General features: G+C 61.0%; 54 protein-coding genes (2 of these 54 only partly in view). 25 read left to right on the top strand and 29 right to left on the bottom strand.

All coding sequences use genetic code 11. The features are described from left to right. The 3 genes from PQR67_RS26650 to PQR67_RS26660 form a co-directional block, all read right to left on the bottom strand. Positions 1 to 1641: the 5' portion of a phosphocholine-specific phospholipase C gene (locus tag PQR67_RS26650; RefSeq protein ID WP_408465739.1), read on the bottom strand. The gene continues 474 nt to the left of window position 1, outside the view; the window shows 1641 of its 2115 coding nt (coding positions 1-1641); it begins with the start codon at positions 1639 to 1641; its stop codon lies off the left edge, out of view. A gap of 27 nt (positions 1642 to 1668) precedes the next feature. Then, positions 1669 to 1863 carry a hypothetical protein gene (locus PQR67_RS26655; RefSeq protein ID WP_408465741.1) on the bottom strand — a complete coding sequence of 65 codons (195 nt, stop codon included), beginning with the start codon at positions 1861 to 1863 and terminating at the stop codon, positions 1669 to 1671. A gap of 141 nt (positions 1864 to 2004) precedes the next feature. Further along, a complete protein-coding gene (locus PQR67_RS26660; protein ID WP_408465743.1) occupies positions 2005 to 2424 on the bottom strand; it encodes a hypothetical protein in 420 nt (139 codons plus the stop codon). 277 nt (positions 2425 to 2701) lie between these two features. On the opposite strand from PQR67_RS26660, the gene PQR67_RS26665 reads away from it, so the two are divergent. The 3 genes from PQR67_RS26665 (at position 2702) to PQR67_RS26675 (ending at position 5398) form a co-directional block, all read left to right on the top strand. Continuing rightward, positions 2702 to 3259, top strand: a complete 558-nt coding sequence (locus PQR67_RS26665) for a hypothetical protein (protein ID WP_408465745.1) — start codon at positions 2702 to 2704, stop codon at positions 3257 to 3259. Positions 3260 to 3289: 30 nt separating this feature from the next. Next, a complete protein-coding gene (locus tag PQR67_RS26670; protein WP_408465747.1) occupies positions 3290 to 3913 on the top strand; it encodes a hypothetical protein in 624 nt (207 codons plus the stop codon). Positions 3914 to 4153: 240 nt separating this feature from the next. Next, entirely contained in the window at positions 4154 to 5398 is a 1245-nt protein-coding gene (locus PQR67_RS26675; protein WP_408465749.1) for an acyl-CoA dehydrogenase family protein, read from the top strand. A 15-nt stretch (positions 5399 to 5413) separates the two neighbouring features. On the opposite strand, the gene PQR67_RS26680 is transcribed toward PQR67_RS26675, so the two are convergent. After that, a complete protein-coding gene (locus PQR67_RS26680) occupies positions 5414 to 6529 on the bottom strand; it encodes a sigma-54 interaction domain-containing protein (RefSeq protein WP_408465751.1) in 1116 nt (371 codons plus the stop codon). Further along, complete coding sequence (locus tag PQR67_RS26685; RefSeq protein WP_408465873.1) at positions 6526 to 7755, bottom strand: acyl-CoA dehydrogenase family protein; 1230 nt, start codon at positions 7753 to 7755, stop codon at positions 6526 to 6528. Before PQR67_RS26685 ends, PQR67_RS26680 begins: the two co-directional genes overlap by 4 nt. A 540-nt stretch (positions 7756 to 8295) precedes the next feature. Between PQR67_RS26685 and msuE the strand changes: the two genes are divergently transcribed. The 8 genes from msuE to PQR67_RS26725 are packed head-to-tail and all read left to right on the top strand — an operon-like array spanning position 8296 to position 16194. After that, entirely contained in the window at positions 8296 to 8877 is a 582-nt protein-coding gene (gene msuE / locus PQR67_RS26690) for an FMN reductase (RefSeq protein WP_408465752.1), read from the top strand. 28 nt (positions 8878 to 8905) lie between these two features. Further along, entirely contained in the window at positions 8906 to 10009 is a 1104-nt protein-coding gene (gene sfnG / locus PQR67_RS26695) for a dimethylsulfone monooxygenase SfnG (protein WP_408465754.1), read from the top strand. A gap of 2 nt (positions 10010 to 10011) precedes the next feature. After that, positions 10012 to 11181 carry an AMP-binding protein gene (locus PQR67_RS26700; RefSeq protein WP_408465756.1) on the top strand — a complete coding sequence of 390 codons (1170 nt, stop codon included), beginning with the start codon at positions 10012 to 10014 and terminating at the stop codon, positions 11179 to 11181. Between the two features lie 18 nt (positions 11182 to 11199). After that, a complete protein-coding gene (locus tag PQR67_RS26705) occupies positions 11200 to 11979 on the top strand; it encodes an ABC transporter ATP-binding protein (RefSeq protein WP_408465758.1) in 780 nt (259 codons plus the stop codon). A 13-nt stretch (positions 11980 to 11992) separates the two neighbouring features. Continuing rightward, positions 11993 to 12874 carry a branched-chain amino acid ABC transporter permease gene (locus PQR67_RS26710; protein ID WP_408465760.1) on the top strand — a complete coding sequence of 294 codons (882 nt, stop codon included), beginning with the start codon at positions 11993 to 11995 and terminating at the stop codon, positions 12872 to 12874. Between the two features lie 8 nt (positions 12875 to 12882). Beyond that, positions 12883 to 13950: a branched-chain amino acid ABC transporter permease gene (locus tag PQR67_RS26715; protein ID WP_408465762.1), complete on the top strand. Its 1068-nt coding sequence runs from the start codon at positions 12883 to 12885 to the stop codon at positions 13948 to 13950. Between the two features lie 58 nt (positions 13951 to 14008). Beyond that, complete coding sequence (locus tag PQR67_RS26720; protein WP_408465764.1) at positions 14009 to 15370, top strand: ABC transporter substrate-binding protein; 1362 nt, start codon at positions 14009 to 14011, stop codon at positions 15368 to 15370. 2 nt (positions 15371 to 15372) lie between these two features. Beyond that, positions 15373 to 16194, top strand: coding sequence for an ABC transporter ATP-binding protein (locus tag PQR67_RS26725; protein WP_408465766.1), 822 nt, complete (start codon positions 15373 to 15375; stop codon positions 16192 to 16194). 46 nt (positions 16195 to 16240) lie between these two features. Here PQR67_RS26725 and PQR67_RS26730 read toward each other — a convergent pair whose 3' ends face one another. The 3 genes from PQR67_RS26730 to PQR67_RS26740 all read right to left on the bottom strand — a co-directional run bounded on the left by PQR67_RS26730 (position 16241) and on the right by PQR67_RS26740 (position 19983). Next, positions 16241 to 18175, bottom strand: coding sequence for a putative bifunctional diguanylate cyclase/phosphodiesterase (locus PQR67_RS26730; protein ID WP_408465768.1), 1935 nt, complete (start codon positions 18173 to 18175; stop codon positions 16241 to 16243). 71 nt (positions 18176 to 18246) lie between these two features. After that, positions 18247 to 19314, bottom strand: coding sequence for an alanine racemase (gene alr, locus PQR67_RS26735; protein ID WP_408465770.1), 1068 nt, complete (start codon positions 19312 to 19314; stop codon positions 18247 to 18249). Between the two features lie 483 nt (positions 19315 to 19797). After that, the gene (locus tag PQR67_RS26740) at positions 19798 to 19983 is read right to left on the bottom strand and encodes a hypothetical protein (RefSeq protein WP_408465772.1); all 186 of its coding nucleotides are present in this window, start codon (positions 19981 to 19983) and stop codon (positions 19798 to 19800) included. 670 nt (positions 19984 to 20653) lie between these two features. Between PQR67_RS26740 and PQR67_RS26745 the strand changes: the two genes are divergently transcribed. Further along, positions 20654 to 21649, top strand: a complete 996-nt coding sequence (locus PQR67_RS26745; RefSeq protein WP_408465774.1) for a GlxA family transcriptional regulator — start codon at positions 20654 to 20656, stop codon at positions 21647 to 21649. Between the two features lie 137 nt (positions 21650 to 21786). Here PQR67_RS26745 and PQR67_RS26750 read toward each other — a convergent pair whose 3' ends face one another. Both PQR67_RS26750 and PQR67_RS26755 read right to left on the bottom strand, forming a co-directional pair. Continuing rightward, entirely contained in the window at positions 21787 to 22023 is a 237-nt protein-coding gene (locus PQR67_RS26750; protein ID WP_408465776.1) for a flagellar transcriptional regulator FlhD, read from the bottom strand. After that, the gene (locus PQR67_RS26755) at positions 22020 to 22241 is read right to left on the bottom strand and encodes a hypothetical protein (RefSeq protein WP_408465778.1); all 222 of its coding nucleotides are present in this window, start codon (positions 22239 to 22241) and stop codon (positions 22020 to 22022) included. The genes PQR67_RS26750 and PQR67_RS26755 overlap by 4 nt, the downstream gene beginning before the upstream one ends. A gap of 235 nt (positions 22242 to 22476) precedes the next feature. Here PQR67_RS26755 and galU point away from each other — a divergent pair, with 235 nt between their 5' ends. Beyond that, on the top strand, positions 22477 to 23358 hold the full coding sequence (gene galU, locus PQR67_RS26760) for a UTP--glucose-1-phosphate uridylyltransferase GalU (protein ID WP_408465780.1): 882 nt from the start codon (positions 22477 to 22479) through the stop codon (positions 23356 to 23358). A 48-nt stretch (positions 23359 to 23406) separates the two neighbouring features. Further along, complete coding sequence (locus PQR67_RS26765) at positions 23407 to 23985, top strand: phosphatase PAP2 family protein (protein ID WP_408465782.1); 579 nt, start codon at positions 23407 to 23409, stop codon at positions 23983 to 23985. On the opposite strand, the gene PQR67_RS26770 is transcribed toward PQR67_RS26765, so the two are convergent. The 14 genes from PQR67_RS26770 to PQR67_RS26835 all read right to left on the bottom strand — a co-directional run bounded on the left by PQR67_RS26770 (position 23986) and on the right by PQR67_RS26835 (position 38508). Next, positions 23986 to 24927, bottom strand: coding sequence for a KpsF/GutQ family sugar-phosphate isomerase (locus tag PQR67_RS26770; protein ID WP_408465784.1), 942 nt, complete (start codon positions 24925 to 24927; stop codon positions 23986 to 23988). It lies immediately after the preceding gene. Then, positions 24924 to 25715, bottom strand: a complete 792-nt coding sequence (kdsB, locus tag PQR67_RS26775; RefSeq protein WP_408465786.1) for a 3-deoxy-manno-octulosonate cytidylyltransferase — start codon at positions 25713 to 25715, stop codon at positions 24924 to 24926. Before kdsB ends, PQR67_RS26770 begins: the two co-directional genes overlap by 4 nt. 90 nt (positions 25716 to 25805) lie before the next feature. Beyond that, positions 25806 to 26651: a 3-deoxy-8-phosphooctulonate synthase gene (gene kdsA, locus PQR67_RS26780; protein WP_408465788.1), complete on the bottom strand. Its 846-nt coding sequence runs from the start codon at positions 26649 to 26651 to the stop codon at positions 25806 to 25808. Positions 26652 to 26726: 75 nt separating this feature from the next. Next, positions 26727 to 27806, bottom strand: coding sequence for a glycosyltransferase (locus tag PQR67_RS26785; RefSeq protein ID WP_408465790.1), 1080 nt, complete (start codon positions 27804 to 27806; stop codon positions 26727 to 26729). Then, positions 27803 to 28783 (bottom strand): glycosyltransferase, encoded by a 981-nt coding sequence (locus PQR67_RS26790; protein WP_408465792.1) that lies wholly within the window; start codon positions 28781 to 28783, stop codon positions 27803 to 27805. The genes PQR67_RS26785 and PQR67_RS26790 overlap by 4 nt, the downstream gene beginning before the upstream one ends. Further along, complete coding sequence (locus PQR67_RS26795) at positions 28780 to 29307, bottom strand: serine O-acetyltransferase (RefSeq protein WP_408465794.1); 528 nt, start codon at positions 29305 to 29307, stop codon at positions 28780 to 28782. The genes PQR67_RS26790 and PQR67_RS26795 overlap by 4 nt, the downstream gene beginning before the upstream one ends. A gap of 2 nt (positions 29308 to 29309) precedes the next feature. Beyond that, on the bottom strand, positions 29310 to 30509 hold the full coding sequence (locus tag PQR67_RS26800; protein WP_408465796.1) for a capsular polysaccharide export protein, LipB/KpsS family: 1200 nt from the start codon (positions 30507 to 30509) through the stop codon (positions 29310 to 29312). Positions 30510 to 30538: 29 nt separating this feature from the next. After that, a complete protein-coding gene (locus PQR67_RS26805) occupies positions 30539 to 31771 on the bottom strand; it encodes an oligosaccharide flippase family protein (protein WP_408465798.1) in 1233 nt (410 codons plus the stop codon). A gap of 30 nt (positions 31772 to 31801) precedes the next feature. Then, positions 31802 to 34042, bottom strand: coding sequence for a polysaccharide biosynthesis tyrosine autokinase (locus PQR67_RS26810; RefSeq protein WP_408465800.1), 2241 nt, complete (start codon positions 34040 to 34042; stop codon positions 31802 to 31804). A 142-nt stretch (positions 34043 to 34184) separates the two neighbouring features. Next, positions 34185 to 34619, bottom strand: a complete 435-nt coding sequence (locus PQR67_RS26815; protein ID WP_408465802.1) for a low molecular weight protein-tyrosine-phosphatase — start codon at positions 34617 to 34619, stop codon at positions 34185 to 34187. After that, positions 34616 to 35791 carry a polysaccharide biosynthesis/export family protein gene (locus tag PQR67_RS26820; protein WP_408465804.1) on the bottom strand — a complete coding sequence of 392 codons (1176 nt, stop codon included), beginning with the start codon at positions 35789 to 35791 and terminating at the stop codon, positions 34616 to 34618. The genes PQR67_RS26815 and PQR67_RS26820 overlap by 4 nt, the downstream gene beginning before the upstream one ends. Before the next feature lie 97 nt (positions 35792 to 35888). Then, a complete protein-coding gene (locus PQR67_RS26825) occupies positions 35889 to 36968 on the bottom strand; it encodes a sugar transferase (protein ID WP_408465806.1) in 1080 nt (359 codons plus the stop codon). A 114-nt stretch (positions 36969 to 37082) separates the two neighbouring features. After that, the gene (locus tag PQR67_RS26830) at positions 37083 to 38087 is read right to left on the bottom strand and encodes a GlxA family transcriptional regulator (RefSeq protein WP_408465808.1); all 1005 of its coding nucleotides are present in this window, start codon (positions 38085 to 38087) and stop codon (positions 37083 to 37085) included. 136 nt (positions 38088 to 38223) lie between these two features. Next, positions 38224 to 38508 carry a hypothetical protein gene (locus PQR67_RS26835; protein WP_408465810.1) on the bottom strand — a complete coding sequence of 95 codons (285 nt, stop codon included), beginning with the start codon at positions 38506 to 38508 and terminating at the stop codon, positions 38224 to 38226. Positions 38509 to 39137: 629 nt separating this feature from the next. Between PQR67_RS26835 and PQR67_RS26840 the strand changes: the two genes are divergently transcribed. After that, positions 39138 to 40364, top strand: coding sequence for an EpsG family protein (locus PQR67_RS26840; RefSeq protein ID WP_408465812.1), 1227 nt, complete (start codon positions 39138 to 39140; stop codon positions 40362 to 40364). Between the two features lie 17 nt (positions 40365 to 40381). Beyond that, a complete protein-coding gene (locus tag PQR67_RS26845) occupies positions 40382 to 41566 on the top strand; it encodes a sialidase family protein (RefSeq protein ID WP_408465814.1) in 1185 nt (394 codons plus the stop codon). Positions 41567 to 41633: 67 nt separating this feature from the next. On the opposite strand, the gene PQR67_RS26850 is transcribed toward PQR67_RS26845, so the two are convergent. After that, positions 41634 to 42806 (bottom strand): acyltransferase family protein, encoded by a 1173-nt coding sequence (locus PQR67_RS26850; RefSeq protein WP_408465816.1) that lies wholly within the window; start codon positions 42804 to 42806, stop codon positions 41634 to 41636. Positions 42807 to 43142: 336 nt separating this feature from the next. Here PQR67_RS26850 and PQR67_RS26855 point away from each other — a divergent pair, with 336 nt between their 5' ends. Then, positions 43143 to 44285 (top strand): SGNH/GDSL hydrolase family protein, encoded by a 1143-nt coding sequence (locus tag PQR67_RS26855; RefSeq protein ID WP_408465818.1) that lies wholly within the window; start codon positions 43143 to 43145, stop codon positions 44283 to 44285. 128 nt (positions 44286 to 44413) lie between these two features. Here the strand turns inward: PQR67_RS26855 and PQR67_RS26860 are convergent, their stop codons facing one another. Further along, positions 44414 to 45316: a LysR family transcriptional regulator gene (locus tag PQR67_RS26860; RefSeq protein WP_408465820.1), complete on the bottom strand. Its 903-nt coding sequence runs from the start codon at positions 45314 to 45316 to the stop codon at positions 44414 to 44416. Between the two features lie 228 nt (positions 45317 to 45544). Between PQR67_RS26860 and PQR67_RS26865 the strand changes: the two genes are divergently transcribed. Then, the gene (locus PQR67_RS26865; protein WP_408465822.1) at positions 45545 to 46549 is read left to right on the top strand and encodes an aldo/keto reductase; all 1005 of its coding nucleotides are present in this window, start codon (positions 45545 to 45547) and stop codon (positions 46547 to 46549) included. Between the two features lie 94 nt (positions 46550 to 46643). Here the strand turns inward: PQR67_RS26865 and ertE are convergent, their stop codons facing one another. Then, on the bottom strand, positions 46644 to 47903 hold the full coding sequence (ertE, locus tag PQR67_RS26870) for an N-carbamyl-l-glutamate amidohydrolase ErtE (RefSeq protein ID WP_408465824.1): 1260 nt from the start codon (positions 47901 to 47903) through the stop codon (positions 46644 to 46646). Positions 47904 to 47917: 14 nt separating this feature from the next. Continuing rightward, complete coding sequence (ertD, locus tag PQR67_RS26875; RefSeq protein WP_408465826.1) at positions 47918 to 49303, bottom strand: hydantoin-5-propionate amidohydrolase; 1386 nt, start codon at positions 49301 to 49303, stop codon at positions 47918 to 47920. 123 nt (positions 49304 to 49426) lie between these two features. Here ertD and PQR67_RS26880 point away from each other — a divergent pair, with 123 nt between their 5' ends. After that, positions 49427 to 50317, top strand: coding sequence for a LysR family transcriptional regulator (locus tag PQR67_RS26880; RefSeq protein ID WP_120342689.1), 891 nt, complete (start codon positions 49427 to 49429; stop codon positions 50315 to 50317). Positions 50318 to 50420: 103 nt separating this feature from the next. Here the strand turns inward: PQR67_RS26880 and PQR67_RS26885 are convergent, their stop codons facing one another. Beyond that, positions 50421 to 50552 carry a hypothetical protein gene (locus tag PQR67_RS26885; RefSeq protein ID WP_408465828.1) on the bottom strand — a complete coding sequence of 44 codons (132 nt, stop codon included), beginning with the start codon at positions 50550 to 50552 and terminating at the stop codon, positions 50421 to 50423. A 25-nt stretch (positions 50553 to 50577) separates the two neighbouring features. Between PQR67_RS26885 and ertC the strand changes: the two genes are divergently transcribed. The 6 genes in view from ertC to PQR67_RS26915 are tightly spaced (at most 47 nt apart) and all read left to right on the top strand, a layout consistent with a single transcriptional unit that may run on beyond the window. Continuing rightward, positions 50578 to 51669, top strand: a complete 1092-nt coding sequence (gene ertC / locus PQR67_RS26890; RefSeq protein WP_408465830.1) for a thiohydantoin desulfurase — start codon at positions 50578 to 50580, stop codon at positions 51667 to 51669. Between the two features lie 13 nt (positions 51670 to 51682). Next, positions 51683 to 53323, top strand: a complete 1641-nt coding sequence (ertB, locus tag PQR67_RS26895; RefSeq protein ID WP_408465832.1) for a thiourocanate hydratase — start codon at positions 51683 to 51685, stop codon at positions 53321 to 53323. A 4-nt stretch (positions 53324 to 53327) separates the two neighbouring features. Continuing rightward, complete coding sequence (locus PQR67_RS26900; protein ID WP_408465834.1) at positions 53328 to 54686, top strand: MFS transporter; 1359 nt, start codon at positions 53328 to 53330, stop codon at positions 54684 to 54686. Further along, a complete protein-coding gene (locus tag PQR67_RS26905; protein WP_408465836.1) occupies positions 54680 to 56323 on the top strand; it encodes an HAL/PAL/TAL family ammonia-lyase in 1644 nt (547 codons plus the stop codon). The genes PQR67_RS26900 and PQR67_RS26905 overlap by 7 nt, the downstream gene beginning before the upstream one ends. Before the next feature lie 40 nt (positions 56324 to 56363). Then, complete coding sequence (locus PQR67_RS26910; RefSeq protein ID WP_408465838.1) at positions 56364 to 57224, top strand: MBL fold metallo-hydrolase; 861 nt, start codon at positions 56364 to 56366, stop codon at positions 57222 to 57224. A gap of 47 nt (positions 57225 to 57271) precedes the next feature. Next, positions 57272 to 57671, top strand: partial view of an NAD(P)/FAD-dependent oxidoreductase gene (locus PQR67_RS26915; protein WP_408465840.1) — the beginning only. It continues 854 nt past the right edge of the window; 400 of the gene's 1254 nt are visible here — the first part of the coding sequence; its start codon is at positions 57272 to 57274; its stop codon lies off the right edge, out of view.

Below are 57671 nucleotides of genomic sequence, written 5' to 3' on the forward strand. Positions count from 1 at the left end.
ACCCGTGTACACCCAGAAGTGCGCGCCCTGCGTGCCGGTGTTCGCCAACGTCAGCGCATAGCCTTGCGACTGCACCTGCCCGTTCACATGCAACTCGTACGGCAACGCACGCGCGGGCCGCGTACCGGGCTCCTGCGCCGTTACCAGTTGCTGCGCGGTACTGGCCGGCGCGGCTTGCGCCGTGGTACGCGCGCATTGCAAATCGGCCTGTGCAACATAGGTTTGCGTACTCGGCAGCGACGGCACGCTGGCGTCGGACTTCGAAAAGTCGAGCGCCGAAGTCAGGTCGCCGCAAATCGCCCGGCGCCACGGCGAGATATTGGTTTCCATCACGCCGAAACGCTTCTCGATGAATTGCAGCACCGACGTGTGATCGAATACCTGCGAGCAGACGAAGCCGCCCTTCGACCATGGCGACACCACGGTCATCGGCACGCGCGGGCCGAGACCGTACGGCAGGTTGTCGGCGGTATAGGTACTGGCTTGCGTCGCGGTCACGACGTTATGCCGCTCAAGCGAGATGTCCACCGTACTCATACCCGAGCCCGGCAAGGTAGGCGCTTGCGGCGGCACCACGTGGTCGAAGAAACCGTCGTTCTCGTCGTACATGATGAACAGGACCGTCTTGCTCCACACATCGGGATTCGACGTCAGCGCATCGAGAATCGTCGAGATGTAATTGGCGCCGTAGAGCGGCGTGAACTTCGGATGCTCCGAATACGCGGCAGGCGGCAGCAGCCACGACACTTGCGGCAAAGCATTGGCCTGTACGTCGGACTTCAACTGCGTCAGCGTACGCGTACTCATGCCGCGGTTCTGCAGCGACGAACCAGCCGGTGCATTCACGAAATTCTGGAACGAGGCCAGCATATTCGTGCCGTAGTTGCCGCTGAAATTGTCGAAGCCGGTGCCCTGCTGGTAGATCTGCCACGAGATGCCGGCCGTCTCGAGCCGCTCGGGATACGTGGTCCAGTTGAAGGGCTGCAGCTTGATCGCGTCGAACTGGTTGTCGATGAAATCGGTGTTGTCGAGTAGCGGGCCGCCACCGGTAGCGAGCGGGTCGACCATCCCCGTCATCAGATACATGCGGTTCGGGTGCGTGTTGCCCGGGATCGAACAGAAGTAGTTGTCGCATACGGTGAAGGCATCCGCGAGCGCGTAGTGGAACGGAATGTCCGCACGCTCGTGATAGCCCATCGTCATATTGCTCTTCTGCACAGCCCACTTGTCGGCGCGGCCGCTGTCGATCGCACCGTGCGTGGTGGCCCATGTGTGCGGTAGACCGCCGATACATTGCGCGTTGACGTTCGGATTGGTCGTGTCGTAGCGGAACGGCGCGATCACTTTCGTCTGATCCTCCTGACGCGGCTGGAACCACACCGGCTGGCCGTTCGGTAGCGTCACGGGAAAGCGGTCGTTATAACCGCGCACGCCGCTCAGGTGACCGAGATAGTGATCGAACGAGCGGTTCTCCTGCATGAAGACAACAATGTGCTGCACATCCTGAATCGTCCCCGTCACCGAGGCCGGCTCGATTGCGAGCGCTTTGCGAATCGATTCGGGAAACAGGGTGCTGGCGGCTGTCGCGCCCGCCAATCCGGCGGACAGCTTCAGAAAATCTCGACGCGTTTTGGTGACCATGCGATGAACCTAGTTTGAATTCCGAGCTCAGGAGGCGGGTGGGACGAAACCCGGCGGGCAACTCATGCGCGCATTGGCGACAGTGGCGTTGCCACATGCGGCCTTAGCGGCTGCAGCGGGCACCGGCGCAGGCGACGACACACCGTCGCCGCACCCGCCAAAGAGCGCAGTCACTGCAATAGCGCCGACGAGCGCAAGAAGCCGGAATGCCGAAGTCGGCATGAATGTCTCCGTGAAAATGAATGACGGACGCGATCGTGCGTCGGCGAGCGCCGCGCTTAAGCGCAAGCGGTGCCGAGACGGTAATTACCGTTTATTACGTGCGAGTGTCGTGGTGAAAAACAGGCGGACGGCGGATAACGGCTAGCGCCTGGGAGGCTGCGGGTTATTCGCTGGATTGGTATCGAACCTGGCAACGCTTTGAATACCATCGTCACTGACCAGTGACTGCAATTCGGCTTCCATCACGTCGGTGATTTCCTTGCCGTATATCTCGTCGCCATTTACGTAAAGCGTGAACGACTGCAAGTACTTTGCTTTCTTCTCCGGGTTCTCGATGGTCTGCCGGGTCCACTGATAAAGCGGATATTTTTCCGTTCCCTGTTTTTCCGCTTCGCTCACGTAGTCGGCGAAAGCGTCGAACTGACACTTCAAGGTTGCGTTGTGCCGGCGTAGCACATCATGAAGCGGCGCATGCGAAACGCCCTGTGGGCTTGCGCGCAGATCGCCGGCAAGTTTGGGCGAGACGGTAATCCTTAACTGGAATTGCCATGTGAGTTCCATGTCGACCTCGGTATCGCGTCATGAGCGTGTGCTGGTGAAGATAAACCGGCGCTATTGGCCGCCGTGCAATGGCCGGTCATAAACCGGTTAATTCTGAATCAACTCGCCAATGCCCGCTGTACAACTAAATTACGTTTAGCTTTCGAAACAAAAAGAGAATAAGCCTTCCGTTAATTTTTCTCCGGACTTGCCGATAACACGTGAACCCGCCTTTACATAAGCGTCGAGGCAGGTGGCCACCTCATTCAGACCACAACCAAAGAGGCATTAGAAGCCTATGTTTGCTTTGCGAAGGATTCTCACCGTCATCCCGATTGCCACGCTCGCCGCGTGCTCGGTTGTCGCGCCGCCCTATTCGGCCTCCGTCGACAACATCCAGACGCTCAAGAACGCATCGCCTCTGGCAACGCGTCTCGGCACCTTCAGCAACGATAAAGCCGATGGCGATCATTCGTCCGTGCAACTGCGCGCGAACCGCATGACCTCGCCCGTTGGCGATTCGTTCGCTCAATATCTTTCGGGTGCCTTACAGCAGGAGCTGACTATCGCCCGTGCGCTGTCACCGGACGCCAAGGTCGAGTTGAGCGGCGTGCTGCTGAAGAATAACGTCGATGCCAACATCGGCACGGCCACCGGCACGATCGCCGCTCGCTTCATCGTCAAGCGCGGCGAAGAAGTGCGCTACGACAGCGTGAAAACCGCGACGACGCAATGGGACTCGTCATTCGCCGCCGCGATCGCGATTCCGCGGGCGACGCAGGAGTATCCGCTCATCATCCAGAAACTGCTCGCATCGCTCTACGCGGATCCCGCGTTCATGCAAGCCATCCAGTAATCCTCCTTTTCTCACCGACCAGAAATCATCATGAACCTGATGCACCTTATTCGCAGTATCGCGGTCACCGGCGCAATTGCGTCGCTCGCAGGTTGCGCACACGACATCACCATCTCCGGCGACCCGGCAGCAATCACCGCGACCACCCCTGCCGCGGCAACGGCAACGGCTCAAACGCAACCGATCAACAAGACGGTCGGGCTCGTGATTACCGACGAACTGCGCACCAAGGAAGTCGTGACGCCAGGCGGTGGCGGCGACAAAGTGGCCTACAAACCGTATCGCGATCTGGAACTGCCGATCTATGTCGAACTGAGCCAGGTGTTCAGCAATGTGGTGAAGCTGAATGCCGCGCCTGATCAGGCAACGGTCCAATCCAAGAATCTGAGCTACGTCGTCACGCCGACCATCTCGACGACCTCTTCGTCGCCGAGTCTTCTGACCTGGCCGCCGACCGACTTTTCGGTAACGCTCGTGTGTACTGTGACCGATCCGAGCGGCAAACTCGTGACGAAAAAAGAAGTGACGGGCAACGGTCACGCGGAATTCAGCGAATTCAAGCGCAACTTCGGTCTCGCCGCCCAGCGCGCGACGACTGACGCCGTGCAGAAGCTGCAGGCCGCCATGCAGGACACGCCGGAACTGCGTCAGTAAAAGCAGGCCGCGATGATCGGCGCCCGCCGGGTTCGGCGGGCGCATCGACTTCAGGCTGCTGTCAGGCCAGCAGTTCATCAGCACACTGCTCTCGGTCCAGCAGCAGAAAAACTCTTCTTCACCCCATCAGTCAGCAAGTCGGGACACTCACCCCGATGGCATGGCTCGTGCTTTTAAGTCGATACGATCCGGAGCTCAACCGCTCCGCCTCACTCCACCTATCGACTCAAGAGCAGGCGCATGACATCACAAAACCCGCGTGAAGCATTGCCACTTTCAACCGGCACCGACTACGCACCGTTGCTCGCCCGATTCAAACCGATCTTTGACCGGATCGCGGAAGGCGCACTCGAACGCGAACGCACGCGTACGCTTCCCTACGAGCAGATTGTCTGGTTGAAGGAAGCCGGGTTCGGCGCGGTCAGAGTGCCGCGCGAGTACGGCGGCGCCGGCGCGTCGCTCCCGCAGCTCGTGCAGTTGCTGATCGAACTGGCCGAGGCCGACTCAAGCTTGCCGCAAGCGTTGCGTGGCCACTTCGCCTTCGTCGAAGACAGGATCAACGCGGCGCCCGGCGCGGCACGGGAAACATGGTTGCAGCGATTCGTGGCGGGTGAAATCGTCGGCAATGCGTGGACCGAAGTCGGCGCGGTCAAAATCGGCGATGTGATCACACGTGTATCGCGCCACGACAACCAGTGGGTCGTCAACGGAACGAAGTACTACAGCACGGGCAGCATCTTTGCCGACTGGATCGACGTCTACGCGCAGCGCGACGACAACGGCGCCGACGTCATTGCAGCGGTGAGCGCGCACCAGCCAGGCGTCAAACAAAGCGACGACTGGGATGGCTTCGGTCAACGCACCACCGGAAGCGGAACGTCCGTCTTCGACAACGCGGTGGTCGACGCCGAAAACATCATCGATTTCTCCACGCGTTTCAAGTACCAGACGGCGTTCTATCAACTGGTGCTGATCGCCGTGATCGCGGGAACGGGGCGCGCCGCATTGCGCGACATCTCGCATGAAGTACGCAAACGCACCCGGGTCTACAGCCACGGCAACGCGCCGCGTGTTAGCGAAGACGCGCAGGTGCAACAGGTGGTCGGGCAAATTGCAGCACGCGTGTACGCTGCGGAGGCCACTGCAGTGCGCGCCGCGGAGCCCGCCCAAAGCGCGTACGAAACGCGCTTCGGCCCGGACCGCGATGCCGAACAAGCCGCGAACGTGGCGGCCGAAATCGAATCGGCCAAAGCGCAAGTCGCCGTGGCCAGTCTGATTCTGCAGGCAACCACCGACCTGTTCAACGCACTGGGCGCTTCAGGCGTTAGCGAGAACAAACTACTGGACCGTCACTGGCGAAACGCCCGTACCGCCGCGTCGCACAACCCGCTGATCTACAAGGAGCGGATCGTGGGCGACTGGGAAATCAACGGCACTCAGCCGCCCTTTGTCTGGCAGATCGGCGACAGCAGATCCGCCACCTAGGTCAGGCGCGTGAACCTACTTCTGCGCGGAAATCTGTTTGGCCCGGATCAGGCGCGCCCGCAACACATTGCGGCTAATGCCCAACAGCCGCGCCGCCTGAATCTGATTCCGGTAGCAGAAGTCGAACGCCACGCGCATCACCGTGTCTTCGATCTGCTCGAACAGGTTGCCTTCCGCCTGATCGAAGAGATGACGCAGCGCCCCTTCCAGCGCTTCGATCGGTGTCGATGCGACAGGGTCAGCGGCCGCGCGTCGCGCGGCGTGAATCCCGAACGACGACATCTGCAGATCACCCTCGCCCAGCGAATCGCTGCGGCACACCAGCAACGCATAGTGAATGACGTTCTCAAGTTCACGAATGTTGCCCGGCCAACTATGTTCCAGCAGCTTTCGCTCCGCGCGCGGCTCGATGCCCACGGGGCCGTAACCGAGCCGGTTCCGGTACTCCTCGATGAAATAGCGGGCCAGCGGCAGGATATCGCCGGGCCGGTCGCGCAGCGTGGGCACGGCCAGATGCACGACGTTCAGCCGATAAAACAGATCCTCGCGGAAATGGCCCGCCACCACCGCATCCTGCAGATGCACATTGGTGGCCGCCAGCACGCGCACGTCGATGGGAATACTCCTGCGTGAACCGAGCCGCACGATCTCGCGCTCCTGCAGCACGCGCAGCAGCTTGACCTGCATCGACAGCGGCAGATCGCCTATTTCGTCCAGAAACAGCGTCCCGCCATTGGCCGCTTCGAACCAGCCGGGCTTGGCGCAGAACGCACCCGTAAACGCGCCTTTCTCGTGGCCGAACAATTCGCTTTCCACCAGCGACTCGGAGAACGCCCCGCAATTGACCGCCACAAACGGGCCGTCCTTGCGAGCACTCAGGTTATGCACATGACGGGCAACCAGCTCCTTGCCTGTCCCGGTCTCGCCGATCACCAGCACGTTGGCCTCGCTCGGCGCCACCATGCGAATGCGTTCAAGCAAAGCCACCGATTGCGGGTCCGAGAAAATCTGGGCGGTTGCGCGAATGGAGGTGGCCAGCGCGCGCTTGTCGGGCATCGTCAGCAAAGGCGGCGCTTCCGTTCGCGCGATAGCAGGCCGGTCCGGTAACACGTGATCGAGTGAATAGTTCATGAGTAGAAGCTCGGCGTCGGATATCGTTGCGTCAGCGCCCATTCACCGATTTCACGGAGCTTATAGGCGAGCGGATCGTGAAGCGTATGGGTGCGCAAATTTCGCCAGTGACGGTCCAGCCTGAGCGCGCCATGCGTCGCGCGCGCTCCCGCCACATCGAACATACGGGTACAGATGGTGAGCCCGATTTCCGTGGCGGCCACTTTGGCCGTTGCGACCGCCAACGCCACCTCGCCGCGCTCGGCGTCGGTCAGCGCATCGGCGCGCGCCCAGGCCGCATCGAAACGATCTGCCGCCCGGTCGGTCAGGAGCCGGGCCGCTTCGAGGCCTGCCCAGAACTCGCCGTACTGGCCGAGAATATAAGGATCCGCTGCCGCGGTCGGCACGCCGGATGTGTGCCACGGCCGTGCTTCATGAAGCGTGTAATGACGCGCGTCGTTGAACGCACTTTCGCCGATGCTCAGATAGATATTCGTCAGGATCAGTTGTGCGAGCACAGGACGCAGACAGGCAAAAGGCGTCGACAACGGTCCGGGGTCCGTCAGAATCTCGTGATTCTCCACCCGCACCTTTTCCAGTGTCACCGTGCCGCTGTCCGTCTGTCGCTGGCCGATGTTGTTCCAATCCTCCGCGACGGAGATGCCCGTGCGCCCGGTCGGTATCGCCGCGATCAGCAATGTGCCGGTGCCGGCATCTCGCGCGGAAGCGATCAGCATTTCGGAATCGAGCGCGCCGGAACAAAAACTCTTCTGCCCGCTGAACTCCCGCCAATCCGCATGCGTGTGGCTCACGGCCCGCTCATCGAGCGGGTTTAACGCATTGCCCCAGAACCATTGGCGCCGGGCAGTCTGCTCGAACCAGGCGCGCCATTGTGCCGGCGAGCCGAACAGACGCACGGTCGCGAGCATCAGATGGTGGAAACCGAATACATGTCCGAGCGAACTATCTGCTCGACCGAGCGTGCGCACCACATCCAACGTCTGCCGCCAGTTGGCCCCAAGGCCGCCGTGCGCCTCCGGAATGCTCATCGCGAGAAGGCCACTGGCGCGTATTGCGTCGCGCTCGGCCTTCGGCGTTCCGCCTCGCGCGTCGCGTTCGGCGGCGCTTATCGCAAAGGTGGCCGCGAGCCGCTGTGCGCTCTGCAGTGGCGTTTCAGTTACCGATGCACTCGGCGTGCCCAGTAGCACGGAAGCCGGTGCGTCCGGCAGTACGTAGGTCGAATTCATATGGACAAAGGCACTCACTCCGCCAGGCACGGACGTGGAACGGTATCTGACGACTGACGGGTCATGAACGGCATCGCTCATGCGTTGCTTCCTGAGCGACATATTCTGACCACCTCTCGCAAGTTCCGATGCATTTTGTTGTGGTAACCAAAGTCGAATTGCTGCTTACGCAGCAGCATCGTTATGGATGCTGCCTCTGCGTCAGCATTCTCCCGTTGCGCGCCTCCCCCGCAGCAGACCCGTTGGAATACTGAAAGCCCGCAGGCCATCGCCGAATCGGGAAGCTGCTTCTCCAGCAGCAATGCTGAGGCCATGTTGCTTCGCCAGCTTCATACGTCAGCCTGCAATGGTTCCACGCCACCGCGATATGCACGGCAGCAAAAGCCGCAAACGGTTATGCCGTTTGACTCGGCGCGCGATCGGCGTCGATCCGGACTTTCGATCCCGGGCCGTCTGGTTCGCGCAAAACCGGATGGCACGGTATTCGCTAAATAAGCTGCACTCCCGATTAATTTTCTTTCGCCTGAAAGGATCGTTCGAATGGGCAACAGATTAAAAGTGGTCGCCGTCTCCGGCGGATTGCAACGGCCGTCGCGCACCCTCGTCGTGGCCGAACGCCTGCTCGCGGCGCTCGGCGACGCGTTGCCGACCGACACGCATCTCGTCGAACTGGGGCAGATCGCCTCGCGCCTCGCCGGCGCGGTTCATCGCTCGCAGGTTCCCGCCGACGTGGAAGCGCACATCGCTGCCATTGAATCGGCGGATCTGCTGGTCGTGGCGAGCCCGGTTTATCGCGCGTCGTATACGGGGCTCTTCAAGCATCTGTTCGATCTCGTGCATCACGAGGCGCTGCTCGACGTACCGGTTCTGCTCGCCGCAACCGGTGGCAGCGATCGTCATGCGCTGGTCATCGATCATCAACTGCGCCCGCTGTTCAGCTTCTTTCAGGCTCGTACGTTGCCGATCGGCGTGTACGCGTCCGAGGCGGATTTCAGCGGCTACGCGATCTCGAACCCGGCACTGGAAGAACGCATCGCACTGGCGGTAGCACGCGCGCTTCCGTGGCTGCATGCCGGACGCCTTCCCGCTTCTTTCCCGCAAACCGCAACGCTGCTTGCATAGATCCCAACATTCCATCATCAGGACCATCATGAGCCAGAACCCCTCCCACGACGACGCCGTCAAGTTCGCCTACTGGGTACCCAATGTCAGCGGCGGTTTAGTCGTCAGCACGATCGAGCAGCGCACCGACTGGAGTCTCGAGTACAACCAGAAGCTTGCGCAAACCGCGGAGAACGCGGGTTTCGACTACGCGCTGAGCCAGATCCGTTTCACTGCCGGATACGGCGCGGAATATCAGCACGAATCGGTTTCGTTCAGTCAGGCTCTGCTGCACGCGACGACCAAACTCAAAGTGCTCGCTGCGATCCTGCCCGGGCCGTGGCATCCCGCCGTGGTCGCCAAACAGTTGGCCACCATCGACCATATTTCGAACGGCCGCATTGCGATCAACGTGGTGAGCGGCTGGTTCAAAGGCGAGTTCACCGCGATCGGCGAGCCGTGGCTCGAACACGACGAACGCTATCGCCGCTCGAACGAATTCATTCAGGCGCTCAAAGGCATCTGGACGCAGGACAACTTCACCTTCAAGGGGGACTTCTACCGCTTCAACAATTACACGCTGAGTCCCAAGCCCGTACAGAAGCCGCATCCGGAGATCTTCCAGGGCGGCAGTTCACGCGCCGCGCGCGACAACGCCGCGAGTGTCTCCGACTGGTACTTCACCAATGGCAACACGCCGGAGAATCTGAAAACGCAAATCGATGATATTCAGACCAAGGCGGCGAAGAACAATCACAAGGTGCGTATCGGCGTGAATGCCTTCGTGATCGCGCGCGACACCGAAGAAGAAGCCAGGGCCGTTCTCGCCGACATCATCAAACACGCGCACGTCGAAGCGGTGCATGCCTTCGGCGACGCCGTCAAACAGGCCGGCAAAGCTTCCCCCGAAGGGGAAGGCAACTGGGCCAAGTCGAGTTTCGAAGACCTCGTGCAATACAACGACGGCTTCCGCACCAATCTCATCGGTACACCACAGCAGATCGCCGAGCGCATCGTCGAACTGAAATCGGTTGGCGTGGATCTCGTGTTGACGGGCTTTCTTCACTTCATCGAAGAAGTGGAGTATTTCGGCAAGCGTGTTTTGCCCTTGGTGCGTGAACTCGAACTCAAGCAACAGGCCAAGGCCGCCTGATCATGACGAACGCACAGCCGTCGACCTTACCGGACTGGCTGCGCCATCAGGCGCAGCATCGGCCGCACGCCGTCGCCTTGCGGCACAAGCGGCTGGGCGCGTGGCACGCATTGTCGTGGCAGAACGTTGCCACGGCGGTCGAGCAACTGGCCGCCGGTCTCGCGCAATACGGTTTTTCGGCAGGCGACGCGCTGCTGCTCGTCAGTCATCCACGCGAGGAGGCGTTGCTGCTGTCACTCGCGGCGCAGTGGAACGGTGGCGTCGCGATACCGCTCGATCCGCAACTCGCCGGCGACACGTTGCGCTCGGTGCTCGTGCAAATCGCCCCGCGCTTCGCGTTCGCCGAAGACGATAGTCAGGTAGATCGTCTGCTGGGCCACGAGGGCTTGCGCGTGATCGACGCCAATCCGCGCAATCTGGCGCCGCATCCGCATGCGGCCGTGATTGCTTATCGCACGTTGCCTGTTCAGGGTAAGAGCGGTTTTGCATCCCTCGCCCGGTCGCACGACGACGCCTTCGCCTTCGTGCGCCTCGATGCCGATGGGCAACTCGTCGAACAACGTTTCCCGCATGTGGCGCTGATGCGCGAAGCACAGCAACTCGCCGCCACCGAGAAACTGCACCCGGACGATGAAGGGTTTGCCGCACGCGCGTTCGCCGCCGCATCGCAGGCGCGTTACCTGATTGCGCCCTGGGTGCTGAGCGGTTTTTGCCTGAATTTTCCCGAGTCGCTCGCGACCCGCGACAACGATCGCCGCGAACTCGCACCTACGCTGGTGGCAGGTACGCGCGAAACCTATGCCCGCGTGGCACAGCTCGTCGACGACCGCTTGCCCGGCGCACGCTCATGGCGACGGCGTCTGATCGATCGCGCCCAACGTGGACAGGGCGGCTCGTTTGTTCGCGCCGTGACCTGGTGGCTCATTGCCCGCCCGCTGCGCGAGGTGATCGGTTTCACGCGTACCCGTGCGGCGCTCGTCATCGGTGCGCCGCTCGACGAGAAAACCGCCGCGCTGTTCGGTGCATTGCGCGTCGACGTGCGCGCGTGGCCCGATGCCGGCGACTGGCGCCGCGTCGAATCGAGCCGCCAGGCGGCGTCGTCACAACACCCGATGACCAGTGGCGGGTTGCAAGATCCAACACAACAGCCAACGCAACAGCCAGCCTATTGACGCATGACTCAATTTTCAATGACTTCGTCCGCAACCGCCCTGCTCTCGCTCGACCATATCTCGCTGTCGTTCAAAGGCGTAAAAGCGGTCACCGATATCAGCTTCGCCGTGCGCAAGGGTGAAATCTGCGCGCTGATCGGTCCGAACGGCGCGGGCAAAAGTTCGCTGCTCAACGTGATCAACGGCGTCTATCAACCGCAGCAAGGCCGTGTGCTGTTCGACGGCCATACCTATCGGCGCATGAATCCGTATCACGCGGCACACCGCGGCATTGCCCGCACGTTTCAGAACATTGCGTTGTTTCGCCGGATGAGCGTGCTGGACAACGTCCTCACCGGCCGCAATCTGCACCGGCGCAGCACGTGGCTCGAGCAGACGTTGAGCATCGGCCGTGCCCGCAGCGACGAGGCGGTGCAACGCCACCATGCGGAAGTCGCGATCGAAGCGCTCGACTTGCAGCGCTACCGGCATACCACCGTCGGCACCTTGCCGTATGGCGTTCAGAAACGCGTCGAACTGGCCCGCGCCCTCGCCGCCGAGCCACGCCTCCTGTTGCTCGACGAACCGATGGCCGGCATGAATGCGGACGAAAAACACGCCATGGCCGGCTATGTGCTCGACGCCAACACGCAGTTCGGCGTGACCGTCGTACTCATCGAGCACGACATCGGCGTGGTGATGGACCTGTCGGATCACGTCGTGGTGCTCGACTACGGCAAGAAAATCGCCGACGGCGCCCCCGCCGACGTGCGCACCAACCCGGACGTGCTGGCCGCCTACCTCGGCACCCGTCACTGAGAGACTGAACAACATGGGATTTTTTCTCGAAGTACTCGTCGGCGGCTTGCTCGCCGGCGTGATGTATTCGATGGTGGCGATTGGCTTCGTGCTGATTTACAAAGCGTCCGGCGTATTCAACTTCGCGCAGGGTTCGATGGTGCTGTTCGGCGCGCTCACCTATGTGAGCCTCGTCGAACGGCATGTGAACCCCGTGCTTGCATTTGGCGCAACGCTGGCGGCACTGGTGCTGATTGCCTTGCTGATCGGTCGCCTCGTGTTGCGGCCGTTGGTGAACCGGCCGCCGATTGTCCTGTTCATGGCGACACTCGGCTTGAGTTTCATTCTCGAAGGCGCGGCGCAGTTGTTCTGGGGCGCGCAGGTACACGGCCTGGATCTCGGCATCGACGACAAGCCGCTGAACGTGGCCGGCGTCATGATCAGCCAGTTCGACATCTTTGCCGCCGCGACCGCCGGTGTGCTGGTGCTCGGCCTGTCGCTGCTGACCAATCGCACGCGGCTCGGCTTGTCGCTGCGCGCGGTCGCCGACGATCCGCTCGCGGCGCTCGCCATCGGCATACGGCTGCCCCGCGTGTGGGCGATCGTCTGGGCGCTGGCCGGCTTTGTCAGCCTCGTGGCGGGGCTGCTGTGGGGCGCACGCCTGGGCGTGCAGTTCTCGCTCTCGCTGGTGGTGTTGAAGGCGCTGCCGGTGCTGATCATCGGCGGGTTTTCGTCGATCGGCGGGGCGATCGTGGGCGGCTTGCTGATCGGCGCATCGGAGAAGCTTGCCGAGGTCTATGTCGGCAGCCTGCTTGGCGGCGGCATTGAAAACTGGTTTCCCTACCTGCTCGCGATGCTGTTCCTGCTTGCGCGGCCTGTCGGCCTGTTCGGCGAACCCGCCGTCGAACGCGTGTGAGGCCCGCCATGTCATCTCCACGCGCCACCCTGAACGCACCGCACAAGTTCAAGCCGCACGCGCTGCGATTGCCGCTGCTGAAGTCATCGCTCACAGCCTTGCTCGCGCTGATCGCGTTCATCGCCGTTCCTCTGTTCGGCAACGACTACTGGCTCAATGCCATTCTGATTCCGTTCCTCGTCCTGTCACTCGCGGGACTCGGTCTGAACCTGGTCACCGGCTACGCGGGCCAGCTCTCGCTCGGTTCCGCGGCGTTCATGTCGGTTGGCGCCTACGCCACGTACAACCTGATGGTACGGGTGCCCGGCTTGCCGCTGATCGTCGATCTGTTGCTGGGAGGATTGATCACCGCTGCGGTTGGCGCAGTATTCGGCTTGCCAAGTCTGCGTATCAAGGGCTTCTATCTGATCGTCTCGACACTGGCCGCGCAATTCTTTGTCGAATGGGTTTTTACGCGAGTCAGCTGGTTTTCCAATGACGACACCTCGGGCGTCCTCAGCGCGCCGCGCCTCACCGCGTTCGGCCTGAAAATCGACACGCCGGCTGCACGCTATCTCCTCGTGCTAGGCGTCACTACCGTCCTGTTCATGCTTGCCGCCCGCCTCGTGCGCAGCGAACTCGGCCGCCGCTGGATGGCCGTGCGCGACATGGACACCGCCGCGCGCGTGATCGGCATTCCGGCCGGCCGCACCAAGCTGCTCGCCTTCGCGCTGAGTTCATTCGTGATCGGCATTGCGGGCGCGTTGTGGGCATTTGCCTATCTCGGCACGGTGGAACCGCACGGCTTCGATCTCAATCTGTCGTTTCAGGTGTTGTTCATCATCATCATCGGCGGCATGGGGAGCATTGGCGGCAATTTTCTTGGCGCGGCGTTCATCGTGCTGCTGCCGATTCTTCTCTCGAATGCGGCGGGCGCGCTCGCCAGCATCGGCATCGAAGCCGGTCAATTGCAGAACCTGCAGAGAATCCTCTTCGGCACGTTGATCATCGTTTTTCTCATCAAGGAACCGGACGGGCTCGCAAGACTCGTCCAGACCGCGCGGAACCGTCTGCGCGACTGGCCGCTGCGGGCATGACGCCGGTTTCATCCCTCTCTCCTTCAACCATCGCTTATCCATTCAAGGTCCATCCAGTATGAATTTCATCAACTCCTTCAGAAAGCGTGGGACCGTCTCGCGCGTCGCCGTTACCGCGAGCCTGATGCTTGCGCTCACCGCCGCGTTCATGCCCAGCGTGCAAGCCGCGGGCGAAGAATACTTCCCGCTGCAAAGCTATCGCGTCGGACCGTATGCAGCGGGCGGCAGTGGGTTCTTCGGCGGTTTCATCGACTATATGAACCTCATTAACAAGCGCGATGGCGGCGTCAACGGGGTCAAGCTGACGTGGAGCGAATGCGAAACCGAATACGTCGTGGAGAAAGGCGTGGAGTGCTACGAGCGGCTCAAAGGCGGCCTGAACGGCGCACCGGCTGCGGCGACCAATCCGCTCTCGGTCGGCATCGCTTACGCGACGCTCGACCGTTCGACCGCCGACAAGATTCCGCTGGTCACGATCAATCACGGCCGCACGGATTCCACCGACGGCGCGGTATTCCCGTATGTGTTTCCACTCCAGCTCAATCCGTATAGCGAAGTCTCGGCCATCGTCAATTACATCGGTCAGCAATCAGGCGGATTGAACCAGCTCAAAGGCAAGAAGATCGTGGTGCTCTACCACGGTTCGCCTTATGGCCGCGAGACGATTCCGGTGCTCGACACGCTCGCCAAAAAGTACGGTTTCGAGCTCACACAGATCGAGGTCCCGCACCCCGGCAACGAACAGGGCTCGCAGTGGCTCACGATCCACCGGATCAATCCGGACTGGGTGATTCTGCGCGGCTGGGGCGTGATGAATCCGGTCGCATTGAAATCGGCGCAGAAGGTGGGCTTCCCGGCCAATCACATCATCGGCAACATCTGGAGCAATTCGGAAGAGGATGCACGCCCGGCAGGCGACGCCGCCAAGGGTTTCATTTCGATCACCACGCATCCGTCGGGCACCGATTTCCCGGTGCTACAGGCGATCAACCAGTATGTGATCAAACCCGGCAACGGCAACCTGAAGGACCCTGCGCGCTTCGGTACGGTGTACTACAACCTGGGCGTGGTCAACGGCATTCTCAATGTCGAAGCGCTGCGCGTCGCACAGGCCAGATATGGCAATAAACCGCTGACGGGCGAACAGGTGCGCTGGGGTTTCGAGCATTTGAATCTCGACGACGCACGTCTTAAGCAGCTCGGCGCATACGGTCTGGTTCAGCCGCTGAAACTGTCGTGCTCCGATCACGAGGGCGGCGGCGCCGTGCGCTTCCAGCAATGGGACGGCCAGCAATGGAAAGTCATCAGCGGCTGGGTGCAGGCGGATCGTGCGCTGCTGCGCCCGATCATCGAGAAATCGGCCGATGCATACGCCAAAGAAAAGGGAATTACGCCGCGCGATTGCAGTAAGGACCTCTGAGCATGAGCGCCGTCCCGATCCTGCAGGTCGACGAGATTGCCGTGACGTATAGCCAGCTCATTGCGGCATTGCGCGGCGTCTCGCTGACGGTGCCGTCCGGCGCTATCGTGGCGCTCCTGGGCGGCAATGGCGCGGGCAAAACGACCACGCTGAAAGCCGTCTCGAACCTGATTCGCGCCGAACGGGGCGAGCTGACGTCGGGCCGCATCGCCTATCGCGGCAACGCGATTACCGACGTGGACCCATGGACGCTCGCCGAACGGGGGCTCGTCCAGGTGCTGGAGGGACGGCGTTGCTTCGCCCATTTATCGGTTGATGAAAATCTGCGGCTCGGCGCCTTTGTACGAAGGCCCAGCCGTGGCGATCTCGAGGCGGAACTCGAACGCATCTATGGGATCTTTCCGCGGCTCAGGGAGCGTCGCAAGACGTTGGCAGGCTATACGTCCGGCGGAGAACAGCAGATGCTTGCGATCGGCCGGGCGTTGATGGCGCGGCCCTCGCTGGTGTTGCTCGACGAACCTTCAATGGGGCTCGCTCCGCAAGTCGTCGAGGAGATCTTCGAAACGGTGGCGGCACTCAATCGCGACGACGGCGTCAGTTTTCTGCTGGCGGAGCAGAATGCGGCGATCGCGCTGCGCTATGCGCAGTCCGGCTATGTACTCGAAGGCGGCCGCGTGGTCGCGCAGGGGAAAGCGGACGTTCTGCTGGAACTGGATGGCCTGCGTGATGCGTATCTTGGGAGCGGAGCACGGTCCACAGGGTCCGCACAGGCCACGGGCGGCCCGCGTAGAGGTTCCCGCTACGCTGCTGCGTCGGCTACGTGAGCGGCCGGCCAACGCCACCGTCGCCTGAGCGTTGCCACGCTGCCGCTCACGCCTTGTCCGTGGAGTGCGCGATCAGGTTTTTTTCGAGCTGCGGGATCTCCTCACCCCGGACCGACTTGCCCAGAAGAAAACCCTGGGCATGGGTGCATCCGCAGACGCGCACAAAATTTAGCTGCTCCTGCGTCTCGATGCCTTCCGCCGTGGTCGGTATGCCGATTTCCCGCGCCAGGGCCACAATCCCGCGAACCACGGCCGCGGATTCGCGCCGGTGCACGGACTCCTTCACGAACGAACTGTCGATCTTGAGCTTGTCGAATGAGAAACGCACGAGCGTGGACATGGTTGAAAAACCCGTGCCGAAGTCGTCGAGCGCGAGGCCGATGCCCAACGCCCGCAGTTTCTCGACATTGTGCCGGGTGACGCTATCGTCGCTCAGCAACACCGTTTCCGTGACTTCGATATTCAGACGTGCCGGCGGCAATCCCGTCTTGCCAAGAATGGCGGCGACCGTGCCCGCAAACGACTCCTCCCGCAATTGCACCGGCGAAACATTCACGGCCACGCTCACCGCATCACGCCAGGTGGTCGCTTCCGTGCAGGATTGCAGCAAGGCCCACTCGCCGAGTGCGAGGATCAGGCCCGTGCGCTCGGCGGTCGGAATAAATGCGGAGGGAGACAGCTCGCCCCGGGTCGGGTGCGTCCAGCGCAGCAGCGCCTCGCGGCCGGAAATCGTGTCGTCGCTGAGATCGACGATGGGCTGGTACTCCATGCGCAGATCGCGATAAGACTGCATCGCGCCTTCCAGATCGCTTCGCAGCAGGCTCAAACTTTCGTCGGAGGCGTGCCTGGCGGCATCGAACATCGCGAAAGCGCTTTTGCCACTGCGTTTGACCGCATACAACGCGCGGTCCGCGCAGATCAGCAATTGCGGCCCGGTGGCTGCGTGCTCCGGATAAACCGAGACGCCCACGCTGGCGCCGATATGCACCAATGCCTCGCTCAGGACGAAAGGGCGCGCCAGCGTTTTGACGATGCGATCCGCCAGCAATCCGACGGCGCCGGTCGACGCCGTGCCGTCGGTCATGGCGACAAACTCGTCGCCTGCCAGGCGCCCGACCAGGCCGGCGGCCGGCAGGACTTCGCGCAATCGGATCGCGGCCTCCTGAAGGATCTGATCGCCGGCGGCATGGCCCAGGCTGTCATTGATCGCCTTGAAACCGTCGAGGTCAATCAGCAGGACCGCGAACCGATAATCCTGGCGCAACGAGCCCGCCGCGGTGCGCTCCAGCAGAAGCTCGGTAATGCGAGCGCGATTGGGCAGACCAGTGAGGCTGTCATGATGAGCGAGCCGGTGACTGCTTTCGCGCGCCAGCAGAAGCGCCACGATGTCGCGATTGCTGCGCAGCGCCACGGTAAAAAATCCCGCCGCACAAAACGGCGCCTGAAACAGCAGCACGAGCTTGCCGGAGCCGGGAGAAAGCGCCGCCCCGCAAGCCAATAGCGCGAGAATGAACGAAATCTGCAGAAGCACCAGCCGGGGTGTGCCCGCGTTGCGCCCGGCCAATCCGCCGATCACCCCCACCGCGCAAACGTTGCCGAGCAGAAACAGCGTCTGATCTCCGCTGGTGTTGCACAGGAAAGTGCCAAAGCCAAATATGACAGCCCAGAGAAGACTCGCGAGGAGAAAGGCCGAGGTAGGGGTGGGCAGGTTGCGCGCGCTGCGCCGGCAGCACAGCCAGATCAGCGAGAGACGCGCAATCAGCAGGGCGACGACAGCGCCGCCCCAAGCCGCGTAAAGGGCCCTTGGATACAGATAGTAGGCGGTCGCGCAGACGCTGATTTCGCAGATCGACGCAAATATAATCGATGCGGTTCGGGTGAACAGATTGGCAAGCAATATTTGCCGATTGTCAGCGCTCAGGTTCTGAGCGGAAGACACGACCCATTTGAAAAATGGAGACCTTGGTTCGCTGAACGCCATGACCTGCGCATTTTTTAATGGTTAGTGGATCGACTGGAACCCAGCGCAATTATTACGTAAACACAAAGTGTTCAGGCGACTTCCACCGGCACCCGTTTTGCCAACGCGCACATCAGTTCGTACCCGATGGTTCCCGACGCATGAGCGACGTCGTCGATCCTGACCTGATCACCCCATAGCTCGACTGTTGAACCGATCCCTGCCTGCGGGCATGGCGACAGGTCGACGGTGAGCATGTCCATCGAAACACGGCCCACCACTTGCGTCATGACACCGTCGACCGCGATGGGCGTACCCGTCGATGCATGCCGGGGGTAGCCGTCCGCATAGCCACACGCAACCACGCCAATGCGCATTTCACGATTGGCGGCGAAGGCACGGCCATAGCCGACTGTTTCCTGCGCCGACAACGACTGCACGCCGATCACTTCGCTCCTGAACGTCATTGAAGCGCGCAAGCCCACGTCGACGATGTGACGCGACTGACCGGTGGGCGAACCACCGTAGAGCACGACACCCGGACGCACCCAGTCGCGATGCGCCTGGGGGTGCCACAGAACGGCTGCCGAATTCGCGAGACTGCGTTGTCCCGGTATGTCGTGAGTCACCGCATCGAAGCGATCCATCTGCCATGCCACGTCGCCGTCGTCCGCATTCGCGAAATGGCTCATCAGCGTAATGTCCGCGATGCCCGGAACCGATTTTGCCTCCTCCCACGCGGCGCGGAACGCGTCGGGCCGGAACCCGAGACGGTTCATTCCGGAGTTCATCTTCAGATTCACGTTGACGCGCGCACCCGACGGCGACAGGCGCAACAGATCGAGTTGCTCACGGCAATGCACGGCCATGGAAAGATCGAACTGCTGGGCGATCTGCACGTCACCGGGCCTGAAAATGCCTTCCAGAAGAAGAATCGGCCGGGTCCAACCCAACTCGCGCACGCGAACCGCTTCGTCGAGATCGAGCAGCGCGATGCCGTCGGCGCTTGCGAGCGCCGGAAAGACGCGCTCGATTCCATGCCCGTATGCGTTGGCTTTGACCACGGCCCAAACCCGTGATCGAGGCGCCCGTTGTTTGACGAGGGAGAGGTTATGGGCAATAGCGTCGGGATGAATCTGCGCAACGATGGGGCGTGGCATAGGAGGCGTTAAGGGTTGATTTGGAAAGGGAATAGCCGCCCATTGCTAACAACCGGAGTTATGGCCAGCAGGCAGCTTTTTCGACTATCGTATCCAGCCTCAACCAGTTTTTGTTAATGTATTACTTTGATTTTCAGGTTTATCTGTCGGTTGAACGGCGCTGGCCCGTGAACCCTTTTTCATGTCCGGTTCGGTCAACAACTTGATTCAATCAGCCGTCTGCGTTCGCCGCCGGCTTCGAACGGCTAGACTCGGCTCTGGTCTTTCGAGGGGCGCCCATCTCAGGCACACACCCCACCCCTCGGTCTCATAGCCTGCCGCTCCCTCGGGCGGCAGGCTTTTTTTTCGTGTTTCTTCGTGGATTCGTGGATTCGTGGATTCGTGGATTCGTGGATTCGTGGATTCGTGGATTCGTCGATTCGTCGATTCGTCGATTCGAAGCGATGGTGCGCAACCGGCAAACGCGCCGCTGCGCCCCTGCCCCTAATCGAGGATCGAAAGCAGCTCGGCAATGCTGATGTCTGGTAATTGCTTGGCGATCATGTCCCAAAAGATCACGTCGTGCATCGCGCTTGCCTCCTCGGTCGTCCTCCATCGCCGCGCACCGACAATGGTATCGGCGGTTTCGCTGGCGGCATCAACGATTGTTTTAATGTCTTGTTTGTGCATGAACGGGTTATCGGCTACAAGTGCGACTTTTTTTAGGCACGCAATCGTTTGCCAGTAATCTGATCGCGCCTGGCTCCTGTCTGCACCCGGCCAATGCAACCTCCCGCGGGCGGCAGGCGAGCCGCGCGTAGCGTGCCGACATGAAACGGGGCACCCCTTTCAAAGAAGACACAGGAAGGCCCTGCTTTGAAGATCGGGCCAATGGGAAACAGACAGGCGCCGTGCGGCAGCCGGCCGGAAATCAGAAGGAAGTCTCGCGACAGGGTGGCCGCGGTTATTCCAGCAACCCCGAATTGCCATGCCGCTTTAGCACGATTATCGGCAACCTGGCGCCCGGCGAGGCCATGCCGCTTCAATATGGCTTAACGACCTGATTCCCCTTGAGCCGTGTATAAATTATTTTAGAAAGCCCTCCATACACTCCGTCTCATTTGGCAGTTATTTACCAGATTCATTCGACTTTTTCGTTAAAACGCGCAAATCTTTTATCTGGAAATGCGCGTGCCGCCGGAACACGCCACCACTCAATTAATGTCTTGATCCGCCAATGTCCTGGCTAATTCAGCCATACAATAAAGATGCTAATATCATTTGCATAACATGTGCCAACAAGAAAAATGACAGGGTCTTGAGAGAGGCTTTGCAGGCCATATCATTCCGGGGAAAACTAATGGAGAGGGTTCATACTCTGCCGCGCAGGTCGCGGCAAGGTGCCATGCCGACGCTAGCAAACGCGATGACTCGCGTCGACATAGCGCTGTTCAATGGCTTTGCACTGCCTAAGGTCGCAGCGCTCATCGAGATCTTTCACAAGGCGAACGTGCTCAACGCGTCGCAACGATCGGGCCGCGCGCGCTACGACGTCTCACTGCTTTCGGCTGCGGGTGGCCGCATCGCGAGTTCGTCATCGGTGTTCGTGTGGACGGAAAGCGTCGATACGCATCGCGGCACGAACGACACGCATCTGTTGTTCATTGCCGGCGGCGCGGGCGTGCAGCAGGCATGCGGCGACGAACGCCTGCGCATCTGGCTGCGGCACTCGCATTCCTTCAGCGCGATCGTTCACCCGATCGCGGAAGGCCGGCTGCTGCTGGACGCGGCTGGGCTTGCCAGCCGCTTCCACCCGCCTCTGCCTGGCGGCAGCAACACAGGCAGTCTCTATCCGGCACGCCCAAGCAGTGAAGCCCCGGCTGCCGAGCGCACGGCATTGCGCATCATTGAAGACGATCTCGGGCCCGAACTGGCGTGTCAGGTTGCCGAGTCCATCGCCCCCCAGCAAAAGACGCCATTCAGCGCTTCCATTGCTCGCAGCGTGGCGCCACACGTCAGCGAGAAGATCATGGCGTCGGCGCGCTGGCTGGAAGAAAACATCGACCGTCCCATTTCGGTCGACGACGCGGCACGCCTCGCCGCCATGAGCGAGCGCAATTTCTTGCGCCGCTTCAAGAACGAGATCGGCTTGACGCCCTCCGACTATCTCCTTCGCGCACGCCTGAATCTGAGTTGCCGGATGCTCGTCGAATCGCGTTTGCCCGTCGACAAAATCGCGCGGCGCTGCGGAATTGGCAGCGGCGGCCAGTTGGCCAAACTGTTCCGCAAGTATCTGTCGACGACACCGACAGACTACCGGCTGAGCAGAGAAGCGTCGCCAGTCAGTCCGGCCTGAGTGCGCGGCCCGGCGCACGCGATCGACCAGGCGAACGCGGTGCCGCACACCCGGCGTTCAATGGCGATGATCGTTGCACGCGCCTGGCTTCGCGCATCTCCACCGCCAGTCCATCTCATCTTCGCATCACCTTCACATCACGCACGGCCCGGCGTGACATGGACGCGCAACTGGCAAACCAGCTCCGAGCTCTCCGCCAGAACTTCCATTTCAGCCGGGGTCAACGAACAGATGCGGCCCGCCAGGACATCGGAGACCCCAAGCATGCGTTTGCCGCTCTCGCGGTCTTCGCGGAGCATCCGTTGCGCGAGCAGTAAATACGACAGATTGAACTTCGCAATCGCATCAGAAATATCGGACTCTTCTTCCATCATTGTTCCGCCATGGCGACCCAGGTTTTAATTGCGAACATTAATGCAGCTGGCTCTGCTGATTTGCTGGCAATAACAGACGTGAGGAGTCTATCCATTTTGAAATACTCGTCACTGACAAAATCTTGGGCTATTCCGCCATCCAGCAGGAACGTAAGCTTTTTTGAATGCCGGTCAACCGGCGGTAGCGGCACAAATCGGCGTGCAGCGGGCTCAACCATGGAAATGCAGCTTTACAGGTGCGTTCGGTCAATTGCTAAGCACGATCCGACATGCGTCTATTGAACGGGCCCACTGGCGGACATACTGGCCGCGGGTTCGTCCCAATTGGCGAGCCTTCAATACCTCGGCTTAGCCTGCCCGTCCAATTGCTGAACGGGCAGGTTCTTTTTGGCGCCTATTGCGAAAATGAACGGCGCGAGCACACGATCACTTCACAATCGAGATTCGAAGCTCATGCTTAAAGTGACCAAAGCAGTATTTCCCGTTGCCGGTCTTGGCACACGATTTTTGCCTGCCACCAAGGCAAGCCCGAAGGAGATGCTTCCTATCGTCGACAAACCGCTGATCCAGTACGCCGTTGAAGAAGCGATCGCGGCCGGCATCACCGAAATGATCTTTGTGACCGGGCGCAGCAAGCGCGCGATCGAAGATCACTTCGACAAGTCGTACGAGATTGAAGCCGAACTGGAAGCACGCGGAAAGGAAAAGCTGCTCTCACTTGTCCGCAATATCAAACCCAGTCATGTCGACTGCTTCTATGTGCGGCAAGCGGAAGCACTCGGCCTCGGCCATGCCGTGCTTTGCGCGGAAAAGCTGGTGGGAGACAGCCCGTTCGCAGTCATATTGGCCGACGACCTTCTGTATGGAAAGCCACCCGTCTTGCGGCAAATGATCGACGTGTTCGATCATTACCACACGTCCGTTCTAGGCGTGGAAAAGATCGCACCGGAAGAATCGAAGTCGTATGGCGTGATCGACGGCAAGCAGTGGGAAGACAATATTTTCAAGCTGTCGGGTCTTGTCGAAAAACCGGAGCCCGCCGAGGCGCCATCCAATTACGGCGTGGTTGGCCGGTACATTCTCAAACCACGAATCTTCGCGCATTTGCGTGCGTTGCGGCCCGGCAGCGGCGGCGAATTGCAATTGACCGACGCGATCCAGTCGTTGCTGACCGACGAGCAGGTGTTGGCCTACCGGTATGATGGAGCCCGCTTCGATTGCGGCAGCAAGCTCGGCTATCTGAAGGCAACGGTGGAGTTCGCCCTGCGGCACCCCGAGGTGGCGGCGGACTTCGAGCAATATCTCGCCAACCGCATGGCGGACATACAGGTTTGACGAAATACGGCGGCCGCGTGAGTCGCCGCCCAGGTAAAGGATTTCTGCATGTGGTCTGCTTTAAGCAATCTCGGCGACGCGGCGCTCACGCTGCCGCTCGCCATGGCCTGCGCGGCATGGCTGACAACTTCGCTGGCAGGCTGGCGTTCGGCGACCTCGTGGCTCACGCTGCTGGCGGCTGGAGCGTTCATGGTGGGCGTCACGAAGATCCTGTACGCGGGTTGCGGCATCCAGATTCGCGCGATCGACTTTCGGGTAATCAGCGGCCATACGATGCTCGCGTCCGCCGTGTGGCCGATGGCGCTGATCCTGTGCCTGCCCCGTCGCGTCAACGCAACGCCGCATCTCGCGCTTGCGTTCGGACTGGCGCTGGCCGCCGCGATCGGGACCGCCCGCGTGTTCGACGACGCGCACACGGTCTCCGAGGTCATCGCCGGCTGGGGTGTCGGCTCACTCGTCACCGTGCTGTTCGTGTGCTGGAAGAATGCGCCCGTGCTGCCGGCACGGTTCCGGCCACTCATCATTATGTCGCTGCTCGGTATCTCGACCGTCGCGTACGGGCATCATGCGCCGATTCAGGAGGCGATCGAACTGTACTCGCCGTACTTGTGCGGGCGTGGCATCTAGCTATTTCTTGAATACCCCGACCACGTCGTCGCCGTCGAACACCAGCAACGCGTTGATCTGCCGCTCGTCCATCAGGATCAGCGCGTCCTCGACGCGTGTGCCGACCGGCACCATCGTGGGATCAGCCGACATCATGTCCGCCGCGATTCTGCCGAACAGCGTGTCGCCAAAACTCTCAATCGCGCGCCGGATATCGCCGTCGGTAATCACGCCCCAGCCCCCACCCGTTTCGCGCCGCACGATCGCGACGCCGAGGCGAGCGCGTGTCATGGTCTGTAGAACTTCGATCGTGCGGGCCTGCTCGGTCACAAACGGCAAATCCCGCCCCACCATCTCGTCTTCGACTCTGGACAGCAGCCGGCGCCCGAGCGAACCACCTGGATGCAGCCGCGCGAAGTTCTCGGGGCGAAAGCCCCGCGCCTTCATCAGCGTTACCGCAAGCGCGTCGCCCATCGCCAGGGCGGCAGTGGTCGACGAGGTCGGCGCAAGCTGCAACGGGCAGGCTTCCTGATCGACGCCGACATCGAGATGGTGATGGGCCGCCTTCGCCAGCGTCGACTTGGGATTGCCCGTCAGCGCAACCAGATAGTTGCGGTTGCTGCGCAGAAACGGAATGAGCTTGATCACCTCATCCGTCTCTCCGGAGTTGGAAATGGCGAGAAAGGTGTCCGCAGGCGTGACCATGCCGAGATCGCCGTGATACGCCTCGCCCGGATGCATGAAGAAACTCGGCGTGCCGGTGCTTGCCAGGGTCGCGGCGATCTTCTTGCCGATAATCCCCGACTTGCCCATACCACACACCACGACGCGCCCTGTCGACGTCAGGATGCAGTCGACGGCATCGCTGAAGTTCTCATCGAGCTGGTGTGCGAGATTGGAGAGCGCCCGCGATTCGATCTGGAATACTTCTTTCGCCGAATCGATATAGTTCACTGCGTTCATCGATTGCTCTGCTTGAATAGATTGACTACACGCGCGACATCTTCCAACGTGTCGACACCGGCGGGGACACTGTCGGACCAGCGCATCACGAGAATCGGAACGCCAAGCCATAGCGCGCGTAGCTGTTCGAGTTGCTCCCGGCGCTCCATCTCGCACGGCGCGCTACGGGTGAGCTGCTGCAACACGGCATTGCGGTACGCGTAGATGCCGATATGACGCAGGAAAACTTCCGGCAGGACATCTGGCGCGGCGCTGTCCGGATTGCGGTCACGGGTGAGCGGGATCGGCGCGCGTGAAAAGAACAACGCCCGATTGTTCTGGTCGGTCACTACCTTGACGATGTTCACATCCTCCACCAGATCGCGCTCGACGATCGGGCTCACGATCGTCGCCATCGCAAGCTGGTGGGCCAAACCGCAATACTCCGCGAATGCCCGCAATAAAACGGGCGGCACGAGCGGCTCGTCGCCTTGAACGTTCAGCACGATGTCGTCATCGCCCCAGCCCGCGTGGCGCGCCACTTCCGCGGCACGGTCCGTGCCGGACGCATGCGCGGGATCGGTCATCGCGCACGGCACGTGGTGGGTCGCCAGCACCGCCTGGATGCGCTCGTCATCCGTTGCGACCACTACCGTGGACGCGGGCAGCGCGTCCTTCACGCGCTCGTACACGCGCACGATCATCGGCTTGCCCGCGAGATCGATCAGCGGCTTACCCGGCAAGCGCGTCGAACCGTACCGGGAAGGAATGACGACACGAACCGGCGCCGACTCACTGGATGACATCATGCCCACTCCGATGCGCCCGCAACGGCACATAGATGTCGTGAACCAGAAAGTCCGCGGCCATTGGCATGTCCCTCTGATCGGTACCCACGCTCATTGAATATCCAGCACCGGTTGGCTTTTCACGAGATCGTCGATCGCCTTGATCTGCGATAGGAAGGCTTCGAGCAGATGAAGCGGCAATGCGCTCGGACCGTCGCAGCGCGCGCGATCAGGGTCCGGGTGAGCTTCGAGAAACAACCCTGCCAGCCCCACCGCCATACCGGCCCGGGCGAGGTCGACCACCTGCCGGCGGCGCCCGCCCGACGCTTCGCTGGCAGGATCGCGGCGTTGCAGACTGTGGGTGACGTCGAATATCACCGGGCAGTCACCGCTCGCGTCCCGCATCTCGCGAAATCCCAGCATGTCCACAACGAGATTGTCATAGCCAAACGAACTGCCGCGCTCACACAGAATCACCTGTTGGTTGCCTGCTTCGTTGCATTTCGCCACCACATGTTTGATCTGCGCGGGGCTCATGAATTGCGGCTTCTTCACATTGACCGGCTTGCCCGTGCGCGCAATCGCCACCACCAGGTCCGTTTGACGGGCAAGAAACGCCGGCAACTGGAGCACGTCCGCCACGTCGGCAACCGGGCGCGCCTGTTCGACTTCATGCACGTCGGTGATGACCGGAACGCCGAAGCGCTGCTTCACGGCACTGAGTATTTCGAGCCCTTCATCCAGCCCAACCCCGCGATACGAATGCATCGATGAACGATTCGCCTTGTCGAACGAGGCTTTGAATACGAACGGCACGTTCAGCTTACGCGTGACGTCGACATATTTCTCGCATACGTCCAGCGTGAAATCGAGGCTTTCGAGCACATTGAGGCCGCCGAAAAGCACGAACGGCAGCGTGTTGCCGAGCGTCACGCCCGGTGCGATATCGATCTTCATGATGTTCTCCCTACGTTTGATAACCCACATCCGCACGGCCACGCGCACCGATGTGGAAACAAGCTTCACTGTCGTTCAACGCGCCAGTCCGCGTGCGTAGAACGGTGCGAGTTGCTGGAAAAAACGCGCCTCGGCGAAGCGCTCTCTGGCTTCTTTCTGCGCTCGCGCGGCGATCAGCCCGCGCAGCACCTGGTCGTCGGCGAAATCGACAATACAGCGCATGGCCTCGGCGCACGTGGTGAACACCACACCGTTATGCCACGGCCGGACAATGTCGACATTCCCGGCACACGCCGAGACTACCACTGGAACACCGAGCAACATCGCCTCGATGACCGAGACCGGCATCCCTTCCCACGATGAAGTAGAAACATACACGCAAGCCTGTTGAAGCTGCAGTTCGACTTGCGAGCGCGCCATCCAGCCGGTGACTTCGACACCCGCGGCGCGCAATTGCGCCTTGAGGGCGGCGTCGCCGTCACCGATCCAGATAAAGCGCAATCCGCTATCGCGCAGGCCATTGGCGATTTCCGCAAACAGAAGCGGGTTCTTCTGCGGACGAATACCGCCCACGGTAATCACATATTTCACGGTCGTCGCGCTTCGCCTCGGCAGGTCGGCCACCCGAACCCGCATTTCGCTCACCGCGTTTTCCACCACCACGACGGGCTGCCGGAGATACGAGCGGACCGCCTTGCTTTCGCTTTCGGAACACGCGACGTATAGACACTTGCGCAGGGTCGCCAGCGATTCCAGCGCGACGAATGCGAATCGTGTAAGCGGCGAAATATCCCGCCGCATGAACGAGATGCAGTGCGGGCTGTAAAGCACGGTTGAGCGCCGTGCCGTGAACAGCGCCGCGAGCCGCCCGAGAAAGCCCGCAACCGACGAATGCAGATGAATCACATCGGGCCGGATCTCACGGAGTACCCCCGTCAATCTGGCAAGCGCCGGCAGTAACGGCACGCCCTTCATCTGCACGTGCCGCAACGCGACATTGCTGTCGAACATGGCGTGGATATCGGTTGGCGTCTCGTCCCGAATGGAGTAAACCACGTGAACTTCGTGCCCTTCCCGCGCAAACCGGTTCGCGATCAGGCAGACCATCGAGAGCGTGCCTGTCGCGCTAGATTCCATTATCTGGACGATCTTCATGCCGAACTCCCCGCATGCACCGGTCCCTGCCAACGCAGCGCCGGCAACGCGGCCCTGATATGCGACAGTACCCCCGATCGCTCGATCACCGCCGTCCACTCGAGCCCGCTCAGGCTGCGTGGATCGTTGTCCTCGATGACGATACGTGAAGCCGGCGGCAATCCGTCGAAGATAGCGGGTCCGGTCACGAACGAGCGGATGTTGAGCTCTGTGCATGCCAGCACGTTCGAAGGCGCGTCGTTGCAGATGATCTTCTTGCCAAGCGCGGCGTATTCCAGAAGCTTGGTCGGCGTCTGAAAGCAATGCGGGCGATGGTACGGGAAGTAGCAGATCGCAAAGTCGGAGCGGCGCACGATACCCAGTGCGTCGGATTGCGGAACCCGGCCGACGAACTCGAGACCCGGGGTGTCTTTGAACGCCTGGTATAGCTCCGGTTCGGGACGGCCTACCAGAATCAGCGAATCGCCGGACTCACGCGGTGCGGCGCGCCATGCCGCCAGCACCTTGTCGAATCCTCGTTCACGGCTCATCTCACCGATATAGCAGAAGCGGCCGCCGGGTAATGCGGGTGTGGCGGCGTCCTGACCATGGGCGAGATTGAAAATCCAATCGGGCACGCCCATCGGCAACAGCGCTGACGCAACCCCATCGCGGAACCCCATGGCGTCGCGCATCCGCTCGTTCTGAAACACGCGCAGATGCGGTCTTGCGTTGAACGAGCGCTTGAGTCCGTCCTTCACCCACGCGAGTGGTCCGAGCGACAGCGAGCGATAGTCATGGATCACAAAGCGCGCCTCATCATGGGCGCGATAAAAACCCATGATGCACCACAGTACACACTCCGCCTTGAACGGGAATCGGGCATAAGCATCACTGTCGCCCTCGAACACTTCAAAGCCGTGTCGGTTGAGAAACGCCGTGTAGGCGGATATCTCGGGGTAATTCGCTTTCCCCGGGTGCAGAATGAAGACTTTCATGCTTGTTGATCTCCTGTCATCACGCGGGCCGGCACACCGACCGCGACCGCACCGTCGGGCACATTGCAAAGCAGTACCGCGCCCGCGCCAATCCGGGCGCCGTCGCCGATCCGGATATCCCCCAACGCGACGCTGTGCGCGCCGAATTCCACACGATCTCCGATCACCGGCACACCGCTGTTGGTGCCGTCGGCGAGAATCGTGTTGCCGATGGTGACGCCATGGCGGACCACGCAGTAGTCGCCCATGACGCAGTAGCCGTTGATGACGAGACCCGTACCGTGATACAGCGTGAGTCCTTTACCGATTCGCGTCCTGACAGGAATCTCGATACCCATCAGCCAGTCGCACATGAAGATGTAAAGCAGGATGACGGGTGCACCCAGCACGAGCGTCAAGCGGTTCCGACACGCCAGGTAGTTCGCTATCCGGAAGAAAATCACGACGCAGCGCGTTTTCATGAACGCGTTGCACCGATAGTCTTCGGCAATGGCATGGATCGTGTCCTTGAGCGTGGCAACCATCGTCAGCCTCCCGGTGTGAGCACACGTCTCGCCGCGCCGGCCGGAACCGGCCCGGTACCGAAGTAGTCGACCCCATCAATCAGAAAACCGTGGATGTACTTCATCAGGCGGCCGCGGTCGAACTCCTTGTAGAAGCAACGTCCCAGCGCGATCACCTCCTTCCCGTACAGGAGCGCCTCGAGACCCACGGTCGAGTTGATCGTCACAACGGCTTCGGCATGCCGGATGAGCTCCACGGTGGCTGCATCCGCGATCTCGAAGTGATAGACGCCCTGCAATCCGACGATTTCGTCGATCGCCGCCGTGTCGATTTCCGCCGGGTGGATTTTCACGATCAGATCGGCACTTGCGTTCGACGCGAACTGAAAAGCGATCTGAATCGCCTCCAGGTTGTCGACGTCCGAATGCAGCTTGATCTGGGTATCGCCTGAGACCTGGAGCGGCAGGAAAACATAACGCCGCATCGCCAGATCGTCCGCCGACAATTGACCGGCCTGTATGGGAAGCTTCGCTGCGTTGCTGACACGTACGGTGTCGAGCCGCTTTCGTCCCACGCCCCGCGTCGCGAACTTCAACACATAGTTGAGCAGCGACATGCCCTTGCGTTTGAGCGACGTGCGCGATTGCGGTAAGGGTCGCGACTTGTATTCTTCGTAATGCAGCAGCCAGCGGCGATGCTTGTCCTCGCTCGGCATCGGCAGCCGGTCGATCAGCGCGGGATCGTTGCTGATCGATGAGAGCGCGTTCACTCCCATGCTGTCGACGAACAGCTTGCCCGGTAAATTCGACAATTCCAGAAAGCGCATGGCAACGCCGTGCACGGTGCATGCATGGCTGACCGCCCGGCAGATAAGTTGTTGCCCGTTCCACATCAGGCACACCGCCACTTTTCGGGTGCGAAAGACGTCTGAAACAGTACGGAAAACCGCCGCTGAATCAAGCAGCGCCTGTTCAGTATCGATCTGCGCATTCAGAACCTCGATCGACCGCTCATATTGCGAGTTCTCCACGCCACGGTCGTAGCGGGACACGCTAGACGCCTCGTGGCGCAAATAGACGGACTCGTGACCCGCCATGCGAAGCGCCATATGCGCAAGCGGTTCGCTGGTCACGAAAAGGAAGCTGAATTCGTCCCTGACGGTTTGCACCAGCCGGGTGACAAAGTAATAGCGCTCCATCGAATCGATTACGATCACAATCATCACAGTCCCCGGAATAGAGTGAGCGGTTTTCATATCGATACGCGTAGCCGTGCCGCGCTGACGCTCATCACGCGAAACGTCAACATGACCCCGAGGATCATCATCGCGGTACCAGCAAGCGAGAACACCTGAACGCTGGAATGGACGGAGAGATTCATCGCCTTCGCTGCAAACAGCACACCCATCAGCAGCACGCCGCAGGACAATTGAAAAGAGAGATCGAGGCGCTGCTCACGCGTTGCGAGAAAGATCTGCGACAAGGGCACGTAAATCATCTGGAACGCGAATAGAGGAATGAGCGCGTAGAAGAATCCACTTGCGCCAATCCAGCGCTCGCCGAAGAACATCCGGACCAGCGGCTCGAACAGCAATGCGCCACCCACGGCATAGCCAAGCGCCAGCAATGCCAGCGACCGCGCATAGGTGAGGAACACCTTGGGCAGCACCAGGGCAGCATCCTGCCGCGCCACCGCGCCAATCGCGTCACGCCGGAACACGCCGCCCAGACTCTGCCCAATCAGCGATACGGGGAAAAAACCCAGCCGGTATGCCGCTGCGAAGTAGCCCGCGCTTTCGGCGTCGAACCAGCGGGGAATAATGATCGCGAGTGCATACGTCAGCACCGAACCGCAGATCGTGGAGGGCAGGATGTACTTCGCAAACCGCACGTTGTCGGCGAAAAAACGGCGTGACAGCACGAACGGATACCGATTCCGCCGCCCATGCCACAGCACGCCAATCAGCATGACCGCCGAGATCGCAAGGTTGATCGCGGTGTAGGTTTCGAAGACATCCAGCGAGTTGATCGCTTTGAACCCGAGCGCCGCAATCAGGCACAGCAAAAACGACAGGTTGACGGCGAAGCGGCTTGCCGCGATCAGGTCGTAGCGCCTCAGGCTGTTGAGATAAGAACCCGCGGCGATCTGCGTGAAACAGGCAAACGCATAACCACCCACGATCAGCAACTCCCCATGCGCGCTCGCCACTATGACCGTCATCGCTATCGCAGTCACGCCGCCGCTCAGCGCCATGACATTGACGAACCCACTGAACGACTGCCGTGGGCTGTCGGTGACGCACGCAAGCTCGAAACGCAGCGCGAGCAACGTCCCCGTGAATGTGCCTAGCGCGAGCAGGTAGTTGAAATGGCCCAGCGCTTCGGGCCCGCGCAAGCGCCCGATCAGCGAAATGCACAGAAACAGTGCGATCTGTCCGGTGACCACGCCCGCCATGGAGACGACCGAATCCCGCAGGCGGATCATGGCGCGCTCGTCCACAGCGCGACGCAGCCGCTACGCGTCATGATGGGTTCCATATTCGTAGGCGACGTAGCGATAGCCGCCATACTTCGAGCCGTAGCCGTACTGCCCGAGGCGCGGATTGACACCGTTAAACACCACGCCGTTCAATTTGACGCCGTTCTGCGTGAACCGTTTGACCGACTCCTCGATTTCGCCGAGCTTCGTCACCCCAGAGAACGCGATCAGGAAGGCGGTACCCGCCGAGGCGGCGAGAATGCCGGTATCCGCAACGGCGAGCACAGGCGCGGAATCGATGATCACAATGTCGTAGCTCCCCGACAGTTCTTCGATCAACGCCGGTACGCGCGAACTCAGCAGCAGTTCTGCAGGGTTCCTGGTGATAACGCCGGTTGCAATGAAGTCGAGTCCGTCAAGCACGTCGCGGTGAATCACATCGGCTACGGAAACGCTGCCCAGGATCGCTTCCGAGAAGCCATTTGCACGGCGAAGTCCGAGGTATTCGTTCAAGCGGCCCTTGCGCAGATCGCCGTCGATCAGCAGAACCCGTTTGCCGCCCATCGCGAGCACCGCGGCGAGGTTTGCCGACACGAACGTCTTGCCCACACCGGGTGCCGGTCCGGCAATGACCACCACGTTGTTCTTCGCCTCCAGCATCGCGAATTGCAACGCGGTGCGCAGGCTACGCAAGCTCTCAACCGCCGGATCGCCCGGTGAAGCAAGTGCGAGCAGCGACACCGAACGCTCCCGTCGTTCCGCCTGCTGCGCCAACACTTTCTGTTGCTCACTGAGCGGCACGGTTGCATAGACGCTGACACCCAGACGCCGTTCGATCTCAGCGGGGTCGGACACGCCATGGAACAGGAACGAGCGCGCGATCGCCGAGCCGCAGCCCACCAGCAAACCGAACAGCAGCGAGGCGGCCACGACGAGTACTTTCTTCGGCTTGACGGGGATTTCCGGCAAGGCCGCTGTATCGACGAGCCGTACGTTGCCGACCTTGCCTGCTCGAACCAGTTGCAATTGCTGCATGTTGTCGAGCAGCGCGGTATAGAGGTCCGTATTGACCTTCACATCGAGCATCAGGCGAACCGAGTCTTGCTGCAGGTCCGGCAAGCGCCGAATCTGCCTCTCCGCCGCGGCGCGATAAGCACTCAACGATGCAATCTGCTGATCGATAGCGGCAATGCTCGGGTGCGTGCCGGTGAAGTGCGACAGCAACTCCTGCCGCTTCTGTTGCAGTTCGAGCAAACGCGTCTGCGCATCGGCAGACTGCCCCAGCGCGAGCTTGGCCTCCTCCGTTAGATCGACGGTGCCGCGCTCGTCGCGCAATTTCGTCAGGCGCTCTTCCGATTCGTTGAGCTGCGTTTTCAGCTTCGGCAACTGCTCGTTCAGGAAGTCGAGCGACTGTGCAGCCTCGGCCGATTTGCGCTCGATGTTCTGGCGAATGTACTGCCGTCCGATTTCGTTCAGTGCATCGGCGAGCCACTGCGGATCGGTGTCCTGCAAGCTGGCGACCACGACGTCGGATTGTTTGACCTTCTCCTGGACGTCGAGATGATCCTGCAGATCTTCGATCGTTTGCAGGCGCGAATTACGTATCAACCGAAAGGCCGTGCCCGGCTTTGCGGCGACAGAAGCCACGCGCAGTTCGATCGGACCGCTGTCGCTGTTGAAACGCTCGAGCTTGCCGATAGTGCCTTCGACACTGTCGGCCAGATCCGAACCCGATAACCGGTAGCGCCGCGCGTCGAGCAGGGTCAACAGGAAGCCGTCTCCCTCGATCTTCGCCGGCACATTGAATACGGGTACCTCGATGTGTTCGTGTCCCCACGCGAAACCGCCGAAACCGGCGAGGCCAGGCTCGGAAAGCCCGTCGTGATGCCGGGCGATCAATTGCCCGATCAACGGGAAACGTCGCGGTTTGGCGTAAATGAACAGATTCAGACCGTCGACCGCGCGCGAGACCACCAGCCGCGAGGCCAGTATCTGCGCTTCCGCCGCGGCAGAGGACTTGACGTCGAAGAGCGCCGACACATCGCCCAACAGACTCTTCGCGGCGGACGTGTCAGGGCTGTCTTCGACCTGGACCATGATGTCCGCTTCATACACGGGCTTGGCGAGGAACGCGTAGGCCGTTCCAAGCAGAAGGAAAGCGCAAACGATCGCGATGATGGTCCATCGGCTTTCGATAAGAATATCGAGGATGGCGATGAGATCGCCATCTGCATCCTCATCATCGGAATGCGTTGGCCCCAGATTTTTTGGATTCATGATGCAACTCGGTTCAGGGTTGTCTGTACGACGTTCATTGACTGTCTGGGCAAACGGGCGCTACGTGTGCAGACGGAACACCTCGTGTCCGCCGGCGACTCCGTCTCTTGCGAAACGGAACGCTGCGCTGGCCCGGCGCGCGTCAAATCAGCCTCAATCGTGCTTGCCAGTCAGCTACACCGGTTTCGATGAGACGCGCGCAGCGTTCAAAGACAAAGCGGGGCTGACGGTAAGGATCGTGAACGTCGAAGTTCTTGTATTCGCCAATGCGGAAAATCTTGCCGCGAGCAAACGGATGTTGACTCTCGAGCAATGCGCGTTGCTGCCGGTCCATCACCAGAATCAGGTCGGCTTCGACGCATGCCGCGTGACTCACTTGCCGCCCGCGATGATCGTCGATCGACAGCCCGCGTTCGCGCATCACGTCCTGCGCGAACGGCATGGCAGGCACGCCGAGCAGTGCGTTGAAACCCGCCGATGTCACCGAGCGGTCCGGCAGCGCGGCGCGAAGCAGCGCCGCGGCCATGGGGCTGCGGCACACGTTGCCCTCGCACAGGACGAGAATGTTGCCGATCATTTGGTAATGATCGCCGCGGTAAGACCCGCATTGATCGCCGGCAGCAGGAGGCTCAGCACGCGGCTGAAGCGCACCAGGCCATTGCCGTCGACATACACAATGTCCTTCGGCTGCAAGTCGAACTGATTGGCGAGCACCATCGCGACCGGGGAACTCGCATCGAGATGGAACACATGCGGCGCGGCACTCTCATTGCCCCGAATGACGTAGAGTTGAGCCGCATCGGCCGAGGTCGAACTCAGGCTGCCTGCCTGAGAAAGTGCATCGCTCAACGTCAGCTTGCCGCTTCGCATCGGCAGCGCGGTGACCGGCTTGTTGACCTCACCCATCACGAACACGCCGAAGTCGTCGCGCGCCGGAATGCGCAGCAGGTCGCCGTTCTGCAGGACGATCCGCGACGGACTCTGACCATGCTCAGTCATGGCGGTCAGATTGATTTCATGCCTGACACCGTTGCGCACCAGCGCAATCCGGCTCTGATCCGCAGTCGGCGCAAGTCCGCCGGCACGGCTGATTGCGTCGTACAAGGTCATGGGGATGTCGTTAATCGGCTGGGTGCCCGGCGTGTGCACCTCCCCCTCGATAAACACCTGCTTGGCGCGAAACGACGCGATACGTACGGTGACCTGAGGAACCTGAAATGTTTTTCCCAACGTCTTTTGCAACAAGGCCTGAATTGCTTCGGTCTGCAACCCCGCGACGCGAACGCGCCCCACGTACGGGAACTGCAGCGTACCGTCCTGATCGACGACAAATCCCGCTGGCGCATCCGCCGTTCGCGTGCCGGTCTGGGTCTGCGGGCCGAGCGCTGCCGCAAGCTCGGGGTGATCCCATACCGTGATTTGCAGCACGTCACCTGGCCCAACCGAATACGCTGCCGGCGCCGCCATCAAACCCGGCCAGTCCTGCTGCGATGTGCGCGCGTCCTCACGTAAGCGCGCGATCAACCCAAGGTTGATATCGGTAATCGGCACGTTCAGTTGCGTGTCCTCTTTCGGCGTAGTGCCGCTTTCGAGCGGGAGACTAGCCGGCTGCCGCATTCGCATACCGGGCGCTACGGTGCAGGCGCATAGCGCGGCGCACATCGACAGGGTGGCGATCCGCAGACCGACTCCGCGGAGATTCGGGGAGCGTCGCCACGCAACGCGTCCCGTCTGTTGCAATCTGATCATTCAAAACCTCGGCAATCTGTTTATTGTTTGAACTGGCTACCATTCCATACGCCGGCGCGCCATCAACGCTCGTCAACGCGCCGGTTGAATCACCTGTTCAGTACGCGCCGGATCCACGCAGCACCACACTCACCGTTTTCACGAGAATCCGCATGTCGCGACGTAACGACAATTCCTTCACATAGGCGACGTCGAGCGACACACGCGTCGCGTAGTCGGTGTCGTTCCTGCCGCTCACCTGCCACAACCCTGTCATGCCGGGCTTGGCCATCAAGTAGTAGTTCACGTCCTGCCCATAGCGCTCCAGTTCCTGCTGGACGATCGGTCGAGGGCCGACCAGGCTCATCTCGCCTTTGATCACGTTGAACAGTTGCGGCAGTTCGTCGAGACTCGTGCGCCGCAGAAAACGACCGATTGGCGTAATGCGGACATCGTTCTTGAGCTTGAATTCGCGCTCCCATTCGGCGCGAGCTTGCGGATCGCGTTCGAGCAACGCCTTCAGCACGCCATCCGCGTTCATCACCATCGAACGGAATTTCAGGCATTTGAAGCTGACACCGTCGCGGCCGACACGAACATGTCCGAAGATCGCGGGGCCGCCATCGCGCCTGACCATCGCCGCAATCAGGAGCAGCGCCGGTGACAGCATCAACACGAGTAGCGAGGCCGCGGCGAGATCGACGCTTCGTTTCGCGATCCGCCGGGCTGTGCCCGCCGCCGTCGTGCGACTCGTTGCCGAGCGACGGTAGTGATCCACCTGATCGAGCGCGCTTGCCTGCACGCGGCGCCCCGCCCTTTCGATCCATTCGAAGATCGCCAGTGTCACCGCACGGAAAATCAACAGACCGATGCCACTGGTGATGGTCCAGTAGACAAACCAGACACTGGACAGAACTTCGCTGCGACGCAGTGCGTAGAGCAGCACCATGCTGCCGCCCTGAACCACGATCCATGCGAGCGCCGTGCGGCTGAACAGGTGCACCGGCGAGCGCCGCTTTGCCGTTTCGTAGATGCCGCAGGCTGGAAAAACCGAAAGTGCCAGCGCGGCAGCAAATGCGACGAGCGAGCCGTCGAAAATGGACGAATGAATTCCGTCGGAATCGTGAATAAGAAAGGGAATGAACGCACCGGACACAATGAGTCCGATATCGACAATTCTCGGGATAATTCTTTCCATTTAGTATTCCTCATTTCGTCACGAACGGACACATCGGATCGGCGCGCCCCTTTCGGGGAAACGCAAGTCAACGGGAAGAAAGACGTACAGGCCGCAGGAACGCGGGCCAAGCCTTCAGAATGCCGATCCGCGCACCCGTCCGACCACGTCCGATTCGGCTAAACCATCGTCCGCCAGCCGGGCGCGCGCGAGCGTCCGGTACTCGGTGGGCGACATCGACAGGTGCTGGCGGAACAGCTTTGCAAGCCGGTCGCCGCTGCCGAGACCGGTACGACGGGCAATCTTGTCAGCAGGCAGATCGGTATCCGCGAGCATGTGACAGGCTTTCTCAAGACGAACGCGCAGAACAAATTCCGTCGGCGTCACGCCGATTTCCTGCTTGAAGCGGCGCAGAAAATTGCGCTCGCTCATCGCGGCTGCCTGTGCGGCATCCGCAATCGATATGCGGTTCTCGCTGCCGACACGCAACTGATGCGCCGACGCGCGAATGAGGTCGCTTGCGCGCGCCTCACGCGAATCGAATATGGAGCGGGCGAATTGCTGCGGCGCGGTGGGCAGCAATTCATGCGCGACCTGGCGGGCGACCTCATAACCGCAGTCGCGCTTGACGGCAGACAGCGCGCTGGTCAATGCGACGTCCGCGTCGGCATCAGCCGCGGATGCCCTGCCGGCGGATAGCGCCTCCGGCAGCATCGCGCCGCCGGGCATCTCCAGAGCGACGGCGTCTTTGCGCTCCAGCCCCGCCTGTTGCAGTACCTGATGACCACCGCCTACCCCCTGGACCACCGTGGTGTGCGGATACGCATGGCGCAGCCACGCTAACAGGCGCTCGTCGCGTTCGACGGGAACGCCTGCCGCGCCGATCAGGAACAGCGCATGAACGTCTTTGACGTAGTGGGTGTCGAGGGCATCCGTCCATATCACTACGCCCGAGGACGAACGCACCGCACCACCGTTGCCTGAAACCAGCAAAAGGTCGTAGTGATCGCGCAAGCTGCTATCCGGGCGACGCAGACGATTGGCGAGGTTAAAGGTCTCCGCGAGCCGCCCCATATGAATGAGGGAAAAGCCGTCGAACAGCACAATAACGACCTGCCTCCGGCGGCGAGGCGATCCCATGCTTCCGCCCATGATGAGATGAATTTTCTTCCGTGATAAATCAGTCGCATGTTCCATACATCTGGCCCCCGGGCGCTGAAAGCGAAATTAGGTTTTTCTGCGGTGCATCATATTCGCAGGGGCGAACTGCTCATTCTTAGGCGTCCGATTTGAACATGCTCTTGGCGGATTCGATCAAGAACATCCCCAATGCGAATTTGTCTGCATCTCGTGCATTTTTTGCACCGGCGCAAGTAGACGGATGCCCTGCATTGGTGAATTGGAAATAGAAATTCAGAACGCGCGCGCGTAGCCGATATTTAATTAATTGAGAAGCTATTTCTATATTCTCTTTACGCTCACGATAAAGCGTTCTAATGAGGGCATCCGCCTCCCGGCAGACGTGGCCGCTGTCCACCCGAAAAGCCATGCCCAGCCGCAATGCAGCATCTCGATCACCTGCGCGGCACGTGCTGATCCCGACACTGGCGGAAGTCGCCCGTATGTCACACGGATGGGCATCCGATTTTTATGGATAATTTATCGATGTAAACGTTTGCGAATCGCAATTAGCGCTCCAGACGCACATTTCGCAATCCGCGCGGCATATAAGACAGGCAACGACCAACCCGCGTCAATATCCGCGGAGGGTTAAAGCGAACGCAAAAGACTTACGCATCCTTTCCTCGCTTGCGTTGCTCGATTTTGCGTGTCGCCGCGTCACTGCATGGAGAACACGTTGTATCAATCAAGAGACCATTCGGCCAAAGAGAGGAGTGCATTGGCCAGAATAAACACGGCTCGTCCTCGCAATGACCGGTTTAGCTTGCGGTGATCCGCCAATCGTGTGGCGAAATCGGACGCCGAACGCGTGCAACCGCCGCGCTTCTATAGGATGGCCAGCACATAAAAGTGGAGCGGCAACATGCATAGAGGAAGGTTGCATGCGACAGGGCTGCCCAGCTCTGCCCCATGCGAAGCAGCCCAGTATCCCCACACTGCGAAGCATGGTACGACGTCAAGGAGCATCTATCTGGCACAGCATGGCAGCTCCCGCGCCCCTGAGACCCTATGATGAGAGCGCTCCTGACCGGCACTGGCAGATGGAACGCTCGCGAATATTTCAGCCTTGCGATTGTCCTGGCGATCGTGATGGCCATGGCGTATCCATTCGGCCTGTTCTACTCCTTTCTGTTGTTTATCGGTCTCGCGGGCAGCGTACAACGGCCCGGCCGCCTGACGGTGCTTCTGCTATGCATTGCCGCCGTGATTGCACTCGGACCACTTGTCGCGCTCAAGTTGCCTATTCAGGATGGCGGCAACGACAAGCTGCAATATCTGGAATTCATGCAAACGATGCACGCGTCCGGCATCGAGCAGTACCTGGCAAGGCAACCCGAGTACCTTTCCTTTGCGTCGTTGTACATTGCATCGACCTTGGGCGGCTCGACAGATCTGGCCTTCCTGCTCATTTTCGTCGCGTTCTTTTCGGCGTTGCTGGTTGTGATCTGGCGCGAACGCTATGAAGCGATCCCGGTATTTCTGATCCTGCTGATATCTTCGTCATCGTTCTTCGGAACGTACGGCAACGTGATCCGGCAGGCGATGGCATTCCCATTCATGTTCCTGATGATCTTCGCCCGCACACGCACCAGGTCGGCATGGTTCACGGCACTTGCCGGACTTGCGCACATCCCGTCATTGATAATCTGTCTGCCCTACCTGCTCTATCGTTATATGGGCAAGCACGTGATCTGGCCGCTGTTGACCGTAACGGGTTGCGTACTGCTGGTGTCAAAAGTGAGCCCGGGTTTGTTCAACTCGTTTGGCAGCGACGATTCGTATCTATCGACGAAAGTCAACCTGTACAGTACCTGGGACACGTACAGCATCGTGGGCATCGCGACGCTTGCCGCCGCGATATTTCTGCTTAGCAACATTCTATGGAGGCGAAAGCGACCGGCGGAGTCGGCTGCCGTCGCCGGTACTAGACGGGCGGCCCAATGCTGTCTGATCACGCTCAACTTCGCGGCGCTGGCCTTGATTGCCACCTATGCCGTCCCGAAGGTATTCGAGCGCATCTACATCTACTTCTTCGTCGTTGCGCTGATGTATTTGTCGCTAATGATGGTTCAGACAAAACGCGGTCTCGCCAAAACGCTTATGTCGTTCGCGATCGTGGCGTACAGCATATATGGGCTCACCAAGAATCTGGCCATTCAGCCGCTACTCTACGGGGGCGATCCGATCGGCTTCCTCACGTCCGGTATTTTCGATCTGTACCGTCCTTTCCTGTAGAAGCCCCTTCCCACATCATGACTCTCATCGCACGGCGCTTCGCGGCGCCCTCCGCTTCATTGATATCCGGTGCCTGCCTGTTGGGTCTCGTTCTGATACGCCCGCTTGCGGCCGCTGCCGCAAGCGAAGCGCAACCTGGCGTCGCGATCGCGCATAGTCCTGCCGTCAGTCGGATATTCCTGGGGTCGCCGTCACTCGCCATTTTGCCGAATGGTGTCTACGTCGCGGCGCACGATACTTTCGGCCCCGGCTCGACCCAGAATACGGAAACCGTGTACGAGTCCCGAGATGCCGGCAAGTCGTGGCACAAGATCAGCGAGCTCCAGGGGCAGTACTGGTCGTCGCTATTCATCAACCGTGGCGCGCTATATATCGTCGGAACCAGCGGATTCTCCGGCGTCCCCACGATCCGCCGTTCGCTCGATGGCGGACGAACCTGGACCATCCCACGCGACAGCGATACCGGCATACTCGCGGCCGGAGGCAAATATTTCTCCGCGGCGGTTCCCGTCGTTGTCGCTAATGGCCGAATCTGGCGGACGATGGAGCGTGTGGAGAGCACCGGTATCTGGGTCATGATGATGTCAGCGCCGGTTGAAAGCGATCTGCTCAATGCAGAAAACTGGACCTTCAGTAACCGGCTCGCACCGAACTCGTCGTGGCTGGAAGGAAAATTTGGCGGTTGGCTCGAAGGCAACGCCGTGGCCAAACCCAATGGAGAGGTCGTCGACGTTCTTCGGGTCTATTACAACGCGCTCCCGGAGAAAGCCGCGATCGCCCCAGTCAGCGCGGATGGAACTGCCCTGACATTCGATGCGCAAAACGGATTCGTTGATATGCCGGGCGGCGGAAAGAAGTTCACCATACGCTACGATCCCCGCACGAAGCGCTACTGGTCATTGACCAACGCTGTGCCCGGCAGCTACGGTGGACGCAACTATGAACGGGCTCGAAATACGCTTGCGCTAATCTCCTCGCCTGATCTTCGGGATTGGAGCGTCCAGCGAATCGTTCTCCATCATCCGGACTGGAATACCCACGGTTTTCAGTACGTCGACTGGCAATTCGACGGCGACGACATCGTCGCTGTTGTGCGCACATCCGACGATGATCCGGAAGGTGGCGCCCACTCACAGCACGATTCGAACTGGATCAAGTTCAATCGGATCTCTCGCTTCCGCGAAAATACAGAGGGCAAATAGCCCTCTGCCAGCAAGGTTTAAACGCGCGAGTTGCAACGACGCGCGTCCTGCCATCCATCCGTGACGGTTATCGAAATTCCGCGGCACCGCTCAAACCATCCTCCCGATTGAACGACTTTGGTTTCTCGCGAAAAAGTCGGTTCGACAACCTGCGCGCAATCTCCCGGCCGGGAGATTCAACGAACCGGTAGGTCTGCGTGGAAATACCGATTACCACCGCTAGATACCCCAACAGCACCGTGATTTTGACCGCCAGCGGCAAGGGTTTCAACGTTACATGGCCGATGAAAACCAGCGGCGCGTGAATCAGATAGATCGAGTAGGAAATCTTCCCAAGAAACTGACAGGCGCGGGCTTTGAGAAGAACCGCGAGCGGGCCGCTGTCGCCGGCAAGCGTCAGCACAACGACAAAAAACGCAAAGACCGCCAGAAACGCATACTCCGGGATCGTGACCGAGCGCGCCATGATGAAGATTGCAAGGCTCGATGCGAGAACCTGGACGATAGACAGTGTCCTCTGCCGGACGAACGTCATGGCCGAAGACAATCTCTCGGCAATTGCGCCCAAAAAGAAACCGCCCAGACATCGAGGAAACGCGTACTCGAGATGTGAGTCAAGGCAATGGCCAACGCGCAGGCATTGATCCGCTTCAACCGATCCGTAGAAGGCAAGCGCAAGTCCGGCCACGGCGACAACAAAGAACACTGGCATGCGCAATCGCGGCTTGAGCACGCACAGGCCCAGCGCAAGGGCGATATAAGCGTAGAACTCTGTACTGATACTCCAACTCGGCCCGTTGATTTCAAAATGAGAAAACGGACCTATTCCCTGGAGAAGTAACAGGTTGGTCAACACGTCGCCAACGCCGGGCAATCCAATCGTGCCGGCCTGCGTGGACCCGAGGGCCGCACCCAGCCCGACGTGCAGCATTGCGGTTTTGAGCAAGCGCGACGAACACGTGACACCAACGAAAAATAGCGCAGCAAACACATGCAAGGGATAAAGGCGGCCGATACGGCGGATCATGAAATGTGCAATCTCGCGTCGCGATGCAAGCCGGTCCTTGTACGCGCGGTAGATGACAAATCCACTCAGAATGAAGAACAGATCAACGAGCAGATAGAAGCTTTCGACGATCGATCCCTGCCGTAGGAAACCGTTGAAGTGGTAAACGGCGACAAGCAGCGCAGCGACACCCCGCAAGCCCTCAAATGATTTTATCGTTGCGTCGTTTTTCATTTCATCGGAATAGATTTAAGCGAGTCGAGTCGCCCGCCGCTGTACTTGCATTGCATTGAGTTGACAATCGGCTACAGTAGTCGTTTTCGTCAATGCGAGTCCGCCAAAGTTTGGCCGAAGACCAGGGGTATCCGCCCTTAACCACACCATGCTTTTCCGCTACGATTCAGGTTCGTTTGCACTTTGGGCCACGGACATGAACAGCGACTCGCCTCTTGCAACACGGGTATGAAAGCACGCGTTCTACGGGCTCTCATGACCGCCGCGACGATTGTGTCGGCGTCAACCGTTCACGCGGCTCCCTTCTTCTTACGCGATGGCGACACGGTCGTATTCATGGGGGATAGCATTACGGAGGGCGGCGCGTACACCACAGCCGTGGAAGATTACGTAGTCACTCGCTTCCCGACGCTCTCGGTCCGATTCGTGAACTCGGGCGTCGGCAAAGACAAGATATCCGGGGGAATAACGGGGGACATGACCGAGCGGCTAAACCGCGACGTTGCTACGTTCAAACCCACCGTTGTCACGATGATGTTCGGCATGAACGATGGCGCGTTTCGAGCGTTCGACCAGAATGCCTATGACGCATTTGCGTCCGGATACGAATCGGCTCTGTCGACTTTGAGGCGCCTCGTCCCCGACGCACGCCTCACGCTGATCCAGCCGTCCCCGTATGACGAAGTGACCCGGGCGCGATGGATTGGTGGCGGATACAACGCCGTCCTGACGCGCTATGGTGATTTTGTCTCGCATCTTGCCGCACGCAATGGCGCGTTGACGGTCGATCTCAATGCCCCGGTTGTGTCGGACCTGAACGCGATCCGCTCAGCGGACCCGGACGCGGCTGGCAGATTGTTCCCCGACCGTATTCATCCCACACCAGCTGGCGGCCTGCTGCTCGCAAAGGCGCTGCTTAAGGCCTGGAATGCGACGCCCGCCGTATCGTCGGTTGCTATCGATGCTGCTACGGGCAAGGTGGCCACCGCATTCAATGCCCAGATTCGACGTTTGACGCTCGGTCCGGCAATCTCCTGGGACGAACTCGACGCCGCATTGCCGATGCCCTTGCCTGAGGATCCGCTAACCCGGGCCGTGATAGCACAGACCGATTTCAACGCCACGTTGAATGAACAGACGCTCAGGATAAGCGGCCTCCTGTCCCGCAGATACCGGCTAGCGATCGACGGCAAGGAGGTCGCTGTTTTCGACGCGGCTGAACTCGCGAAGGGTGTGAATCTGGCCGGTTACTCCACGCCCATGCTCGCACAGGCAGAGGACGTCCACGCACTGACGCTCGCTCACAATTCACTGAGAATGACACGCTGGCGCAGGATGCAACTGCTCAAATCAGCCACGGATGCTTCTGGCTATTCGCAAACCCTGGCGTCGATCGATCGCGCGGAGGCCGCCGTCGTCAAATTGCAGCGGCAAGTGGCAACACCGCAATGGCATCGGTTTGAGCTCTCGCTGTTGTGAACGATTGACGGCTATCACGCGACCATATGCTTCGCTGCTGGCATCGGCTGTTTCGGCGACCGGGTTGCTGATGCCGGCATTATGGTTCGCAACATCCAGACTGCCGAAGGTGGGACGCCTCGCTGACCTCAGCCCGTTCTCGGACGATAACGCAGCGAATCGATAACCAGAGCCAACGCTCGTGATGACTCTGAACGGCTCGCGTAGTAAGCGTGCAAACCCGGGAACGTTGGACACCAATCGTCGAGCACGCGAACAAGACGTCCCGCCGTGACGTGAGGCTGTGCCAGATCCGACGGCAAGTAGGCCAGACCATAGCCGGCCAATGCGGCGTCGAGCATGTGATAGGTGCCGTTGAACGAGAGCTGCCCCTCCACGCGGACCTGAACTTCACGACTCCCCTTTTTCAGCTCCCATGCGTAAAATCCGCCGAGTGTCGGCAGGCGCAGATTGATGCAATTGTGCCGCATCAGATCCTGAGGCGCCTTCGGCAGCGGTTTGTTCTTCAGATAGGCAGGCGAGCCGACGATTGACATCTTCATGTCCTCGGCGATGCGAACCGCGATCATGTTCTTCGCGACCTGATCGCCAGAACGAATACCGATATCGTAACGGTCCGCGACGATGTCGGTCAGGCCATAGTCCGTCACGATTTCGACCTTGATCTCCGGATATTTTCGAAGCACCTTGGACAACCTGGGCCAGAGAATCGTGTTGGTCGCGTAGTCTGTCGCCGTGATGCGAATCGTGCCGGCAGGTTTGTCGCGAAGCTCGGTTACCGCCATCAGTTCAGCTTCTATTTCCACGAATCGAGGTGCCACCGTCTGCAGGATGCGTTCGCCGGCCTCGGTGGGAGACACGCTGCGCGTAGTTCGCGTCAGCAGCCGCAGGCCAAGCCGATTTTCGAGTGCCCGGATGGTATGGCTCAACGCGGATTGGGACACGCCTAGCTGGGCGGCCGCGCGGGTGAAGCTGCGTTCGCGCGCAACGGCGATAAAGGCAAGCAGGTCGCTGAAATTTTCGCGTGGCATTGATGAACCGATCTCATAGGCGTTCGCGAATTTAACCACTAGTCACACGCGAGCGCATTGATTAAATTCGTCATGCAGATAGTGGCTGCGCTAGCCAGACCACTTATACGAACGCCCGTGCATATTCATGAACCAGATTCATAACAGCATGCGGTTTCATGGTCTTAATCTCTAGACGATGAATGTCTATCATGCAGATCACAGGAAAAGCCTGCAGGGAGAAAAGCAATGGACTATCGATATCTGGGCCGCAGCGCCCTCAAGGTTTCGCCCCTGTGTCTCGGCGCGATGATGTTCGGTGGCGAAACGGACGAAGCCACCTCGAAGCGCATCATCGACAAGGCGTTCGATCAGGGCGTCAATTTTCTCGATACGGCGGACGTCTACCACGCCGGCCGTTCCGAGGAGATCGTGGGACGCGCGGTTGCCGCGCGGCGCGACAGTTGGGTGATCGCCACGAAGTTCGGCTATCCTGCCACTCAAGGTCCGAACGAACAGGGGCAGTCGCGCAAGTGGATCATTCAGTCGGTGGACGCGAGCCTCAAACGGCTGGGTACGGATTACATCGACATACTCTACTTCCATCGCGCGCTACTCGATGCACCGCTCGAAGAAGGCGTACGCGCCATCGGCGACCTGATTCGTCAAGGCAAGGTCCGTTACTTCGGCTTGTCGAATTTCCGCGGCTGGCGCATCGCTGAAATCGTGCGACTTGCCGACCAGCTCGGCATCGATCGGCCGGTTGCAAGCGAGCCGCTCTACAACATGGTGGATCGTACCGCCGAGGTCGAGCAACTCCCCGCGGCGGCACACTATGGCATCGGCGTCGTGCCTTATAGCCCGCTGGCTCGCGGCGTGCTGACCGGAAAATATGCGCTGGACGGCGCGCCGCCCGCCGATTCGCGCGCCGGACGCGGCGACAAGCGTATCCAGCAGACCGAATGGCGCCCTGAGTCGCTGGCGATCGCACAGAAGGTCGCCGCTCATGCCGCGGCACGCGGTACGAATTCGATTGCCTTTGCCCTGGCGTGGGTGCTCAAGAACAAGTTCGTCAGTTCGACAATCGCCGGTCCTCGCACCGAAGCACATTGGGACAGCTACGTTCAGGCGCTGAATGTGGAGCTGGGCCCCGAAGACGAGAAGTTTGTCGATAGTCTGGTGCCGCCCGGCCATGCGTCGACGCCGGGGTATACGGATCCAGGGTATCCAATCGAAGGCCGCCGGGCTGTTTGAAGCAGCGTAGCAAGTTGAGTCGCCCTCCTCGGAGGCATTTGCCGCCGCCGAGGCAACACTATTCCCGCAACAGGGCGACGCATTCGTCGGAACGTTACAGGCTAGCGTCCAACTCACGGATCGTCTGGTAGAGGACCCGCGTGCCATCGAGCAACTGCTGCGGCTCGATCCATTCCTCCGGACAATGACTGCGACCGTTCAGACATGGGATGAAGATCATCCCGATCGGACCAGTCGGCGCGACATACACGGCGTCGTGCCCCGCGCCGCTCGGCAGACGCATGGTGGCGTATCCCAACGCCCCTGCGGCTCGTTCGACGGCATCCATCACAAGCGGCTGGCAGTCGGTCGGTTTGGAGCGACTGACATGCACCGCGCTGGCAGACACGCGCAACTCAGCGAGATCAGTCACGGCCCCGGCCATCAGGTCTTCGGGAAAGCAATCGAGGATTGCATCGCTGTCACTGCGCACTTCCAGCATCAATTCGACATGCCCCGGCACCGCGTTCGGCACGTTCGGCGTCATCGCAATCCGGCCGATCGTGGCCACCACGTAGTGCGGATGGCCGTTCCACTTCGAGGCAAGCCGGTACGCGCCGTCGATCAAACGCGCGGCGCCGACCAATGCGTCGCGGCGGATATCCATCGGCGTGGTGCCCGCGTGATCGGGCTGCCCCGTGACGGTAATCAGCACGCGGCGAATTCCGACGATGTTCGTGACGACGCCAATCGGCAACTGCCGGCTTTCGAGCACCGGCCCCTGCTCGATATGCAACTCGACAAAGGCCGCCGTGCTGTCAGGCGCGCGCAGCGCTTGCGTCAACGCATCGGGATTGCCGCCAATTCGTTCCAGTGCCTGTCTCAACGTTTCACCATCCGCATTCTTCGAAGCCAGCATGCCCGCGTCGAGCACACCCGACAAAGCCCGGCTTCCGACGCATGAGATCCCGTAGTCGCTCGGTTCTTCGGAGAGAAAATCGATCACCTCGAACGGATGATCCAGCGTGATGCCCTGCTCGTTCAAGGTATGCGCCACCTCGATGCCCGCCAGCACGCCGATGATCCCGTCGAAGCGGCCTCCGCCGACCACCGTATCGCAGTGCGAGCCCGTAATGATCGGCTTGCTCGCGCGCCCCGACCCTTCGCGCCGGCCGATCAGATTGCCGCCGGCATCCTGCGAGACATTCAGGCCCGCGTCCAGGAACTCGCCGCGCAACCATGCGCGCGCCTCTTCGAACAGCGGCGAAAATGCCCGGCGTGTCCAGGGGACGTCGGCACGCGTAAACTGACTGAGACGCTCGACACGGGCATTCAGACGCTCGGCGTTAATCGGGGGGAAGGGAAGCTTGGACATGGCGGCGGGCTGATTCACGAGGCGGCCGGCAACATGCCGGCACGGTTAAAGGAAGCGGGGCGCAGGAAACGTCCGTCGCCTTTCTGATTGACGACGCGAACGCCGTCGAAGACCTGTTTTCCACGGCAGTAAGTCGCCGCGACGCGCACGGTGAACTCCATGCCTTCGAACGAGCTCCATTGCACGGCGGACAGGCTGTGCGACGGGTCAAACGCATAACGTTCGGGCGTGAGGATCACAAAGTCGGCCTCTGCGCCGTTGTCGAAGGTGCCTTTGCGATCATGCAGCAGAAAGTGGCGTGCGGGATTGCGGGCGAGTTGTTTTGCGACCATGGTCGGCGCAATGCCGTGGTTTTCGCAGCCGGTCCAGAATGCCGGCAACAGGGTTTCCAGCCCCGGACCACCCGATGAATTCCTGAACACGTTCGGATTGCCCTTGCGCTCGAGTCCCCAGCTCACATGGTCGGAGGAGACGAACGTACACGCGTCGTTGGCGATATGACTCCACAACAGTTCGGTCTCCGCCTTCGGCCGGATCGGCGGATAGTGCTTGGTCTTTGCGCCGAACCGCTTCGTGTGGTCTTCGTGATTGAGCATCAGATACTGCACGCACGTTTCGATGCTGGCCTGATGACCCGCGTTGCGGTACATGGCGCACAGCTCGAAACCGCGCGACGTCGACACATGCACCGCGTGAGCACGCGCGCCGGTCTCGGCGCCGATCTCATAGATCAGCGCGGTCGCGAGATTCTCGATCAGCGGCGTATGGGCGCGCAGGAAGGCATCCCAGCCGGTGTCGCCCGCATCGATCATGCGGGTCACGTTCTTGCGCGTCAGGTCCTGCATCTGGTTGTGCACGCCGCACACGAGGCCGGAGGGCGCGATCAGCCGGAACGCCTCGTACAGGTCGTCCTCTTCCACACGAGGAAAGCGGCCAGGGGTCGCCTCGAAGGTCGAGAACTTGAACGCGCACACGCCGCCGTCGATCAGCCCGGCTGCCGCCTCTAGTCCGTGCCGGTCGTTGAGCGTGCCGAACAACGCCACGTCCACATGGCAGTCGCGCTCGACCTCAGCAATCTTCGCGTCCAGTTGCGCGCGCGAGGCCACCGGTTCGGGATCGTCGTACGGCATGTCCACCATCACGGTCACACCGCCTGCCGCCGCCGCGCGCGACGCGTGGCCCAGGCCTTCCTGATTGGCCTGACTGCCCGAATGCACCTGTCCGTCGATCACGCCAGGCATCACCCATTGCCCGCGTGCATCGACGCAATCTTTCGCGGCCGGCGGCGGCCCGTCGCCTCGCAGCGCCACGCGGCCATCGCGCACCGCCAGCCAGCCGTCCATCACGACGCAGTCCGCGTCGACGATATTGCCGCGCACCACCAGATCGAAATCGCTCATCTTGCCTCCGTCTCCCGCGCCCATGGCGCTCGGTATCACCTGAATTCCGGGCAAGTTTAGACAGCGGCATCCCAAAATGTCTTATGCTTATTTATCCGGTCCACATAACATCAGGTTAATCGTTTGCGACTCAATCTCAGGCAAATCGAAGTCTTTCGCGCCATCATGCTGACGGGGTCCATCAGCGGCGCGGCCAAGCTCCTGCACGTCTCGCAACCCGCTGTTTCAAGGCTGATTTCCTATACGGAACAACGGCTCGGGCTGTCGCTGTTCGAGCGCATCAAGGGGCGGCTCTATCCCACGCCCGAAGCGCGGCGGCTCTTTACCGAAGTGAACGTGGTCTACCAGGGCGTGCAGCGCGTCAACGAGGTAGCCGACGATCTGATCGAAAATCGCATGGGCCATCTGCGCATTGCGTGCAGCCCGAACCTCGGGCAGTCGCTGATTCCGCGTGCTATCGCGTTGTTCTACGAGCGCTTTCCCGATGTCCGCATCATCCTGCACACGCTGCTGCCCAACATCCTGCTGCAGGCGGTTCTGACGCAGCAGGTCGACGTGGGCATCGCGTTCATGCAGGAGACCCATCCCAACGTGCAGATCCGGCCCATCCACGAGAACCGCATCGTCGCGGCGCTGCCGGTCGGTCATCCGCTCGCGCAGCACGACACGCTGCATGTGCGCGACCTCGTCGATCAGCCGTTCATCGGCTACGGCAGCGACATTCCATTCGGGCAACTGGTGCGCAAGATGTTCGTCGACGCCGACTGCACGCTGCGCATCAAAACCGAAGTCCAGCAGGCCCACGTAGCCTGCGCACTGGTCCAGGCCGGTGTCGGCATTGCCCTGATCGACGAACTGACGATCGGCGGTCCGGCATGGTCGAACATGGTCGTGCGGCCGATCGAGCCGGTAATCGCCGCGCCGGTCAGCGTCATTCACGCCGTGCTGGAACCGTTGTCGCGCACGGCGCAAGCGTTCATCGCCACGCTCGAAACGCTGCGCACCGAGCTCTGATTTTCGACGCGTCTCACCTATTCGCGTATACCCGCCCCATAACATCGCGTTATGTTCTCGCCATAAAAAAGCAATAACGCGTTAAAAAATTGGCTCCCTAGACTCACCCCCATTCGATCGCCGCACCGCTCGCCGGCTTGCCCACAAGCAAGCCGCCGGTTGCATGTTCGCGCGGTTCCGGCTCGCGCTTCGTGAGAACGGCAAGCCGGCAACGAGCGTGTGCAAGGTCGGGCATTTCTTAACGAACCAAGGGGAAAGACATGGGACGCATCCTGAACTTGAAGGACGTGGAGGCCGCCGTGAAAGGCGGCTCGGTGTTCGCCTGCGGCGGCGGTGGCTGGGCCGCGCACGGCCGCGAACTGGGCACGCTCGCGGTGACGATCGGACGCCCCGAACTGGTGTCGATGGACGAGTTGCCGGACGACGCATGGATCGCCACCGCGGCGGCAATCGGCGCGCCCGGCGGCCTCACCGAATGGGAGATGCTCGGCGCGGATTACGTGAAGGCCGTGCAACTCGTGCAGGACGCGCTGGGTGCGCCGATCGCGGGCTTGATCATTGGTCAGAACGGGATGTCGAGCACGCTCAACGGCTGGCTGCCCTCCGCGTTGCTTGGCACCAAGGTCGTGGACGCGGTTGGCGATATCCGCGCCCATCCGACCGGCGACATGGGCTCGCTCGGTCTTGCCTCCAGCCCTCAACCGATGATCCAGGCCGCTGCCGGCGGCAACCGCGCGAAGAACGCGTATATGGAGCTCGTGGTGCGTGGCGCGACCGCCAGGGTGTCGCCGGTGCTGCGCAAGGCGTCCGACATGTCCGGCGGATTCATCGCCAGTTGCCGCAATCCGGTACGCGCCAGCTATGTGCGCAAGCATGCGGCGCTAGGAGGTATCAGCCGCGCACTGGCGCTCGGCGAGGCGATCATCGCCGCGGAGTCGAAAGGACCGGGCGCGGTCGTCGACGCGATCTGCAAAGCGACGCAAGGCACGATCATCGGCAGCGGCAAGGTCGTGCGCAACACGCTGAAATACACCGAGGAAGCGTTCGATGTCGGCGTGGTGGAAATCGGTACCGGCGCACAGCGCTGCCTGATCCACGTGATGAACGAACACATGGCCGTGGACGATGCGCACGGTGCGCGCATCGCCAGTTATCCGGACGTGATCACCACGCTCGATTCCGAAGGGCGTCCCGTCAGTGCCGGCCATCTCAAGGAGGGCATGGAGATTCTGGTGCTGCACGTCCACAAGGCGCATTTGCCGCTGTCGTCGTCCGTGCGCGATCCGGCGGTCTATCCGTCGGTCGAGAAAGCGCTCGGCATCGGTCTGTCGTCCTACGCACTCGCCGACTAAAGGAACGCCGACCATGAAACGCGAATTCAACGTAACTTCCGGAACCACGCTGCGGTGCAAAGGCTGGCGGCAGGAAGCCCTGCTGCGCTTATTGGAAAACGTGCTGGCCGTCGGTGAAGACCCGGCTCAGTTGATCGTCTACGCCGCGCTCGGGCGCGCGGCGCGTGATTGGCCTTCGCACGATGCAATCGTCCATGCGCTCAAGACGATGACTGAAGATCAGACGCTGGTCGTACAGTCCGGCAAACCCATCGGCCTGCTGCGCACGCATGCCCGCGCCCCGCTCGTGATCATGGCCAATTGCAACCTGATCGGCCAGTGGGCCAAGGCGGAGAACTTCTACGATCTCGAACAGAAAAACCTGATCTGCTGGGGTGGTCTCACGGCGGGCGACTGGCAATACATCGGCTCGCAGGGCGTGATTCAGGGCACCTATGAAATCTTCTCGCGGATTGCGGAGCGGCACTTCGACAACGATCTGCGCGGGCGTTTCATCCTGACCGCGGGCATGGGCGGCATGGGCGGCGCGCAACCGCTCGCGGGCCGCATGGCGGGCGCGGCGATTCTGACGGTCGAGGTCGATCAGGAGCGCATCGACAAGCGCATGAAGATCGGTTTTCTCGAGAAGCAGGCGCGCGATCTCGACGAAGCGCTCGCGATGATCCGCGACGCGCAGGCGAAGCGCGAGCCGTTGTCGGTCGGCCTGCTCGGCAATGCGGCCGAGATCTATCCCGAGATCCTCGCGCGGGGCGTGATACCGGACATCGTCACCGACCAGACCGCCGCCCACGATCTCGTCTACGGTTACGTGCCGATCGGCCATACCCTTGAACAGGTCCGTGCGCTGCGTGGCACCGACATCCCCGCGCTGATGAACGCGAGTCGTGCGTCGATCGTATGCCACGTGAACGCGATGCTCGGTTTCAAGGACCGTGGCGCGATCGTTTTCGACAACGGCAACCTGATTCGCACGCATGCGAAGGAAGGCGGCGTCGAGCGGGCGTTCGAGATTCCGATCTTCACCGAAGCGTTTTTGCGCCCGTTGTTCTGCCGCGCGATCGGCCCGTTCCGCTGGATCGCGTTGTCGAACGATGCCGACGACATCCGCAAGATCGACGACTACCTGCTCGAGCATTTCGCGGACAACGCGATCGTCGTCAACTGGATCAGGCTGGCGCGCCAATACGTGCCGTTCGAAGGCCTGCCGGCACGTATCGCCTGGCTCGGTCATGGCGAACGAACGGAGCTGGCGCTCGCGGTCAACCGCATGGTGCGCGCCGGCGTGCTCAGTGGCCCGGTTGCGTTCACGCGCGACCATCTGGACGCGGGCGCCATGGCGCATCCGAACATCATGACCGAGAACATGCGCGACGGGTCCGACGCAATCGCGGACTGGCCGCTGCTCAACGCGATGGTCAACTGCTCGTCGATGGCGGATCTTGTCGCCATCCACTCCGGTGGGGGCGGCTACAGCGGCTACATGACGAGCGCGGGCGTGACGGTGGTAGCGGACGGCACCCGCGAGGCCGACGAACGGCTGCAACTTTCGATGACCAACGATACGTCGATGGGCGTCATGCGTTATGCCGACGCCGGCTACCCCGAAGCGCTCGATGAAGCCGAACGCAAGTCCCTGCCCCACATCCGGATCTGATTCCATGTCCAATACGAGTCACGTCGCGGCAACCAACGCCGCCGGGGTTCCGCCCACGCCCAGCACGCTGAAGACGGGGCGCCGCGCGGTACTGGCGGCCTCCATCGGCAATGCGCTGGAGTGGTACGACTTTTCGGTCTACGCGTTCTTTGCGGTGTATATCGCGCAAAACTTCTTTAGCCGTGGCGACGCCGGCGCCGAACTGCTGGAAGCGTTCCTGGCTTTCGGTCTCGGCTTCGTGGTGCGTCCGCTGGGCGCGCTGGTGCTGGGCGTCTATGGCGACCGTGCGGGCCGCAAGGCCGCGCTGAGCGTCACCATTCTGGTCATGGCGCTGGGCACCGCAATCATCGCGTTCGCCCCGCCCTATACCGCGATTGGCTTCGGCGCGCCGTTGCTGATCGTCTGCGGACGCATGCTGCAAGGGTTCTCTGCCGGCGGCGAAGTCGGCGGTGCCGCGGCGTTCCTGATCGAGCACGCGCCGCCGGACAAGAAGGGTAAGTACGCGTCCTGGTTGCAAGCGAGCATGGCGATCTCGAACATTCTCGGGGCGTTGGTGGCGACGGCCGTCACGCTGCTGTTGACCCGCGAGCAGGTTGGCGAATGGGGTTGGCGCGTGCCGTTCATTCTTGGCCTCGCCATCGCGCCGGTCGGCTTGTGGCTGCGCAAAACACTTCACGAGACGCCACAGTTCGAAGCCGAAATGGATCGCCGGCATCGCACGCACCAGGCGGCTAAAACACCGCTGCTGCAAGTGGTGCGCGATCATCCGAAAGCGCTCGCGAGCGGTTTTGGCTTCTCGGTGTTGTGGGCGGTGTGCGTGTATGTGCTGATTATCTTCATGCCCATCTACGTGCAGCGAACCTTGCATTTCCCCGGGCAGCAAGCCTTCCTCGCAGCGTTGATCGGTAATTGCTTCATGGCGGTCGCGTGCGTCTATGCCGGCGCATGGTCCGACCGCTTCGGCCGGCGCACTGTGCTGACGTGGGGCGCCACGCTGATGCTGGTCGGCGTTTATCCGCTGCTTGCGTGGTTGCAGGCGACCCACACGCTGGGCGCGCTGATCGTGGTCCAGGTGGTGTTCTGCGTGATGGTCGCGTTGTTCACCGGCGTCGCGCCGTCAGCGCTGTCCGAGCTGTTTCCCACCCGCGTGCGCTCCACCGGCATGTCGCTTTCCTATAACGCGGCGGTCACCATTTTCGGCGGCTTTGCCCCCGCCATCCTGACGTGGCTAACCGAACGCACGGGGAATGCGTTCGCACCCGCCTGGTACGTCATGGCTGCAAGCGTTGTCGCGTTGATTTCCATTGCCTGCCTGCCTCGCCAGGTTAAATTTCAAATAAATAAGGATATCGAATCATGCTGAGACCAATTCGCTGCGCGATGATCGTCGCCACCCTGATACATGCGCCGCTCTCATTGGCAGACGTCGTGCTCGACGGGCGTTCGGCCACGCCGGAGATCATCGCCGGTATTGCCGATGGCGAAGCCGTCAGCATCGCGCCGGTTGCGATGAAGCGCGTTGAAGCCGCGCACGCCGTGCTGCTCGAGGCCCCACAGGCCGGCCAGCAGATCTATGGGTTGACCACCGGTGTCGGGGAGAACAAAGACCGCTCGATGGTCGACGCCAAAGGAAAACTGACGCAGGAGATCATCGACGCGTCGGGGCGCTTCAACGTCGGCCTGATTCACGCGCATTCGGGCAGCATCGGTCCCGACATGGACGTACGTACGGCGCGCGCGGCAATGGCTGCCCGCCTGAACGCGATGCTCGACGGTGGCGCCGGCGTGCAGACCAGCATCGTCGACACCTATGTGCAGTTCCTGAATCGCGGCGTCACGCCGGCCATGCCGTCAGGCGGCTCGTTGGGCGAGGCCGACATCACCATTCTGAGCCACGTGGGCCTGGCGATGCTCGGCGAGGGCGACGTCTACTATCAGGGTCGCAAGATTCCGGCGGCGGAAGCGCTCAACGCGGCCGGCATCAAGCCGATCAAACCCTACGGCAAGGACGCGCTCGCGATTCTCAGTTCGAACGCCTATTCCGCCGGCATGGCCGCGCTCGCGCTCAACGATATGGGCCACCTGCTGAAGATTTCCAAACTGGTCTACGCATTGAGCCTGCAAGCATTCAACGGCAATGTATCGCCGTTCCTGCAGGACACGCTCGCATTGCGCCCATTCCCCTATACCGTACGCACCGGTGAGGAACTGCGCACGCTGCTGGCCGGCAGCAGCATCTGGAATCGTGATGACAAGCGTGCGCTGCAGGATCCGTTGAGTTATCGGGACGGTGTCTATCTGCTCGGTGAAGAAGCGCGTGCCTACGCGGGGGCGCAGGCGTTGCTGAACATCCAGCTCAACTCGTCCGACGACAATCCTGGCGTCGCCGTGGGCGCCAAGGGGCACTCCGCGCGCTGGCAGGACCGTCGTGGCTATGTGGATGCGAACGGTGTAACAGGTGCCGTGCTGCCGAGCGCCAACTTCGAGCCGCTGCCGTGGGTGCTGTCGTTCGAAGAGCTTGGGCTCGTGCTTGGGCATAACTCGTTGGCGTCGGCCCAGCGCATCATGAAGCTGAACGACCCGCAACGCAGCGGCCTGTCGCGCTTCCTCGGCACGGAGCAGACCGTGCATGCGTTCGGCGCAATGGAAAAGCCGCCGGTGGCGCTGGCCGAAGCGAACAAGGAACTCGCGATGCCCATTTCGATGGACTACCTGCCTGTGGCCGGCGACATCGAGGACATTGCAACCAATGCGCCGCGTGTGGTCGAGCGCGTGCAACAACAGATCGACAACAGCTACACGCTGCTGGGTATCGAGTTAATCCACGCGGGACAGGCCGTCGATCTGCGCCGGCAACAGCAACCGGACTTCACGCTCTCCCCGGCTACTGCGGCTCTGTATACCGCGCTGCGCGGCAAGGTTGCGTTCCTCGATCGCGACCGGCCGCTCACGCCGGATTTCCGCGCGGCTGCCGCGTTGCTGCATGCCTATCCCGGCTGACGCGCGCGCAGACGATCGATTGCCTATCCCGGAGCCCACCATGACGCCGTGCGTTGAAGCATTTCACGATCCGCAGACGTCGACCGTGACCTACGTGGTGTACGAAGCCACGGGCTCCGCCTGCGCGATCATCGACGCGGTGCTCGACTATGAACCGCAGTCCGGCCGGATCTCGACCCGCTCCGCGGATCGCGTTATCCGCTTCGTGGCCGAGCAGAACCTGCAGGTGCAGTGGCTCCTTGAGACGCATGCCCATGCCGATCACATTTCGGCAGCGGCGTATCTGCGGGGAAAGCTGGGCGGCGCGATCGCGATTGGTGAACACATCGGTTCGGTGCAGAGCGTGTTCGAACGGATTTTCAATCTCGAACCGTCTGCGCAACCGGGGTCTGCGCCCTTCGACCATCTGTTCGTCGACGGTGAAGTCTTTCAGGTCGGCGCGTTGACCGGCCGTGTGATGCACGTGCCCGGTCACACGCCAGCCGATGTGGCCTATGTGTTCGAGGGTATGGCATTCATGGGTGACACGTTGTTTATGCCCGACGTCGGCACGGCGCGTTGCGATTTTCCAGGCGGTGATGCTTGCACGCTGTACGAATCGATTGGCAAACTGTTGGGCTTGCCATTGCAGACGCGTCTGTTCGCCTGTCACGACTATCCGCCGAACGGCCGTGAAGCGCGGTGGGAAACCACCGTGGCCGAGCAGCGGGCGGCGAACATCCATGTCCGCGATGGCATCACGCGCGGCGAATTTGTCGCCATGCGCAATGCGCGCGATGCAACGCTCGGCCAGCCGGCGTTGATCATCCCGTCCATTCAACTGAACATCCGTGCGGGCATTTTTCCGCCGGCCGAAGAAAACGGTGTGCGCTATCTGAAGCTTCCGCTCAATGCGTTTTGAAGCGGCCAGCAGTTAGCGAAAACCAATCTGGAAGCATAGGTATCGCGATGAGTACAAGTGCAGCATCTTCACGTAACACGGAAATCTACGACGTCGTGGTGATCGGCGGCGGCGCCGCGGGCATTGGCGTGACAGCGAGCCTGCTGCGCCGTCGGCCCGGCTTGCGTATCGCGATCGTCGAACCAGCCGAGCGCCACTCTTATCAGCCCGCGTGGACCCTGGTTGGCGGCGGCGCGTTCAACATCGACGACACGGTGCGGCCCATGTCGTCCGTGGTGCCTCAGCAGGCGCACTGGATACAGGCGAGTGCCAGCGCAATCGAACCGGAGCAGCATTGTGTCCGGCTCGCGGATGGCCGCGCTGTCGGCTATCGCAGCCTGATTGTCTGTCCCGGCTTGCGGCTCGCATGGGAAAAAATCGAAGGTCTCGAAGAAACGCTGGGCAAGA

It is taken from the genome of Paraburkholderia fungorum, assembly GCF_046026025.1.
Lineage (GTDB): Bacteria > Pseudomonadota > Gammaproteobacteria > Burkholderiales > Burkholderiaceae > Paraburkholderia > Paraburkholderia fungorum_E.

Bases quoted from the DNA above. Each gene is read 5' to 3' on its own strand.
- PQR67_RS26745 (WP_408465774.1), top strand. From the start codon at position 20,654: ATGGAGAGGGTTCATACTCTGCCGCGCAGGTCGCGGCAAGGTGCCATG.
- PQR67_RS26710 (WP_408465760.1), top strand. From the start codon at position 11,993: ATGGGATTTTTTCTCGAAGTACTCGTCGGCGGCTTGCTCGCCGGCGTG.
- PQR67_RS26720 (WP_408465764.1), top strand. From the start codon at position 14,009: ATGAATTTCATCAACTCCTTCAGAAAGCGTGGGACCGTCTCGCGCGTC.
- PQR67_RS26715 (WP_408465762.1), top strand. From the start codon at position 12,883: ATGTCATCTCCACGCGCCACCCTGAACGCACCGCACAAGTTCAAGCCG.
- PQR67_RS26860 (WP_408465820.1), bottom strand. From the start codon at position 45,316: ATGCCACGCGAAAATTTCAGCGACCTGCTTGCCTTTATCGCCGTTGCG.
- PQR67_RS26750 (WP_408465776.1), bottom strand. From the start codon at position 22,023: ATGATGGAAGAAGAGTCCGATATTTCTGATGCGATTGCGAAGTTCAAT.
- PQR67_RS26785 (WP_408465790.1), bottom strand. From the start codon at position 27,806: ATGAAGATCGTCCAGATAATGGAATCTAGCGCGACAGGCACGCTCTCG.
- ertE (WP_408465824.1), bottom strand. From the start codon at position 47,903: ATGTCCAAGCTTCCCTTCCCCCCGATTAACGCCGAGCGTCTGAATGCC.
- PQR67_RS26850 (WP_408465816.1), bottom strand. From the start codon at position 42,806: ATGAAAAACGACGCAACGATAAAATCATTTGAGGGCTTGCGGGGTGTC.
- PQR67_RS26685 (WP_408465873.1), bottom strand. From the start codon at position 7,755: ATGAATTCGACCTACGTACTGCCGGACGCACCGGCTTCCGTGCTACTG.
- ertC (WP_408465830.1), top strand. From the start codon at position 50,578: ATGGGACGCATCCTGAACTTGAAGGACGTGGAGGCCGCCGTGAAAGGC.
- PQR67_RS26770 (WP_408465784.1), bottom strand. From the start codon at position 24,927: ATGAACGCAGTGAACTATATCGATTCGGCGAAAGAAGTATTCCAGATC.
- PQR67_RS26765 (WP_408465782.1), top strand. From the start codon at position 23,407: ATGTGGTCTGCTTTAAGCAATCTCGGCGACGCGGCGCTCACGCTGCCG.
- PQR67_RS26740 (WP_408465772.1), bottom strand. From the start codon at position 19,983: ATGCACAAACAAGACATTAAAACAATCGTTGATGCCGCCAGCGAAACC.
- PQR67_RS26865 (WP_408465822.1), top strand. From the start codon at position 45,545: ATGGACTATCGATATCTGGGCCGCAGCGCCCTCAAGGTTTCGCCCCTG.
- galU (WP_408465780.1), top strand. From the start codon at position 22,477: ATGCTTAAAGTGACCAAAGCAGTATTTCCCGTTGCCGGTCTTGGCACA.
- PQR67_RS26680 (WP_408465751.1), bottom strand. From the start codon at position 6,529: ATGAACTATTCACTCGATCACGTGTTACCGGACCGGCCTGCTATCGCG.
- PQR67_RS26790 (WP_408465792.1), bottom strand. From the start codon at position 28,783: ATGAAAGTCTTCATTCTGCACCCGGGGAAAGCGAATTACCCCGAGATA.
- PQR67_RS26805 (WP_408465798.1), bottom strand. From the start codon at position 31,771: ATGATCCGCCTGCGGGATTCGGTCGTCTCCATGGCGGGCGTGGTCACC.
- PQR67_RS26730 (WP_408465768.1), bottom strand. From the start codon at position 18,175: ATGGCGTTCAGCGAACCAAGGTCTCCATTTTTCAAATGGGTCGTGTCT.
- msuE (WP_408465752.1), top strand. From the start codon at position 8,296: ATGGGCAACAGATTAAAAGTGGTCGCCGTCTCCGGCGGATTGCAACGG.
- PQR67_RS26815 (WP_408465802.1), bottom strand. From the start codon at position 34,619: ATGATCGGCAACATTCTCGTCCTGTGCGAGGGCAACGTGTGCCGCAGC.
- PQR67_RS26845 (WP_408465814.1), top strand. From the start codon at position 40,382: ATGACTCTCATCGCACGGCGCTTCGCGGCGCCCTCCGCTTCATTGATA.
- PQR67_RS26725 (WP_408465766.1), top strand. From the start codon at position 15,373: ATGAGCGCCGTCCCGATCCTGCAGGTCGACGAGATTGCCGTGACGTAT.
- PQR67_RS26655 (WP_408465741.1), bottom strand. From the start codon at position 1,863: ATGCCGACTTCGGCATTCCGGCTTCTTGCGCTCGTCGGCGCTATTGCA.
- PQR67_RS26820 (WP_408465804.1), bottom strand. From the start codon at position 35,791: ATGATCAGATTGCAACAGACGGGACGCGTTGCGTGGCGACGCTCCCCG.
- PQR67_RS26660 (WP_408465743.1), bottom strand. From the start codon at position 2,424: ATGGAACTCACATGGCAATTCCAGTTAAGGATTACCGTCTCGCCCAAA.
- PQR67_RS26810 (WP_408465800.1), bottom strand. From the start codon at position 34,042: ATGAATCCAAAAAATCTGGGGCCAACGCATTCCGATGATGAGGATGCA.
- PQR67_RS26840 (WP_408465812.1), top strand. From the start codon at position 39,138: ATGATGAGAGCGCTCCTGACCGGCACTGGCAGATGGAACGCTCGCGAA.
- alr (WP_408465770.1), bottom strand. From the start codon at position 19,314: ATGCCACGCCCCATCGTTGCGCAGATTCATCCCGACGCTATTGCCCAT.
- PQR67_RS26800 (WP_408465796.1), bottom strand. From the start codon at position 30,509: ATGATTGTGATCGTAATCGATTCGATGGAGCGCTATTACTTTGTCACC.
- PQR67_RS26855 (WP_408465818.1), top strand. From the start codon at position 43,143: ATGGGGGATAGCATTACGGAGGGCGGCGCGTACACCACAGCCGTGGAA.
- PQR67_RS26670 (WP_408465747.1), top strand. From the start codon at position 3,290: ATGAACCTGATGCACCTTATTCGCAGTATCGCGGTCACCGGCGCAATT.
- kdsB (WP_408465786.1), bottom strand. From the start codon at position 25,715: ATGATGTCATCCAGTGAGTCGGCGCCGGTTCGTGTCGTCATTCCTTCC.
- PQR67_RS26885 (WP_408465828.1), bottom strand. From the start codon at position 50,552: ATGCCCGACCTTGCACACGCTCGTTGCCGGCTTGCCGTTCTCACGAAG.
- PQR67_RS26825 (WP_408465806.1), bottom strand. From the start codon at position 36,968: ATGGAAAGAATTATCCCGAGAATTGTCGATATCGGACTCATTGTGTCC.
- PQR67_RS26705 (WP_408465758.1), top strand. From the start codon at position 11,200: ATGACTTCGTCCGCAACCGCCCTGCTCTCGCTCGACCATATCTCGCTG.
- ertD (WP_408465826.1), bottom strand. From the start codon at position 49,303: ATGAGCGATTTCGATCTGGTGGTGCGCGGCAATATCGTCGACGCGGAC.
- PQR67_RS26900 (WP_408465834.1), top strand. From the start codon at position 53,328: ATGTCCAATACGAGTCACGTCGCGGCAACCAACGCCGCCGGGGTTCCG.
- PQR67_RS26675 (WP_408465749.1), top strand. From the start codon at position 4,154: ATGACATCACAAAACCCGCGTGAAGCATTGCCACTTTCAACCGGCACC.
- ertB (WP_408465832.1), top strand. From the start codon at position 51,683: ATGAAACGCGAATTCAACGTAACTTCCGGAACCACGCTGCGGTGCAAA.
- sfnG (WP_408465754.1), top strand. From the start codon at position 8,906: ATGAGCCAGAACCCCTCCCACGACGACGCCGTCAAGTTCGCCTACTGG.
- PQR67_RS26830 (WP_408465808.1), bottom strand. From the start codon at position 38,087: ATGGGATCGCCTCGCCGCCGGAGGCAGGTCGTTATTGTGCTGTTCGAC.
- PQR67_RS26700 (WP_408465756.1), top strand. From the start codon at position 10,012: ATGACGAACGCACAGCCGTCGACCTTACCGGACTGGCTGCGCCATCAG.
- kdsA (WP_408465788.1), bottom strand. From the start codon at position 26,651: ATGAAGATCGATATCGCACCGGGCGTGACGCTCGGCAACACGCTGCCG.
- PQR67_RS26905 (WP_408465836.1), top strand. From the start codon at position 54,680: ATGCTGAGACCAATTCGCTGCGCGATGATCGTCGCCACCCTGATACAT.
- PQR67_RS26910 (WP_408465838.1), top strand. From the start codon at position 56,364: ATGACGCCGTGCGTTGAAGCATTTCACGATCCGCAGACGTCGACCGTG.
- PQR67_RS26665 (WP_408465745.1), top strand. From the start codon at position 2,702: ATGTTTGCTTTGCGAAGGATTCTCACCGTCATCCCGATTGCCACGCTC.
- PQR67_RS26755 (WP_408465778.1), bottom strand. From the start codon at position 22,241: ATGGTTGAGCCCGCTGCACGCCGATTTGTGCCGCTACCGCCGGTTGAC.
- PQR67_RS26795 (WP_408465794.1), bottom strand. From the start codon at position 29,307: ATGGTTGCCACGCTCAAGGACACGATCCATGCCATTGCCGAAGACTAT.